This is a genomic window from Beijerinckia mobilis, assembly GCF_000745425.1.
Classification (GTDB): domain Bacteria; phylum Pseudomonadota; class Alphaproteobacteria; order Rhizobiales; family Beijerinckiaceae; genus Beijerinckia; species Beijerinckia mobilis.
Genome location: NZ_JQJH01000022.1, coordinates 1 through 57,671, shown reverse-complemented (window position 1 = coordinate 57,671; position 57,671 = coordinate 1). Strand labels below are relative to the sequence as shown.

Below are 57,671 nucleotides of genomic sequence, written 5' to 3'. Positions count from 1 at the left end.
GCCATCCCATCCCAGTCGTACCAGCACAGGCACCAATATTGTAGATAGAACCCGCAATAATTGCATTGGAAGTATCGAGACCCGCTTCAATCGCCAACTTGGGAATCCAACTAATAATGAAATAAAGAACCATGAAGCCGGCAACGATCGCACACCATAGCAGCAGTGTAGAAACCCACATGTCCTCTCTAAACAATTTGTCGACACCAGGATTTAGTCCGTGATGCGGAGCTTTCGGTGGGAGGGTCATTATTTCCGATTGGCCGAGACGTCCCAGAATTCTGTTGATCTTCCGCAAAGCGGCTTTTGGCTGACGCTTGAGGAGATAGTCGAGAGATTCTGGAAGCGTAAAAAAAGCGAACGGAAGGATGACACAAGAACCAATACCAACGCCCAGGAGAACATTCCGCCATCCAAAAGCAGGGATGGCCCAGACAGATGCCAAGCCTGTCAATACCGCACCGAGTGGATATCCACCCTGAACGAATCCTACCGCGAAACTACGATGATGTTCCGGCGCATATTCCGCCGTAATCGCGGCCATGCTTGCCAGAACCGCGCCGATTCCAATACCAACAAGAAAACGCGCGATGAAAAGCACCGTTATCGTTGACGCAAACCCGCTGGCTATCATACCAATCGTCATGATAGTCAAAGACGCGAGAATCAACGGCCGTCGACCCGCAAGATCCGCAAGAGGCGCTATCAAGAGACAGCCAATCATCATGCCCCCAAGGCCGGCGCTGAATATGACGCCAAGATTTTCCGGCCCCATTGCCCAATCATGCGCCAGGGCAGGCGCGACATAGGACATGATCATCACATCCATACCATCAATCATATTGATGAGAAAACAGATGCTCGTCACCAACAACTGGAGCACCGTCCAGCGCTCGATTTTGACTGTCGCCTGAAAAGGCGCGTTTATAGGCGTTGCTATATTAACCGCGCTCATACTCCCTCCCATTTTCTATTAATTTGTCTTGTTATTATTGTTATTCACGCAATCGATCTCCGCCCTACCCCGTTCATACGGGGCCGGGCAACATTTTCCGGCCCCGACGCAGGTCTGGTCCTGATCTCATCACTCGAAACTGAATCCTCGGTATTTTCGTCGCCGGTCGGCAGCGATACGCCCGAATTCAGCACTGCCAACCGGGACAGACCCAATACGTGTTCATCCCGTGAGCGGTAGAGACTCGTTTTCGTCGCGATTCCTGTAGAGAAGAAAATCAACCATAAGGTCACGCACCTTCTCGAACATGCCCGAACCGGTTTGCGTTTGACATCCAGTTTCGCGCGCGGCCACGATCAAAGGAGGAACGGCCGGCAGAGTAACGACATCACCGACAAACATCTCTGACGACAAATGCTTGACGTTCACCGGATATGGATCGCCCTCACGCATACCGGACGGCGTCGCATTCACAACCACATCAAAGCCGGCTGGGTCAGCCGAACCGCGGAAAATGGAGACCTTCTCGAGCTGCTGCAACCGAGTGATCAACGCATCACAGCGAGCGTCATCGCCATCATGAATAGCCAAGGCTCCGACACCGGCCAAAACCAGAGCATAAGCAATTGCAGAACCAGCCCCACCCGCACCGACGAGCAACGCACGCTTTCCAGGTAGAATCGCCCCGGCAGCTTCGATAGCAGCCACGAAACCTTGGCCGTCACACATATCTCCATGCCAGGAACCGTCGGCATTCCGCCGCATGACATTCACAGCTTGCAGGAAGCGCGCTCGATCAGACACAGTAGAACAATGACGATAGGCCGCAAATTTGTGCGGTACTGTTACGATGATGCCATCGAGATTTCGCGCCAGCGACATCCCTTTCAAAAAGGCATCGAGATCTGCCGCCGAAATATGAATCGGAACGACGATGGCGTTACTGCCCTTCGCCTGCAGAAGCGCTGTGACTCCACCAGGTGATTTCACCTGAGCGATCGGATCACCGATAATGAGATTGAGACGCGTGGCTCCATCGAGATGTTCGATCACGCCGAGAGTCCTCCCCTTGTGCGGAAGGTGAGGAAAGCAAAGCCTGTTGGGAAAACCCCTTTGGTCTTTGCAAGGCTGTACCGCGTCAGTGCAGATGGAAGTGTTGCCGAAATACCCATTGCGATCAAAAGCGCTCCTCCCGCCAAACTCCTCTTTTTTGAGAATTTCGACCAAAAATGAACATGAGTCAATTCATAAAAATATTCCAATTTTGAATTTAATTCCATATTATGGAGCGGGAGGAAAATCATGTCCAAATTGCGTTTAGCTATTATCGGAGCCGGAGCTATCGGACGCGCACATACCGATCTTGCATTGCGCCATCCCGATTGGACCGTCAGCGCCATTGCTGATCCCTCAGAAGAAGCTGCATCCTTCGCCACGAGCCGCAACCTGGCCTGGTTCGGCAATTATGAGGAAATGTTCGATGCAGTTCCCCTTGATGCCGCTATCATCGCGACACCCAATGATACTCATCTCGAAATCGGTCTCGCCTGCATCGCCCGCGGGATCGCCATGCTCGTGGAAAAGCCGATCGCTTCCACCGTGGAAGAAGCCCAGGCCTTGACGTCCGCCGCGGATAAGGCCGGGATACCTCTCATGGTCGGGCATCATCGTCGACACAATCCATTGCTTAGAAAAGCATGTGATCTCATCAACGAGGGACGGCTCGGACGGCCTGTCAGCGCGACGGTCATGGCCAATTTTCTCAAACCCGATTCCTATTTCGAAGCGGCCTGGCGTCGCTTGCCCGGCGGCGGCCCGATCCTCATCAATCTCATTCATGAGATTGATCTGATGCGTTTTCTTTTCGGCGAGATCGACCGCCTTCAGGCATTGCGCTCGAATGCGGCACGCGGCTTCGAAGTTGAGGATACCGCTGCCGTTCTCATACAATTCCGCAATGGTGCCCTGGGGACAATCACTCTTTCAGATAGCGCGACCGCCCCGTGGAGCTGGGATCTGACATCCGGCGAAAGTCCGTCTTATCCAAGACAAGATGTCAATACTCATTTCTTCATGGGAACGGATGCTTCGCTGACTCTGCCACGTCTTGAACTCTGGCGCTATCGCGACAGCAAAGGCTGGCACGAGCCGTTAACACAGGAGCGCTGCGCACCACATGACGGCAATCCGTATATGGAACAGTTACGCCATTTTCGATCCGTTATCGAAGGCATCGAGGCTCCAAGGAGCTCGGGCCAGGATGCAACACGTAGCCTCGAAGCCACACTGGCAGTCCAGCATGCAGCTCAAACGAGCCAATCCGTCGCTCTCGCTGTATAAAGCTTCACACCACTCCGTCAATCAAGCTCCAGGAGGTTATTATGGCAGGAGTTCTGGACCGTACACTCGGCATATTCGAGCTTCTCGCGACCCATGCCGAGGGCCTTCCCCTGGCCACAATCGCCGACCGGCTGAACATGCCGCGCAGTGCTGCGCACCGACTGCTCGGCGAACTCAGCACCGCCGGATATGTGCGGCAGGTCCGAGACCGTTCTGATTATGCCCTGACAACCAAACTCGTTTCTCTCGGCCTGACATTTCTTGGATCATCCGGCATCGTCGATCTCGCCCAGCCGGTGCTCGATCGCGTGGCCCATGAAACCGGAGAACTCGTTCGTCTCTCCATCATTGATGGAGAGCGTCTGACCTGGGTGGCAAAAGCGCAAGGCGCCCGCAGCGGTCTACGTTACGATCCGGAAATGGGAATGGACGCCCAACTCTCATGCACCGCCAGCGGTCATGCATGGCTGTTGACCATGAGCGATGAGGAAGCCCTACGGCTTGTCGCCAAACAGGGGTTCGGCCAACCTGAAACCTTCGGCCCTAATGCGCCGACCACCGCCATGGCTTTGCTGGATGCCTTGCGAGAGGATCGCAAACGCGGATTCAGTGTGACAATTGAGACACATACGCTAGGGATGGCCGCCATGGCGGCACCCATTCGTCATGTCAAACATTCTGTCATCGGCGTCATCAGCATCGCCGGTCCACATTTCCGTTTGCCCGAGGAACGAATGCTCGCCTTGGGTCCGCTGCTTCTCTCAGCTGCCGATGAACTTGGTGCCGCGAGCACGATCTCACCTATCTTCCAATCCTCGCGCACGAGCCACGCATCGTAATTGAAACATTGAAGCGGTCACATCAAATTGCCGACTCAATGCGGCGAGTCATTGCATGTTCATCATCACAGACAATTTCGGTTCCACGGAAATCCAGGGAGATCAATCCATGTCGCGGTCATTTTCGCTCGCTCACCTTACTGTCTTGTCCCTTACACCGCCAGAAATGACCGTCCTCGCACATAAATTGGGTTATGATAGCATCGGTATCCGGCTTATGCCTGCGTCTCCCGAAGGACCTGCCTATCCTTTAATGGATGACCCCTCCATGCTGGCAGAAACGCTCGCACGCATGGCGGATACGGGTATCAGTGTCTTCGATCTCGAAATCATTCGGCTCAATGAAACTTTCGATGTAAAGAACTACCTCTCGTTCTTCGAAGTTGGCGCGAAGCTCGGCGCCAAGGCAATGCTTGTCGCGGGTGATGATCCGGATGAAAGCCGCCTGATTTCCTCATTCGCCGCCTTATGCGAGGCCGCAGCCCCCTTTGGCCTGACGGCAGATCTCGAATTTATGCCCTGGACCAAGGTTCCAAACCTCAGATGTGCCATTCACGTGGTTAAATCCGCGGGATGCGCAAACGGTGGTATCCTTGTCGATGCCCTGCATTTCGCCCGTTCCGACAGCCATTACGAGGACTTGCAGATGGTCCCGACCGAATGGCTGCACTATGCGCAAATGTGCGATGCGCCAGCCAAAATACCGGATACGGACGAAAGCCTCATTTACACCGCACGTTGCGAGCGCCTTCTGCCTGGCGAAGGAGGTATCGATCTGCACGGACTTTTCAACAGATTGCCGCCGCAGATTCCCGTCAGCCTGGAGATCCCGAACATGCATCGTATCCCGCTGATGGGATTGGAAGAGTGGAGCCGACAAGCGCTGGCCGCTGGGCGCTCGATTCTGGCGCAGCAGGACGCCGACAAGGAACGGCCCGCGGCATAAGCCATATGCGCTCAGCTTGAGGCGTGTCGTACGAACGTCGTCCCGATCCTGCTTGGCTCCTTGACATGAAGACAATGCGAGACAGCACTTCATGCCTTGGTCAAGCAGGATTTCATATCAGGATTCCGACCATTCAGACGCTCCACTACGACCTCGAGCGCAAGTTGGATTTGACGCCGCCAGTCGCAAACTTACAGCGACAGAAATTGAATGATCTCCGTCATCATCCGATGAACGATAACGTCCGGATGCGTTTCATCGGCAGCGACGCGGATGTCAGCGGTACCGTAGATAGGACGGCGCCTTTCATTCAGGATTTCCAAGCTTTGGCGCACATTGCCCGCCAGCAGCAAGGGACGGGTCCTGCGCCTGGCTACGCGTTGTGCCAGAATAGAGAGATCGACATCAAGCCAAACGGAAAAGCCAATCGAGCGGGTCATCGCGCGTATGTCCGCATTCATCCAGGCCCCTCCGCCAAGCGCGACGACCTGACCCGGCGCAGTTAAAATCCTTTCGACAACGCGTAGTTCACATGCACGAAAATGATCTTCGCCATAAAGCGCGAAGATCTCCTTGACACTAAGGCGTGCGGCCTCCTCGACGGCGGAATCTGAATCAAGAAACCGACGGTTCAGGTCTCTTGCGAGCCGTCTCCCGATCGAGGATTTGTCCGCTCCCATCATGCCGACCAGGATCACGGATCGTTCTCCAAGCAATTGCACCACCCGGGCGGCAGTCACATTGCTGGATTTTTTGTCCGTCAATGTTTAGGAACAGCAAGATGGGGCGCGAGCCGTGTCTGCACAGCCAGTCGGATCGGTGCGTTCGCTGCGCCAAAGCCCGTGTAATGTCTTCGTTCCACAATTTCAAAGAAAAAGCCGTCGGGAAATGTATGCGAATAGATCTGGAAATATTCTCCTGTCTCATCGCGATCATACATAATGCCATGGTTTGCCAGCTGCCCGACGAACACCTCATCAAAATCGAAACGCGCCATCAGATCATCATAATAATTGTCCGGTATCGGCAATGTCGTCAATCCGTTGGCCTTCATTTGCTTCGCCGCGGCAAAAATATCGTTGGTCGCAAAGGCGATATGTTGCGTACCGGAGCCAAAAAATTCATTCAGGAAACGTCCGGCCATCGTACGGAGGCTTTGAGCACCGTTGATCGCGATGCGTAACGTGCCTTCCTCATTCTGCACGACCTGGCTGCGCACCAGACCCGCCGGATCGGCAATATCGAGCCCGCTGGTTTTCTCGACATCGAAGATTGACGTATAAAACAAAAGCCAGGAAAGCATCTCGTCATATTCGGTCGATTGCGAGATGTGATCGATATTGACTAGCACATCTTCTTCTGGCGCCGTGTCCATTCCCTCCTGCTCGAAATCTATCGACCAAAGGTTTTGTAAATCGCCTTTCTGGTCTATGAAATAGATGAGACTGTTGCCAACGCCACGGATGGCGGGAATTTCGATCTGGCCCGGAACGACGGCCTGCGGGAAAGGAACGGCAAGCAGTTTCCTGGCACGTTCAAGCGCGGCATGCGCATCATCCACAGACAGGCAGATTGCGCAAACGGCAAACCCATGCGTGATGTAGAAGGAATGCGCGAAACTCTCGGGTTCACAATTGAGGACGATGTTGATACCGCCCTGCGACCAGACGACCACGTTCTTCGTCCTGTGGTGTGCGAATTTACGAAAACCCAGCCCTTTCAAGACTTTTTCAAGCCGACCAAGACTGTTCTCATCAACCGCGAATTCAATGAATTCGATATTCTTGCATCGCGCTCTCTCAGGCAGCCTATAAACTTGTTCGTCGATTGCTGAGAGCCCATCGACATCAGCAAGCTGCCCCATGAGATAGATCAATGATCTCCTGCCATCGATGGCCACCTGCCGCGCCGAGCCCGCGCGAAACTGATCGTTGAAGATTTCAAGCGACAGAACGCCTGCATAACCCGTCGACTGAACGGCCTGTATGAATGGGAGAAGGGGGAGATCGCCCTGGCCCGGCATGTTACGGAAATGCCGGCTCCAGGACAAAAGATCAAGATTGAGCCGTGGAGCATCGGCGAGTTGCACCAGGAACAGCTTTTCCTTTGGAATTGCGCTGATGCTGTCAAGCTCCAGTCCGCGCGAAAGAACATGAAAACTGTCGAGGACGAGGCCGACGCCTGGGTGGTCGACGCGGCGCACGATCTCCCAGGCGTCCCGATAATCATTGATGAAACGTCCCCAGGCCAAAGCCTCGAAACCGATGCGCAAGCCACGTTTTGCAGCCCTTTCACCCAATTCACGCAGATCCTCGACGGCGCGGTCGATTCCGCCCTGGGCATACGGCGATACGTTCGAGCACACGAGAAGCTGCTCCGTGCCAAGCTCGGCCATCACATCGAATTTGCGTTCGGCCCGCTCGAAAGCTTTCGTCCGCAAGGGCTCCGGCAAACCTTCGAAATCACGGAAGGGCTGGAAGACGGAAATCGTCAAACCTCGATCACGCACCATTTTCCCGACATCCGCCGGCGTATGGTTAAAGGCGAGAAAATCAGCTTCAAAGATTTCGACGGCATCGAAACCGGCATGGGCGATTGCGTCGAGCTTTTCAATCAGATCGCCGCTCAACGAAACGGTTGCGATAGACATTTTCATTGCGGCCTCCGGTCGTTTCTTCCCGGGCCATCCTAAAACATCGGCTGTTTCCAGGTAAGCCAAGGTTTACATCAATTAGTCGTTCGATTTCGCGAGATCACTCACACTGGTTCAGCAACTGCGGATCCTGGAGGCCATGAATGCCGCAATCAGGAGCGGCACTGAAAAGATGGCCATGATCATCGTCAGCGACAATCCCTGACCGATCAGGACGCCTCCAAGCAACGGCCCGGTTACGGCGCCGAAACGGCCGATGCCCATGGCCCAGCCTACTCCCGTACTACGGTTTGCCGCTGGATAAAGCTCCGCGGCAAGTCCATAAAAAGCATTGAAACCACCGTAGATCGTCATACCAACCAGCATGGCGAGCAGAAGAGTCGGGACCAGCGGCATGGATACCGCGCCGAACAATGTCAAAAAGACTGCAGCAAGCCCCAGGGCGATCGTGGCGCTGCGTCGCAAGCCATAATCCCTGGCGAGGCGCCCAACGGCAATCGTACCCATGAATGCGCCAAAATTAAAAATAGCGCCAGCGTATATGGCGCTTTCCAGGGGCAGTCCGGCCTGAGCAGCAAGATTGGTGATCCATGAAAGGGCAAAATAGAGCGTCATGAATCCCATGAACACACCGACCCAGAGTGCAGCGGTCGCTTCGGCACGCCCGTTATCGAAAAGGCTGCGAAGCACAAAGCCGTCAACCTTGGATGGTTTGGGCGGAAGCGCGGTGGAAACTGCAACACCAAGACGCCTCTCGATCCGATTGATCCGTTGTAACGCCCGTTTCGGCTGAGTACGGAGCAAAAAATCAATGGATTCCGGAAGGATGAAGAAAACCACCGGCAAAATGGCAAGGGAGAGAATCCCGGCGCCGAGCAAGATAACCTGCCAATGGTGATGCGGCAGGATCGCAGCCGCGACCATGCCCGTTGCCACGGAGCCGAGCGGATAACCGGCGAGCATGATGCTAATGGCCAGGGCTTTTTCACGCTGGGGCGCGAATTCCGCCGCAACGGCTGTCATGCTTGCGAGCATGGCGCCGATACCGATACCGGTCAGAAAACGTGCGAGAACCAGTTCGGGAAGCGATGTCGAAAAGGCGCTCGCCATCATGCTGATCATGATAAGTGTCAGCATCGATAAGATCACCGGCCGGCGTCCGAAACGATCGGCCAAGGGCGCGATGAAGAGGCAACCCAAAGTCATGCCAGCCAGACTGGCGCTGAAGACCATCCCCAAACGTTCCGGAGAGAGAGACCAATCCTTCGCAAGAACTGGCGCGACATATGACAGAATGACGATATCCATGCCGTCAAGCGCATTCAGAAGACTGCAAAGGCCGACAATCAGAATGCGCAACAGAGACCAGCCGTGAGCAGGCCGTTCCATGACATTGACAATCGTGTCGTGTATGGTCCCGTCCTTGCCTGGACCATTCTGACGCAAAGGCATTTCGAGCGCAGTCGTCGCAATATGCGACACACCCTCAATCGGCGACGTGCAATCATAAGAATTCATGGTCCCCTCCCCCCGGACAGCCTCGGCTTCTTCCCCCTGCCTGCCTCCCGTGCCAGACAGGGTGAGCAACGCAAACAATTGAATTAATTATTTTTTTATCGTATCGGTGCAGTTCATTCTTCGTTCGCTGCGCTTGACGCGCAGCCTCTTCGTGGCGTCTTTTTCCGCGCCGCAAGTCCCGGATATCTGCGATATCAGGACAGGCAGCACGAATTGCGCGAGCCGTTATGCAGGCTGCTCCCAACCGAGCGTCGCGAGTTGTTTATGACCAGCCGCAATCTGAGGATCAGGGTCCGGTGCCAAGATTTCGAGCACGCTCAAGCGTTGATAATTCAGTTCGCCCAAAGCTTCCGCCGCGCCTTTGAAATCGACATCTCCCATACCGATTGGATCATGTTTCCAGGCTGTTTGCGTCGTATCTGAGAGATGCACAAGGTCGAGATAGGGCGCAACCAAACGGATGGCTTCCCCAGGATCTTCGCCGATGAAATGCCCGTTGGCGACATCATAACAAATGGACAGGCTGGGGCTGCTGAATTCCCTGACCCATTCCACCATCTGCGCCGCAGTCGGCAAGACGCCCATGGGAATATTTTCCAGAAACAGTTTGACGCCGAGTTTTTCTGCATAAGCGACGGCGCTTTCAAGGCTGCCGCGAAACCAGCTTTCAAGTTGCGCACGCGGCGGCGCATTCAGGGCATTGTAGCGGCCCGAGACCGTAACAATGCCCGTCGCTCCAAGTTCATAGGCAATATCAATGAGCCGTTTCTTGAAGCCGAGCGTCATCATGCGTATTTCGGCGCGCGGACTTGCGAGATTATGATCGAGGCTTTGCGCCGTCAGCGCATATATTTCGATCCCCTCATCCGCCAGAAATCGACGTATCCGGTGACAATCACGCGGTGTCAAAGATTCCGTATCGAGATGCGCGGGACTGACCATGATGTCGAAACGGCGGTAGCCAAGCTTTGCAAGCCGTCGTAACGAGTCTTCCATCGGAATGGTCCAGGTATCACTGATTGTATTGACTCCTAACGGAAAATCCGGCATCCGACCTCCCCACATGATGACCGATGGACATGATCCCATCTCTTTGGACCAATTATATCCGTTGCGAACGGATGGTCCGTCCGCATCCCCCTTAAGCAGGCTCGATGTCTGGTCAGCGCAAAGGCGAAACGGCGAGGGGCAGACCGATGACGGAACGCATGTCCGGCGTCAGCCAATCAGGGCCACCCTTTGGCGGCCATGCACCCTTGGCGACAGAGTCGGCACGAATGATCCCGCGATCATTCAGGCTCTTGTAGGGCCAGATATGCGTGATGCGCGGCACACCATCGATCGCATACATGGCAATCGTCAATGGCGAGAAGGTCGAACGCGGGGGCACGGCCGCCTTCCAGGCTTCAATTGTCGGGCCGAGCCCACCCGTTTTCAGGACATAGGTGCGGATTTCATAGACCGCGCCATAATCCCCGGGCTCCACCGGAGGCATGAAGGGAAAGGGGATGTAGCTGTCTAATACCATTTCCCGCAGCCATTCGGCACTGCCGAAGGGATTTGCCGACAGCAAAGTGCGTTCACGTTCCGCCAGAAGATCCGCGTCGCTGTCATAGCCGCGCAGAATGTAGATCTGATTCAACAACCCGATATCGCTCGCCCAGCAGCCGAGCAGGCGGCCCGTCGCGCCGCTTTCGCGGCAAAAGGCTTCGATCGCCGGGGCCGCCTTGGGCGCCGCGCCGAGCGTGGTCGTCAAGGTGGCGATTTCATAGCGTTGCATGGCAGGATTCCTTGGTGATATTTGTTACTGACTGGTGTGCGGCGTGTTTGGCGACTCTCCAGCCGAAGACCAGGGCGGGACCAAGCGTCGTTCCCGGGCCCGGATAGGTGCCGCGGAAAATCGAGCTCATGTCATTGCCGCAAGCGTAGAGACCCTGGATCGGGGAGCCGTCTGCATCCAGAACCTGGCCATCGGCATTGCCGCGCAATCCGGCGCTGGTTGCAAGATCCGCAGGCCAGACAGCGACAGCGTAGAAAGGTCCCTTTTCGATCGGGCGCATACAGGGATTGGGCTTGTTCTCGGGATCGCCGTTGAAACAATTCATCTTGCTGGTGCCACGTCCAAATTCCTCATCGACACCGGATTTGGCATAGCGATTGTGGTCGGCAACGGTCCGCTCGAAAGTCTCCGCATCTGCGCCAATCTTGCCGGCGAGTTCCCGCAGCGTCTTACCCTCCATCAGATAGCCTGCCTTGATGAAGGGGGCGAGCCGCCGGGTTCCGGCGAACACCAGACCAATTCCATAATCTTGAATGAAGCTGCGGTCACAGATGAGATAAGCGGGCACACTCGGTGTCGTCTCGTTGGCACGTAACATGCCCATGACGAAATCATGGTAGGAATCGGATTCGTTAACGAAACGCCGCCCCGACTTGTTGACCGCTATGAGGCCCGGTTTGGCGCGATCGAGAATGATATGCGGCCACAGTTTCTCGGTTCCGTTCTTCCCCCGTAAACGCGAGCAGGGCATCCACAATCCGGGGCTGTCCAGTCCTTCCGCCAGGGCAGCACCCGCCTGCTCGGCGATTGCGACACCATCTCCGCTGTTGCTCGCCGGCGCCAGGGAGAAGGCGCATGCCGAGGCTGGAAAGAGCTTTTCGCGCAAGATCTTGTTCTGGGCTATGCCGCCGGTTGCGAGGACGACACCCTTGCGCGCCGTGATAGATTCCAAGCCGTGTGGCCCCTTGATGACGGCACCGACGACGACACCATCTTCACGCAAGAGATCAACGAGACTCGTATCAAAACGGATGGGCACATCGGCTTTCCGCAAACTGTAAAGAAGACGGGCCACAAGCGCATTGCCCATGACGAGCCGTGTGCCGCGTTTGTAACGCAGGCGATCGGTAAACTGGCGTGTCAGCAATTGCATGATTGTACGGAAATTTGCCAGCGACCCGAAGGGATTCAGCAAAGGCGCGATTTCCGTACGCGCAACCATCATGCCGCCGAGCACGAGAAATACATCACGCGGAGGCCGCACACGATCGAAATCCTTGCCGAGCAAGCGGCCATCAAAGGGTTCCGGCGACAAGGCGCGTCCGCCATAGGCTTCACCGGGATGATTGCCAATATAATCAGGATGCGCCTTTGCCGGCACTAGCTTGACCTCGGTGCGCGCATCTAGATCATCGACTGTCTTGGGGCCGGATTCGAGAAAGGCCGCACGCAATTCGGCACCACCGCGCGCGCCGACCACGGAATCAAGATAGCGCGCCGCCTCCTCCACTTTGTCCGGCACGCCCGCCTTCACACTGAGACTGGTGCCGGGTATCCAGATGGTGCCTCCGGAGGTCGCGGTGATGCCGCCTGCCTGGCTTGTCTTCTCGCAAAGCAGAACATCGAGTCCGTCGAGCGCAGCGATCAAGGCTGCGGTCATACCTGCAGCGCCAGCGCCGAAGACCAGAAGATCGACCTCCTTTGCCTTCCCAGAAGGTCGCACCGCGTCAAGCATGTTCTTTCCTCCCATGAATTTCTTCTTGCATCGGCTGGCCGGCAATATGTTGAGCTGCGATATAACCGAAAGTCATAGCGGGCCCGAGCGTTATGCCGCCGCTCGGATAATGGCCACCCATGATGCTCGTCATGTCATTGCCCGCCGCATACAGACCGGGAATGGGGCGGCTCCGCGCATCGAGGACGCGGGCATGAGCATCGCAGACGAGACCGGCGAAAGTGCCAAGACTGCCCGGCACCACCCTCACCGCATAAAAGGGACCCTTCTCGATCGGCGCCACGCAGGGATTGGGCTTTTGCGCGGCGTCTCCCTGCACGCGCTGATAGGGCGTCGCACCCCGTCCGAAAGCCGGATCCTCCCCCTCACGGGCATGCCGATTATAGATTTCGACAGTATTCGCGAGTGTTGCGTGATCGATGCCGCAGGCCTTTGCCAGTGCCTCAATGGTACGGCCCCGTTTGAGATAGCCGGACACTATCCATGGCGTGAGAGGAAAGGGAAACGGCTTGACCGCGCCGAGGCCATAGCGCCAGATGAAGGCATGATCGCAGAGGAGCCAGGCTTCCACGCGCTGATCCGGCAGGGTCGCCGCAAACAGCGCACGCATAAAATCATGATAGGGCTTTGCTTCATTGACGAAGCGTCGACCGTTACGTGTGACGGCGATGAGACCGGGCTTGCCGCGCTCGATCAAATGCGGAAAATGTCCCCGGCCACCATCAGCCCGCGGCACGATGGAAACCGGCGCCCAGGCTGCCACATCGACCTGACCGGTATCGACCACACCGCCGACAGCTTCGGCGAGGCGTAAACCGTCACCCGTATTGGAATCTGGTGCCGCGGATTGGTGAGGCGTTCCAGAACGGACATGCGGAAACAGGTCCTGCTGGCGGTCCAGATCATGGGGAAATCCACCCGCCGCCAGCACGATCGCGCGCCGCGCATGGACCGTCACAGAGCCTGCAGGTCCATCCAGAACTGCTCCCGCGACACGGCCATCGCGCCACAACAAACCGCTGGCTTTGGTGCCGGACCGCAAGGAAACGCCTCTTTCAGCCGCCGCATGCAACAAGGCTGCAACAAGCGCATTGCCATTCACCAATTGCATGGAACGGCCATAACGGAGGAGATCAAATCCATGCCGGACAAGGCGGCGCGCGACGTGGAGAAAAGATTGAAACGAACGGGCAGCGTGAAAGAAATGACGAAGATCAGCGCCCGAAGCGATCGCCATTCCAGCGAGCGTCGTTTCCGGGATCGGTGTTCGCAATCTCGCAATAAGTGACCCAAGCCTGCGGCCATCGAACGGCGCAGCGACAACGGAACGCCATCCCAGAGCCGCCTCAGGGACGTCTCCGTGAAAATCAGGCACCGCACTGCCCGGCAGAAAATGGACACCCGCTTCACGCTCGAAAAAATCGAGCATGACCGGACCCGTTTCAAGAAAAGCCTCGATCCGCGCGGGATCGTAACGATCGCCCAGAATATGGCGCAGATAGGCGCGTGGCGAAGCTGGCTCCTCAATGATTCCAGCACAGCCCGCATGAGGATTGCCGGGTATCCAGAGCCAGCCGCCCGACCACGCAGTCGTGCCGCCGTACAAAGGCTCCTTCTCGACCACTATCACCTCAAGACCCCGGGCGGCGGCGGCTACGGCGGCGGCAAGACCACCAGCTCCCGATCCCACGACAAGGACGTCGACTGTCTCGCTATCCATGTGCGGCACCACGCAGCCGCCGGGTGTCAGGGTATCTCTCCGGGAAATTTCCGGTGGCGGCCCAGGCACTGGAGAAGGATGGCTCGTCCGCACTCTTCCCGCATTCGGCGGCCAGCAAAGGAAATACGGGTCGCGCATTGATCGCTGCATTGCAGGCAAGCTGTTTCACTTGCTCCTCCCTTTGAACAGGCCGCTTCACACATGGCTGACACCCTTGCGATTCACGCAGCCCCGGTCACTGCCGCCTGCTTATTTATAACGGCGGCATGGCCGTTTTCAATTAAAAATCTGAACTAAATTCAGTTTTTGAATTTTAATCAAAAACTGTACTAGTTATGAATATTCGCTTGACACAAAGCCCCAGCGCGGCTTTGATTATTGGAATAGTATTCATAATTTGAATATATATTCATAAAATGGAAACGCTTGATCCGGGCGCACATTCCACCATCGTCTTTATGGCGGGAGAAATTTGCGGCACGGGTCTCCAGCTTGCGTGAGGACCTTGTGATGACCGCACCCCTGCAATGCGATGTCCTGGTCGTCGGATCAGGTGCCTCAGGCCTCGCTGCGGCTGTCACCGCCGCCTTCCATGGACAAAAGGTCATTGTCGCCGAAAAGGACCCCGTCTTCGGCGGCGCAACCGCCTGGTCCGGTGGGTGGATGTGGGTGCCCTGTAATCCGCTCGCGAAGCGCGCGGGCATTGATGAGGATCCGGAAGCGCCTCTAACCTATTTGCGCGATGAGCTCGGCGATCATTTCGACGAGGAAAAGGTCAGGACCTTTCTCGAAACAGGTCCACGCATGGTCGCTTTCTTCGAGGAAAAAACGGCGCTGCAATTCGAGGGCGGGACGAAGATTTGCGATATTCACGGCTGGCAGCCCGGTGCCGGTACCGGAGGCCGCTCGGTCATCGCCGCACCCTATGACGCCCGTGAGCTTGGAAACCTGCTGCCGCAGCTACGCCGGCCGATGCGCGAGACGACCTTCCTGGGGCTCGGCATTCAAGCCGGCCCGGACCTTGCCGCCTTCATGAATATGACGCGCTCGGTCAAGGCCTTCATCCATGTCACGCGACGGTTCGGCCGGCATGTTTTTGATCTCCTGCGTTATGGCCGCGCCACGCAACTTGTGAACGGCAACGCGCTGATTGCCCGGCTCGCGCGTTCCGCCACGGATCTTGGTGTACGGATATTGGTTTCCTGCCCGGTCAAGCACCTCGTCATGGACGATAGAAATGTATGTGGCGTTGTCGTCAGGAAAGATGGCTTGGAGACCACCATTTTTGCCCGCCAGGGTGTCATTCTTGCTGCTGGCGGCTTTCCACATGACATCGAGCGCCGTAAAAGCCTTTTTCCGCATATGAAGACTGGAGCTGAACATTGGTCGGTCACGCCGGCCTCAGCCTCGGGTGACGGATTGCGGCTTGGGGAAACAATTGGCGGCTTCGTGGATACCAGCCTCGCCTCCCCGGCTGCCTGGTGCCCGGTTTCACTCGTGCCTTTCGCCGATGGCACGACCGGTCATTTCCCGCACATCATAGAACGCGCGAAACCGGGACTCATCGCCGTGTTGCGCAATGGCCGGCGGTTCGTCAATGAAGCCAACGGCTATTACGATTACGTCACGGCGATGCAACAGGCCGTGCCACCCGGCGAGGAGGTCGCCTCCTGGCTCATCTGCACACACGCCTTTCAGCGACGCTATGGGCTCGGAATCAGCAAGCCTTTCCCCCTGCCGGTCGGTCCGCACATACGATCTGGCTATATCAAGACCGGCCGCACGATCAGGGAACTGGCACAGCGATGCGGCATTGATCCCGCGGGCCTTGCGGAGATGCTGGAAACCTATAACAAACATGCTCGTCGCGGCGAGGATCCCGCTTTCGGCCGGGGTTCCACGCCGTTCAACCGCTATGGTGGCGATGCCCGCAACAAGCCCAATCCCTGCGTGGCGTCGATCGAGAAGGGACCCTTCTATGCCGTCAAGGTCGTGCCGGGCAGTTTCGGCACTTTCGCTGGCCTGAAAACCGATGCCTCCGCCCGCGTATTGAACGAGAGTGGCAAGACTATTCCAGGCCTTTACGCGGTGGGAACCGATATGGCCAACGTCATGGGAGGCTATTATCCAGCAGGCGGCATCAATCTCGGACCGGCAATGACCTTCGGCTATATCGCCGGCCTGCATGCCGCTACATCGCGGAATGTCAGCGAAACGAACGACCCCATTCAGTCCCCCAATGAACAGAACAAAGTGTTAACGGCATGACCAAAAGTACATTCGAGGCCGTTGCGGAGGCGCAGGTGTCCATGGAAGTCGCGCAGAAAATCACAGGCCGCACGGAATTACTGGCTCTGATCGCATATCCGATCCGTCACAGCGATTCACCGCGCATGCATAATCTGGCTCTCGCCAAACTCGGGCTCGATTATGCTTATCTCGCTTTCGAGGTCGATGCTCCGGATCTCGAAGACGCCATTCGTGCTTTGCGCGTCTTGAAGGTGCGAGGCTGGAACGTTTCCATGCCTAACAAGATGGAAGTGATCAAATATCTCGATCACATATCCACGGCCGCCGAATTGATCGGCGCCTGCAATACAATTGTCAACGATAATGGCGTATTGCGCGGCGAGAATACCGATGGTCTGGGTTACATGGCCGCACTGCGGGAACAGGGCGTCGAAACCAGGGACAAGAAGATAACCCTGATCGGCGCAGGCGGCGCCGCCATGGCAATCGCGACGCAAGCGGCTCTGGACGGGGTCGCCTCGATCCATATTTTTAACCGGCGCGACGACTTTTTCGCCAAAGGCGAAGCCAATGCGGCGAAGATCAGCGAGAAAACCAATGCAAAGGTCTCGCTCCACGATCTGGACGATCTGGAGACATTCCACGCCTGCGTCAAGGACTCTGCGGTCCTGGCCAATGCCACCAATGTCGGCTTCAAAGGCAAGCTTGAAGGTCTGTCTCCCTTGCCGGATCCCGGCGTCCTGCGGCCAGATCTTTTCGTGACGGATTCGATCTACGCACCCCGCAAGACAAAATTTCTCGAACAGGCGGAAGCGGCGGGGTGCCGGACGATGAATGGTATTCCCATGATGTTGCACCAGGGCGCGGCAGCGTTCAAAATGTGGACTGGTAACGACATGCCGCTTGATTATGTCAAGGACCATCTGTTCGCTTGACGCGCCATCAATACTTATCGAGGATCAATCGTGGCTGATACTGTCTTGGCTAGAACGGGAATGATCGAGACTCCCGTGGTGACGATCAAAGGTGTATCCATCGGCACCGGACAGCCCAAGATCATCGTGCCCATTACCGCGAAAACACATGCCGAGGTCTTGGCCGGTCTTGCAGGTCTCGCCGAGGAAGACACGATTGATCTCATCGAACTGCGGGTCGATCACCTCGACATAGCACTCGATTTCGGCGCTGTAGCCGCCCTGACGCGTGAGGCGGCGGAAATTGTTCCGTCCAAACCCTTGTTGGTCACCTTCCGAACCAAGGCGGAAGGCGGCATGACCGCTATCGATGATGAAGCCTATGGCCGGTTTTATGCAACCGTACTTCAAGAAGGCAAGGCTGACCTGATCGACGTCGAATTGGTGCGGGATGAAACCATCATCCGTCAGATCATCACGGCTGCGCATCGAACCGGCGCTTACGTCGTCCTGTCCAACCACGATTTTGCCGGAACGGCGCCAGTGGACGAACTGATCACGCGCCTGCAGAGGATGCAGGATCTTGGAGCGGATATCATCAAGATCGCGACGATGCCGAAGGATGCGGGTGACTTGCTGCGCCTCCTGCAGGCGACATGGGAAATGTACAGCCGCTACGCGACCTGCCCCATGATCACAATGGCCATGGCGGGCACTGGCGTCATTTCCCGCTTGTCCGGCGAACTTTTCGGTTCATGTGCCACATTTGGAATGGTCGGCGAAGCTTCGGCTCCCGGCCAAGTACCATTGCCCCGGCTGCACTCCATTCTGACCCTCATTCACGAGGCCCTTGCACCAAGATCTTGAAGGGGGTTCTTGAAGGAGGCAAATGCGCAACAGGGCCCAGGATCCCTGTCAGCCTCGAAACTCAGGCGATCATTCCTCGCCAGCAGGGATCCACCGGCAATTGTAGAAATCGCAATACCAATGGCCGTCCTTCATATAGATTGACTTCTGGAATTGCTCGACCTGAACCTTCACATTCGACTGGTTTTGCTTGTTCTCAGCGAAACTGGCCGATGTCAAGGCAATGAAGATCGCCATAGTGGCAACGAGAGTCTGTTTCATGGCTGAACTCACAAATTTCTGGGTGTTGAACTCCATGCGATAATTTCTTTCCCGACGCGGGAATGAGAAAACCATGTCTGAAGTTCCGTTGCCCTTTTGCGATCGCAAAAAAGCGTCTGTCTGAAGCTGACACTAGGCACAATCCGTTCTTTTAACCAGCGCCGATTTATCGAAAGAGCCATGCTCCTATTGCATGGCCACAAGTTTCCTCAGCGCAATCGATGCAAAATCCATAATCATCACGCAATTAAGAAGCTGATTTCACAAAAATATTTATAAATCAGACACACAAAAGGGAAAAGTTTCGAAGACGCGCAAACACATGTGTATCGATGCGATGCGTCGCTCTGACGCGCATGAGTAAGGACTCAGGACTGGCTTCTTTTCTCCCTATAGGCGCGCGGCGCCATCCCGGCATGACGCGTAAAGAATCGCGAAAAATAGGCAGGATCGGCAAAACCCAGAGAAAAACCGATCTCGTTGATGGAAAGCGCCGTGTATAACAGCGCGCGCTTTGCCTCGAGCATCGCTCTTCGATCGAGCAGAAGCGAAGGAGAACAGCCGGCGATTTCCGCGCAGGCGGACCGCAAAACGGTCAGGCTTATGCCCAGAGTCGCGGCATAAACGGGTATCGGTTCACGCAGGCGGAAACGGCGTTCCACCATTTCACGAAACCGCGCGACAATGACGGAATGACGATTGAGAAGCTGTTGCTTGTCACGCCGATGCCCGACTGCGCGCAGAGCCATAACCAGAATTGCCAGAATCATGGAATCGATGGCCGAAGCGTAGCCAGGCAGGGACCAGCCGGATTCCTGCATCAGATCGTCAATCAGTCCCGCGACCCTCCCGACCTGCGGCGGTTCAAGAGCAACGCAATCAGCCCGATCGAAAATGGCGCCGACAAGCGTATCCCTGCGTGTGAGATCGAGAAAGTAACTCTTGGCGAGAGTGACGACGAAGCCGCTTGATTCCACCGACCAGCGGAAGCCGTGAACGACATTGGCGGGAACCAGGAGGAGGCAGGGAGCCTCGAATGTAACTGTTTCACCATCCGCCAGCATCGCGCCGCCACCCGCGCCAACGAAGAAAATATGGCATAATTCGACATGAGAATGTGGTTGAATTGTCCATTCACTTGGCCGCGTACGATCGTCCAGTGCCTCAATATGGACAAAGCCCTCGGTAACCGACTGATGCGGTTCTCCATATAGGTAAAACGCGGGGACGGCCTGCATCGCGTGTCTTTCCCAAACGAGATCGTTTCTGAACCAGATTGCCCGGATTCACCAGCACTCATAAAGTTATATATAATTGATTCTAAGTAATAAATTGAAACAAGTCCCAATTTCCGTCGCGCAAGGCAGGTGCAAGCGACGTAACGGTAAAGAGCGCCGGAGCTGCGCATAAGTCCAGGACCGAACAGGAACAGGCGCCACCTGCGGTACCGCGCGTCGATTGCGATCCTTGAACCTCACCGGGCGCGGAGACAAAGCCGGTGAATAATCCAACTTTATCGTTTTTCAGTCCATGGGAAAATCCAATTTTTTTTCTATTGTCAGGACATGACTTTTCGGCGCCTGCCAGCGCTTCGCTCCGGGAAAGCCACCGGACTCTCTGCCAGGAGAATGTTCGTATAATGAAGAGTCTCAAACGAAAACGACCATGATCCATGATCGGAAACCGCAGGCGAATTTATGCGCGCCGCCAATTCACGTGCGTCTTGTTTCTGATAATGGTCACGACATCAACGTAAACACCAGAGAAACAAATAAACCGTTTGCATCAAACGCATGTAAATGACGCAGAAAAGCACACGAACCGATACAGCGGGAGGATAACAGCGTGAACGGACTTCTTCAATTTGCACGGGAAGACAGGGGATTTCCGCCATCCCTGTTTCCGGATTATCGCGCCACGGTCGCACGCAGCCCGCGCGAGGCGCTAGTCCATATGCCGCAGACCCTGACGGAAGTCACCGGCCCCGGTCCTGTCTGGGACAAGCTCATGGGTCCCGCGATTCACGATCTCACGACCCAGCACAAAGGCGCGCCGCTCGGTCAAAGGATCATCGTTTTCGGTCGCGTTCTGGATGAAAATGCCCGGCCCGTGCCGAATACCATCGTCGAGGTCTGGCAGGCCAATGCCGCTGGCCGCTATATCCATCGCAAAGATGATTGGGACGCCCCGATTGATCCCAATTTCACCGGCGCCGGCCATGTCATCAGCGATGCCGAAGGCAATTATCGCTTCATCTCCATCCGGCCGGGAGCCTATCCCTGGGGCAATCACAAGAATGCCTGGAGGCCGGCGCATATTCATTTCTCACTGCTCGGACCGGCATTCGCGACTCGGCTCGTGACGCAAATGTATTTCCCCGACGATCCTCTGATTGATATCGATCCCATCGCCAATGCCGTGCCCTTGCCCTACCGTGATCGCATGGTCAGCCAGCTCGATATGGCGACGACAACGCCGAATTGGGCGCTTGCCTATCGATTCGATATCGTCCTGCGTGGCAAAAACCAGACACCGTTCGAGGAGTAATGACTATGACCCTGGATCTTGAGCACCGAGAGGCGCTGCCGCGCCATGACAACCAGAACCCGGATCTTTTCGGTCAGACTCCTTCTCAGACGGTCGGCCCCTATTTCCATTATGGATTGCCGTGGAAAGGCGGCGCCGATCTTCTCGGACAATCGGAGATCGGTCCACGCCTCGACCTCGTACCCCCGGAACATTTCGTGCTGAACAATGCCCATGGATCAGGCATGCCGCAAGGCGAGGCGATCGAGATCAAGGGTGTCGTTCTCGACGCTGACGGCGCGCCAGTACCTGATGCGATGATCGAAATCTGGCAGGCCAATGCTGCCGGCCGCTACAATGGCGACGCGGACATGCGCGAGGATGTGCCGTTGGATCCCCATTTCATCGGCTTCGGCCGGGCTGCGGCAAGCGCGGAAGGAATCTATCATTTTCGCACCGTCCGGCCGGGCCGCGTGCCCGGTCCTGGCAATACATTGCAGGCCCCACATGTCGCGGTTTCCGTCTTCGGCCGAGGCCTGTTGAAACGGCTGGCGACGCGGCTTTATTTTGCCGATGGTGAAGGGCTCGATATGGATCCCATTCTCTCTCTCGTGCCCGAGACGCGCAGGCATACATTGCTGGCGCAAAAGCGGGATGATGGCGCATGGTGGTTCCCGATCCATCTCAGCGGCGCCCATGAAACCGTGTTTTTCGACCTGTGAGCGCGCTGCTTCGAGAACGACCGGCAGCCACCCCGGCCATGCTCGCTCTCTTTTCCGATGCCAGCGTGATTGCGCTGGCGCTCGGCTTCGAGGGCGCGCTGGCGCGCGCCGAAGCCGCCGAAGGCGTGATCCCGGAAGCAATGGCCGAGATCATCGCGACGGCGAGCGCAAATCTCGTGCTTGTGCCGGAGGAACTCGCGGAGGCGGCGGCCCATGCAGGCACACTCGCTATTCCGCTAGTCAAATCCCTGCGCGACACTGTCCCGGAAGATGTCGCCAGCTTCGTGCACTTCGGCGCGACGAGCCAGGATGTCGCCGATACCGTCCTGATGTGTCAGGTCAAGCGCGCGATCAGCCTGCTTGCCGCTGATCATGGACGGATCGTCAAAGCACTTGGCGTTTTGGCCGAGCGGCACGCCGCAACCCCCGCCATCGGGCGGACCTTGCTGCAGGATGCCTTGCCGATCGGTCTCGGCCTGCGCTTCGCCCAGTGGTTGGCAGGCATCGACAATGCCTGGCACCGCCTTGCGAACGAAAGCGAGAAGAACGCAAAAATCGCCTTCGGCGGCCCGGCGGGCACACGCGCCGGGTTTGACGGCAAAGGGGCTGCCGTCGCCAAAAGACTTGCCGAGGCGCTCAATCTCGCGGTCGGTGTCCCCTGGCATGGACGCAGGACCGGCACAGCGGCCATTGGCGCCGCCCTCGGCATTCTCATCGGCGCGCTCGCAAAAATGGCGCGCGACATCTCACTGCTGGCTCAAAATGCCATCGGCGAGGTCCGCGAGCCGACGATTGCAGGGCGCGGCGGTTCCTCAGCCATGGCCCACAAGCGCAACCCGACCGGCTGTCAGATCGCGCTTGCAGCCGCCCATCGCGCCCCCGGTCTCGTCGCGGCCATGCTGGCGAGCCTGCCGGCAGAGGAAGAACGCGGACTTGGCGGCTGGCAGGCGGAAGGGCCGGTGCTGGCGGATCTCTTTTTGTTGGCTTCGGGCTCCATCGCCGTCATGGCCGATGTCGCCGAAGGCCTCGACATCAACGAGGCCGCAATCGCACATAATCTCTCAGCTGCCAGGCTCGGAGACGACATCGGCGAGAGCCAGACGATCGTCGAAGCCATACTCTCATTTCACCGCAAGGAATAAGCAATGCCCTTCACACTCCGCGGCGGGACCCGCCTTTATTGGAAACGCGAGGGCGAAGAGAAGCTTCCTCCACTCGTCCTTCTCAATTCCATCGGCACCGACATGGGCCTATGGGATGCATGTATGCCGCATCTCTTGCGTGACTTCCAGATCCTGCGGATGGATACACGCGGACACGGCGCTTCCGATGCGCCGGAAGGCGATTACACGCTCACCGAACTTGCGGAAGATGTTCATGCCGTCATCAAGGCGGCCGGATTCTCGCGCGTCTCCGTTGCCGGCGTGTCGCTCGGCGGCATGATGGCCATGGAACTCGCGCTCTCCCACCCCGAGATCGTCGAAGCAGCGGTGCTCATCTGCACCTCGGCGGAGATGGATCGCAAGGCCTGGGCAGATCGTATCGTGAAAGTGCGATCGGAAGGAATGGGTGCGATCGCCGATCTCGCCATGGGGCGCTTTCTCTCACCATCCTTCATCATGAGTGCGCCAGCAATTGCACAAAGCCTGCGTCTGGGTCTCGTATCCATGAATGCGGCGGGTTATGCCGGCGCGGGAGCCGCCATCCGCGACATGGCGCTCATCGATCGCCTTCCCAAACTGGCGCTTCCCGTACTCGTCGTGACGGGGACACGCGATGTCTCGACGCCCTTCACCGGTCATGGGGAACGGCTCGTTGACGCTATTCCCGATGCCTGGGCGGTGAGCCTCGATGCCGCCCATCTGGCTCCTCTCGAAGCCCCCGTCCCGCTCGCCACAGCGATCCGCCGCTTTCTCCTGCCGCATAAGGATGTCGGCAATGCAGCCGACACGCTTTATGAGGCAGGGCTCATCAACCGCCGGCGGGTTCTCGGTGATGAATGGGTGGATCGCTCTCTCGCCAGGCGGACACCCTTCAATACGGATTTTCAGGCGATGATCACCCGCATCGCCTGGCAGGAAATCTGGGGCAGGCCCGGCCTCGATGACCGTATCCGCCGCCTGCTCGTCGTCGCCATCACCGCCAGCCTCGGGCGCTGGGAGGAATTCGCCCTGCATGTCCGCGCTGGTCTCTCACGCAACGGATTCTCGCAGGACGACCTCAAGGAAGTGCTGATGCAGACGGCAATCTACGCCGGCGTGCCGGCGGCCAATACGGGCTTCGCCGAAGCTATGAAGATTATCGAGGAACTCGGTGCCGCTTCATGAATACAAGGTGATTGTTATTGCCGCCGGAACGGTAACGATAGATCTATATATAGATGACCGGGATATTCAGGCGAGCGGGCTCGCCTGACATTCTGTATCCTGGCGGAGAGAGTCACACACGTTCAAGCGCGATGGCGATCCCCTGCCCGACGCCGATACACATTGTCGACAGGGACCGTTTGCCTCCTTTGAGCCCGAGCTGCAACGCTGCCGTGCCAGTGATACGCGCCCCCGACATGCCGAGCGGATGGCCAAGCGCGATGGCCCCGCCATTGGCATTGACCCGCGGATCATCATCGGCGATCCCCAGCGTCCGCAAAGTGGCAAGGCCCTGGCTCGCGAAAGCCTCATTCAGTTCGATGACGTCGAAATCCTCATGGGCAAGCCCGAGCCTTTGCATCAGCTTTTTCGAGGCAGGCGCGGGGCCCATGCCCATGATCCTCGGCGGCACGCCCGCCACGGCGGCGCCAAGCACGCGGGCAATCGGCTGGAGGCCATATTTTTCTGCCGCCGCAGCGCTTGCCACGATCAGCGCAGCCGCGCCGTCGTTGACACCCGAGGCATTGCCCGCCGTCACGCTACCACCTGAGCGAAAGGGTGCCGGCAGTCTCGCCAGTGTTTCCAGTGTCGTCGCACGCGGATGTTCGTCGCGATCCACCACTTTGGGATCGCCCTTGCGCTGCGGAATTGTCACGGCGACGATTTCCTTGGCAAGCCTGCCATTCTCCTGTGCCGCCGCGGCCTTGTTCTGACTGCGCACGGCAAAGGCATCCTGGTCCTCACGGCTGATGCCAAAATTCTCGGCGACGTTCTCGCCCGTCTCGGGCATGGAATCGACGCCATATTGGGATTTCATCAGAGGGTTCACGAACCGCCAGCCAATCGTCGTGTCGTGGATTTCCATGTTGCGCGAAAAGGCATTCTCCGCCTTCGGCAGTACGAAAGGCGCGCGCGACATGCTTTCGACGCCACCGGCGATGATCAGTTCCGCCTCGCCCGATTTGATCGCCCGGGCTGCCGTCGCGACAGCATCCATGCCGGAACCGCAAAGCCGATTGATCGTCGTACCGGTGACGCTCACCGGGAAACCGGCAAGCAGAAGGGACATACGGGCAACATTGCGGTTATCCTCGCCCGCCTGATTGGCGCAGCCGAAGATCACGTCATCGACGGCTTCCCAATCGACTCCGGGATTGCGCGCGACAAGCGCCTTGAGAGGAACTGCCCCGAGATCATCGGCGCGCACGGAAGACAATACACCGCCAAACCGTCCGATCGGCGTGCGAATATAATCGCAGATAAAAGCTTCAGCCATGGTCTGTCCTCAGAGGTCGGGCACGATCAGATCGACGACAGGCGCCGTGATATGGAGTTGCGCTCCTGTCAGCGACTGCAGGCGTTCCAGCGTGATGGTCGGCAGTTTCTCGCGCAGCACAAAATGGCCGTCTTCGATATCGATGACCGCGAGGCTCGAATAGACACGCGTGACACAGGCAACCCCGGTGAGCGGCAGGCTGCAACGCTCCACGAGCTTAGGTGTCCCATTCTTGGCGACATGCTCCGTGATCACGGCAACCCGTTTCGCACCATGGACGAGATCCATCGCTCCGCCAACGGCCGGGACACCCTTGGCGCCGACAGACCAGTTGGCGAGATCGCCATTCTCCGCGACCTGATAGGCCCCAAGAATTGCGATATCGAGATGTCCGCCGCGCACCATTGCAAAACTATCGGCATGATGAAAGAAAGCGGCGCCGGGATTGAGTGTCACGGCCTTCTTGCCGGCATTGATGAGGTCCCAATCCTCCTGCCCCGCTGGTGGCGCCTCGCCGAAGTCGAGAATGCCATTCTCTGTGTGAAAGATCGCCTGCCGGCCTGCCGGTTGATAACGCGCGACCATTTCGGGAAAACCGATCCCCAGATTGACATAAGCACCATCCGCGATGTCCTGGGCGGCACGCCAGGCAATCTGGGCATTCGACAATTTGATGTCGTCACGGATCATCTCATTCATGGATAGCTTGCTCCCGCGCGGTTGAGCAGTTCCTCCTGCTGTGGGTTTTGGACTGCGACGATCTTGTTGACGAAAATACCAGGTGTCACGACATGCTCGGGGTCTATACCGCCAAGCGGAAGGATCTCCGAGGCCTGAACAACCGTCGTGTGCGCCGCCATACACATCAGCGGGTTAAAGTTGCGTGCCGCCTTGTTGTAGGTGAGATTGCCATGGACATCGGCTGCATGCGCTTTGACCAGGGCGAAATCAGCCTTGAGCCAGCGTTCCTGGACATAGGGACGTCCATCGAATTCAGTGACAGGCTTCCCCTCGGCAAGCGCCGTCCCATAGGATGTCGGCGTGTAAAAGGCTGGGATACCTGCGCCACCGGCACGAATACGTTCGGCAAACGTCCCCTGGGGTACGAGTTCAAGCTCGATCTCGCCAGCTAAATATTTATCCGTAAACACTTTCGGATCCGCCGATCGCGGAAACGAACAGATGAGCTTGCGCACCATTCCGGCTTCAATCATCGCCGCAAGACCGACATGCCCATTGCCAGCATTATTGTTGACGACAGTCAGATCCTTCGGTCCGCCGGTCTTTTTGAAGCGATCGATCAGGGCATGGATCATCTCGATCGGCGCGCCAGAGCCGCCAAAGCCACCGATCATCACCACGGCCCCATCTCCGATGTCGGTCAAAGCCTCGTCAAGGCTCCCTACAGTTTTGTCCATTGCCGCTCCCTTCCGGCTGGGTCTCTGCCCTGCCGGTTCTGGTGATCATGGATAGGCACTGACCCATTCAACGGCAATGGATTTTGTGCGATAAATATGATTTGTTGATTATTCGCACAAATGATGAGGTCACGCATGATGGGCATAAGTCAACGAGATACGATGGGAGGCCTCGCGAAGGGTCTGGCTGTGATAGAGACCTTCACTGCCGAGCGTCCGCGTCAATCGATTGCCGAGGTCGCCGCTGCGAGCGGACTCGACCGCGCGACGGCTAGGCGCTGCCTTCTGACGCTCGCCCTGAATGGTTATGCAGATTATGATGGGAAATATTTCACTCTGACGCCGAGGGTTCTGCGTCTGGGTACCGCCTGTCTTGCCACCATGCCGCTGCCACAGGTCGTGCAACCCTGGCTTGATCAATTGTCCGGCGAGCTGGGCGAAAGCGCTTCGGTATCAATCCTGGACGAGGATGAAATCGTCTATGTCGCGCGGGCAGCGCAGAAGAAGGTCATGTCAATTGCGCTGATGCCTGGATCACGACTGCCAGCCTATTGCACTTCCATGGGGAGGGTCATGCTCGCCGCTCTCTCCGAAGCCGAAGCACGGCAGAGGCTTAGCATCCGGCCCTTGCCGGCACGCACATCATTGACGCTAACCGACGTTGATGCGGTGATGGATCGTATACGCCTTGCGCGAGAACAAGGCTATGCCATCATCGATCAGGAGGTGGAGATGGGTTTACGATCCATTGCGGTACCGCTTCTCAACGCCAGGAATTCGACTGTCGCAGCCATCAATTTCGGGTTGCCGGCCGTTGGTGCAGGAATTGACACGTTGGTGACTCTTTATCTCCCAGCCCTTAAACGTATACAGGCAGAAATGCGCGCAGTTCTACGATAAGCCATTGACGCAGAGTTTTTTCTATATGTTGCGCCATTCCTGAATGCGGGAACGATATCGGCTGGTGAAGCGCTTCGCCCGGACACATTTTAGTTTAGCGGATGGACGCCCCATACTAAGTTGCGATCAACGCATAGCTTTCACCTTTTAGTACCTGCATAGGCGAGTGCCTCACGGTGAAGCGTTGTATCTTTCGTCCGATCAATCAGCAGAAAGCTATAAGTTATTGAAAATAAAATATCTAGCGATACGCGGTTTATTTATTTCGGGCTGTTGCAAAATTTTATGATCAACAGTGTTTTGAGGAAATGTGTGGAATTTACGCCTCCGATTGGGAGGCCAGCCATGATCCTCAATGCCATTGCCGAGAAGCTGAAGCGCACGTCCAAGGACGATTCGAGGGGCGGCATTCGAGGCCTGGTTGATCCTGCAGGCGGTCTCCTGGTATTTGCGCTATCCCTTGAGCTACCGTAACATCGAAGACCTGTTCCTTGAACGCAGTTTTGAGGTCGATCACAGCACCCTGAACCGTTGGATGCTGGCCTATGCGCCGTTGATCGAGAAGCGCTGCCGTTCTTCACAAAGCCGCACTGTGGTTCGATCCGCATCGACGAAACCTACGTCGCGATCAAAGGCCAGTGGTAGTATCTGTACCGCGCCATCGACAAGCATGGGAACCCGCTCGATTTCCTCTCGACGGCGCAGCATGACTTGGCCCCTGCCAAGCGTTTCTTCCGCAAGATGCTGAAGGACGAGCCACTGCTTTCACCCAACCATATCGGTACAGGTGGCGCAAAGATGTTCCCGCCCGCCGGCGGTTCGGATACAGAGCTTGCCTGCGCGAAACTCCTCCTTCAGCGTCCCTGTTCGCTCAGCGGACAAAGCGATTATAGATCGTCTTGAGCGTCCCATCGTCCTTCGGATAATCTTTCCAGCGGCAGCCCGATGTCAGAACATGCATGATGGTATTCAGAATACGTCGATCACCCGCGCGCCGTGGGCATCTCTTGTTTGTCGGCAAATAAGGTATGATCTTCGCCCATTACTCATTGCTGAATCAGAACAGGTGACGGTCCATCGGCTGGGCCTCCTCAGTCTGAACCAAGCCAATGAATTCAAACAGGATTAATCACGTCTTAATCCTAAAAGGCCCGTTGAACGCGGATACGCGCCTGATACAGACTATCATTATTTTTAAAGGCAGGCAGTCCAGCTGCCACCAGCACTTGATCCGTGGCTAGACCGACAGGGCGTGTTTGATTGACATGAATATAGATGAATTCACTACCGATATCGAAACCGCGCAAAGGTGACCAGATCAGGTTCGTGCCAATACGGGCTTCTTTCAGATTGGCAACTCCGATCGCACCTCCATAACCGGAAAGTGCATTGCCACTATAATGAGTTTCCTCATAGGAACCGAAGACGGCTGAACTCAAGGTCGGGAGCCAATAATGCTTGTAGGCTCCGACAAAGGCCCAACCCCATTGCTGTTCGCAAGAGCCGGTTCCAGTAAAAACGCAGTCCGAATTGATTTGCGGGCTCCATCCAGAGGTATAATCCAGAGAGGTAAAACCGCTACCCATGTAACGGTTCTGACTCACGGCGCCATAAGAAGAAATCAAGTTATACCCGCCGATATAACTGAAGGCGCCTCTCTCATAGGCCATTTGCAGCCATAATTTGTCGCCTGCAGAAATGGAGTCCGCATTCAATTGAAAGCCGCCCTGAACTGCGAAACCGTATTCGTTGGCAGTTTTGTCCGGAAAGGCATAACTCGTAGGTGGAACGCTCAAAGCACTCGAGGCGTACAGGCTTGCACGCACCTGATGGGCCGCTGCGGAAAGCTGGATGGCGCCCCATGCTTCATCAAGGCGTAGATTGCCGACGATATCCGGCACCCTCGTGCCGGCCGGCTGGGCCTGAAAACCCGCAATGGTGCTACCGATGGCGGCACGGCGCGAGGGTTGATCCTCCAAGGAAAGAGTGGCCGACCACCCGTCGCCGAAAGTTGCCGTATAAGCGAGAAGTGCGACGGTCGCATTGGAGCCCCGAAGACCCGCAAAGTTATAGGCATCCGCATAAAAGTCGAAGAAAGATTGGGCCCGCCCCGCTGTAAGCCCGGCAAATTGAATAAACGCCTTATTGACGATCGTCGTTTCTTTTGGGGCTGTAGTGCCTGCCGTCAAATTCCAGGTATTGGGGATTTGCCCCCCGCTGCCCGCCGTTGCGCTACCACTTGAACCGTAATAAGCATCTACACGCAGGAATGTCCGAACCGTTCCCCATTCGGACTTGGTGCGCGCATCCAATTCGATGCGCCCCAAAGCTCCGAAGCCGTAAGCGTCACGTGAACGGGCGTTTGAATAGAGCGAAGGAGACGGTACGTAGCCGGCCGCCGGCCGGGCGACCCCATTGCCGTAAAAGGCATGTCCAGGAATGCTGAAAGACGGGCTGAAGGCGCGATATTCAGCGAGAACAAGACCACCAACTTTGAGACATGTTTCCGTGCCGGGAAGGTAGAAAAAGCCCGAACCGAAGGCATCACAGACACGAACATATTCAACTGGAGCTGATTTATAATTCGGAAGATCTCCCGCTTGTGCGGCAATCCAGGCTGAGATGCTCGCAGCCAATCCGAAGAATACGGCTTTATTCAGTTTCATTTGGCTTCCCCCCATTATATACGGTTTCCGACGTTTTCGTCTGGTTAAACCGATAGTATTTTACCTGGAATTCCAGATGCCATTGCCACGAACCGGAACCAGGACCGTATTAGATACCAGCATCGCTTGTTTGTCGCTTGGCGACCCACTTCCGCTATCCCGCCCCCGCGAATACAGCGTCAGTTCGTCCTGCACGGGCTTACATGCCGTACCTGAGGCAGGTCCAGTCGCGTCATAAGAGTGAGTAGACTCGCACTCTTCGCCGTCGAGCAATTGACCATAGAAATGTGCGCTTTCTCACCACGTAGTCATAGAGGCCTTCCCGGTGTTATGATTTGAGATGGTCAAGGAGTGCGTTCGCAAAAGCCTCAGGCTGTTCGAGATTGGAAAGGTGCGCGGCCGTCAACATGACGCATTTCGCATTAGCAATGCCGTTGACCAACGTGTATGTGTGATCGGGCGGCGTAGCAGTGTCTTCGCTGCCGCCAATGACAAGTGCAGGGATAGCGATCAGACCGAGTAGAGGCCGCATGTCCATGTCGCGGATTGCAGCGCAGCAGCCGACATATCCCTCGGGATTGATCGTCTTCAGCATGGCACGCGCGGGCGCTATGGCTTCCGTTGCCCGGAACGAGCTCGTGAACCACCGCTCCAGCACGGCATCGGCAATCGCTGCCAAGCCACCCTTGCGGACCGCTGCAATGCGTCCATCCCAACCCGAGGGGGGCCCCATGTAGGGGGAGGTGTTGGCGAGCACAAGCCGTTGGATCCGCTCCGGCGCACGCACCCCCAGCCATTGGCCGACCATCCCGCCCTTGGACAGGCCGCAGAAAGCAATGGAGGGGATGGACAGAGCATCGATGAGTTCAATCACGTCGCGGCCCAGTCGGTCCAGCGAATAGGCACCGTTTGGTGCGTCTGACAGGCCATGGCCCCGGCTGTCATAGCGCAGCACGCGAAAATGCTGTGTAAGGAATGGCATTTGCGGCACCCACATATCCATCGCCGTGCCAAGCGAATTAGAGAGCAGCAGCACAGGGGCACCGGCAGGGCCGTCAAAGCGGTAAGCGATGCGGCAACCGTCACCGGTCGTTACGAAATCCATCATCATACACGCTCCAGAAGCAGGTCGATCCTTTGGCCGACACCCATGCACATGAAGGCCATGGCATAGTGGCCGCCGGTACAGTGCAGTTCCTCAGTTGCAGTCATGGTGATCCGGGCACCCAATATACCAAGCGGATTGCCAGAGCCATGACGCCACCATTGCGGTTGACGTGTGGATCATCGGGCTGGAGACCGAGATCGCACACCACTATAGGTCATCTCCCGGTTACAGAACCCTCACATCAAGCCTCAAGGGTCGCTGCCCGATGTCGCGCCGGTGATCAGGGCCGTCTTCGTCATGCTCTTGCTCCTATCCGAGATCGCCACCCGCCACGGGTAGCACCTCGCCAGTGACATAGGAGGCTTCATCGGACGCCAGGAAGAGGATCGGGGCGGCCTGCTCTTCAATGGTGCCGTAGCGTTTGAGGAAGGTGGATTGTGTCACTTGCTCCACCACCTGATCCATCCAAGCCCGTTCCTCCGCCGTATCACCTTGCGGATTGCGGGGGATACGGCGCGGGGGCGCCTCGGTGCCGCCTGGCGCGGTGGCGACAACGCGGATGTTGTATGGGGCATATTCCATGGCGAGACTTTTGGTGATCGCATTCACGCCTCCCTTGGCCGCCGAATAAGGGACTCGATGAATGCCCCGCGTCGCGTTGGAGGAGACGTTGACGATCGTGCCGCCACCCCGCGTTAGCAGGTGCGGCAATACGGCATGGCAACACCAGAGGGTCGGCATCAGCGAGCGGCGGATCTCCGCCTCAATCTGCTCCGGCTCGAAAGCCGCATAGGGGCGCATCCGGATGGCGCCGCCGACATTGTTGATGAGAATGTCGATGCCACCGAAGCACTCGACAGCGGATGCCATTGCTGTATGCGCACCATCGTAGGTTTCAAGGTCGCACGCGATCGCGGCGGTCTCGCCCTCGGCGGCCTCGGCAACCTCAGTGACGAAAGGTGCGCGATCAACGAACAGGACACGTCCGCCTTCGGCAGCCGCACGTTCGGCAACGGCTCGGCCAATACCCTGGGCAGCGCCAGTGATGACCATCGTCTTGCCAGCAAAGCGTCCGGAGAAAATCATGCCGGCACCGCTTCGCTGGCCGCGAATTTCTCGTAGAAGAAATGCGCTGGCGCAACGCCTTTGTCGCGCAGGAATGCCCGTACGGCCTCGACCATCGGCGGCGGCCCGCATAGATAGACGTCGACGTCACCGCCATTCAGATGTACGTCGGAGAGATGATGGGTGACATAACCCTTGAGCGGATGGGCACTCTCCGGATCGGCAACAGTCATAGTCCAGGTAAAGGTCACAAGCCGTGCCGCCAGCGCTTCGATCCGCTCTATTTCCACCATGTCATCATCCCTGGTGACGCCATAGATCAGATGGATGGGCTGATCCGTGCCTTCATCCGTCAACACCTCCAGCATGGAGAGCAAAGGCGCGAGACCAGTGCCGCCCGCCAACATCACCACAGGCCGAGTGACGGCGCGCAGGAAAAAGCTGCCGTTAGGGCCGATGAAACTCATCCGCGCACCAGGTTTCGCCTCGTGGGTAAGCCAACCGCTCATCAGCCCGCCCGGCACATTGCGGATTAGGAAGCTCACCTCGGCAGCGCCCGGCTTCGAGCTGAAGGAATAGGCGCGGCGCTGGCTCGTGCCTGGCACGCCGAGATTGACATATTGGCCAGGCAGGAAGCTTAACGTCTCCGGTCTGTCGAGTTTCAGCTTGAAGACGATCGTACTATCGGACACGAGCTCAAGTGCACTGACTTCCCCACTATGTTCAGCCGGCGCAAGCTTGCAGGCAGTGGAAGGGACCGGCACCCGAATTACACAGTCGGAGCAAGGCACCATCTGGCAGGTAAGAACGAACCCTTCTTCCGTTTCATCCTCAGTCAGAGTCTCCTCGCTATAATCATCGCCGAGATCATACTTCCCCTGTTCACAACGGCACTTGCAGGTCCCACAGACGCCATCGGAGCAATCCATTGGCAAATTGACCTGCTGGCGATAGGCTGCGTCCAATACTTTTTCGCCTGCATTGCAATCAATGAAGCGGGTGGCGCCGTCCTCGAAATTGAGTGCGATACGGTAACCCATTTTTCCTCCCCTGCAGGCCAACATCAGATGTGATAGATGTCGATGACCTGATGGATGTAGTCGTTCTTAAGGATGATTTTCTTGGCGGTGATCAATGGCTGATCCCCGCTTGTGTCTAACGTATAGAAGGACGTTCCGAAGAAACTGTCCGTCACCTTGTAGCGGTGGCTAAGCGTATGCCAGTTGAAACGCACATCCAGTTCCTCATCGCGTTCTTCCAGCACCTCGATGTTGGTGAGGAAATGGCAGGTGCGTGGCTCCGGCATGCTGGCGCCTGAGCGCTCCGTCTTGATACGGAACACGCGATCCTCCAGCCCCTCGCGATTGGGGTAGTAAATCAGTGAGATATGCCTTTGCGGATCTTCGATGATCTGGTCGTCATCGTCCCAGGATGGCATCCAGAACACCACTTTCGGCGAATAGCAGGTGAGCCATTCATCCCATTGACGGTCATCGAGCAACCGCGCCTCGCGGTAGAGGAAATCCTCCACCTGTTGATGGCTGAGGCTGAGGGGGAGCGTGGTACTCATTCCGCGGCCTCCTGCACTGGCGTAACCATACCTTCTCGTTGCAGCGCATTTCGCAGCATCTCGGCCCAATATTCATGTTGGCGCACAAACAGGCCTTCATCCTCACTGCGGTCGCCACTGAGGATAGGTTTGAGGCCCATCGCTTTGGCGTTCTCGTCTGGTCCCTCTATCCAGCGCGTGGCGCCACGGCTCAGATCATTCCATACACCCTCAGCGGCGTGATAAGCCGATTGACAGGCGCGGAATTCTTCCAGATCGTCCGGCGTGCCCATGCCGCTGACGTTGAAGAAATCCTCATACTGGCGAATGCGGAGCGCCCTTTCTGTGGCATTCTCACACTTGGGCGCGAAGCAGTAGATGGTGATCTCGGTCTTATCGACGCTGATCGGCCTGACGACCCGGATCTGTGTCGAGAATTGGTCCATCAGAAAAACATTGGGATAGAGGCCGAGATTGCGCGTTTGCCCGACGATGAAGCCCGCGCGCTCCTTGCCCAGCCGCCGTTCCAACTCTTCACGATGCGTGTAAATCGGACGGACTTCCGGATTGAGCACCTTGGTCCATAGCAGGATATGGCCGTTCTCAAAGCTATAGACGCCTCCCACGCTCTTCGACCAGCCATTGGCATCGACGGCGCGAGTACCTTCGGCGTTATAGTTACGGTGTCCCATGGTCGCCGCATAATTCCAGTGGACTGAACTGACGTGATAGCCGTCAGCGCCATTCTCCATCTGGAGCTTCCAGTTGCCGTCATAGACGTAGGACGAGTTGCCGCGCAGGACCTCCAGCCCCTCCGGCGCCTGATCGACGATCTGGTCAATGATCACTTTCGATCCACCCAGATGTTCATCCAGCGGAGCCACGTCCGGGTTAAGACTGCCGAAGAGAAAGCCACGATAGTTCTCGAAGCGGGGGATACGCTTGAGGTCGTGCGAACCCTCGGTATTGAAGCTCGCCGGATATTCGCCTGTCTTGCCGTCCTTGACCTTGAGCAGCTTGCCTGTATTGGCGAAAGTCCAGCCATGGAACTGGCAGGTGAAGCTGCCTTTATTACCGTGCTTACGCCGGCAGAGCGTTGCTCCGCGATGCGCGCAGGCGTTAATGATTGCATGCAGGCTACCGTTCTTGTCGCGGGTGATAACGACCGGTTGTCTCCCGATCCAGGTGGTGAAGTAATCGTTCGGTTCCGGGATCTGGCTCTCATGCGCCAGATAGACCCAGTTGCCCTCGAAGATGTGCTTCATCTCCAACTCGAATAATTCCGCGTCGGTGAAGATGTCGCGACGACAACGGAAGATACCTTTCTCGGGATCATCAATGACGGCGTGGTCAAGGCGTTCCTGCAAGGTGATCGCCATTCTTCCCTCCCATATTTCTGAAGATCAGGCGTCAGCCAGCGCGCGGGCGCGGCTCGATTCATTCTCCTCGGCGGCAACATCAGCGGGGTTCAGCACGAAATCGAAGACGATCTCGGAATAGGTTTCGTTGAGCCCTAGGGGGTTGATAGCGGCTGTTTTGGTGTGACGGATGACCGGTGGGATCAGTGCATCCTTGGTCGCATAGGCGAAATCGTCATGCAGATAAGGATCACCTTCGATGTTTATCTGCGTCGTCAGATGACGATAGCCGGGCGCCGAAATGAAGAAGTGGATATGGGCGGGCCGATTGCCATGGCGTCCAAGTGCAGTCAGCAGCTTCTCGATATTGCTGCCACTTGGTACCGCATAACCCGACGGCACGATGCTGCGGAAGATGTAATGACCATTGGCATCGGTCTCGATGCGGCGGCGCAGATTGTAATCAGGCAGGGTCTTGTCAAAGTACGAATAGTTGCCCTTCGTATTGGCATGCCATACGTCTACGATCGCTCCCGCGATTGCATTGCCGCGGGTGTCACGGACACGGCCTTGCATGATGAGCACCTCGCCAGGCTCGTTACCGTCGTCCAGCCGCGCGGTGCCCTTTTCCAGTGGCGCACCAGCAACATAGAGCGGCCCTTCAATCGTGCGCGGTGTCCCCTCCACAAAGCCGACGGCTTGATCCTTGAGGTCAGCGCGGAGGTCGAGAAAACGCTCCAGCCCTAAGCCCGCTGCCCATAGACCCAATTCAGGCGCACCGGCAATCACGAAGTTAAGGGCATGCCAGAACTCGTCGTCAGTGACGTCGAACTGATCAATCGTTTCAAACAAGTCGGCAACAATCTTATGAACGATTGTTTTAACCCGTTGTTCACCCGCCTTGCCGACGCCGGCAATTTGATCCAGAAAGGCTTCGATCTCGGAGGACTGGGTCAACTTGGTCATGGGAGTATCCTCTCTATGTAAAGAGCAATTTGATAAAGCGCTTTTTGATTTGTTTTGGTTCTAGCCGTACCCGGCGAGCTCAGCGGTCATCCTCGTGGATTGAGGATGGATGGCGACATAATGCAGTCACTTTGATTGTCATGAATGGGAAAAGCGGCAACGAACTCACGAGATTGTGCAGTTCGGTGGGGCTCTCGACGTCAAAGATCGAGACGTTTGCGTAGCGCCCGGCGACCCGCCAGATGTGTCGCCACTTGCCCGCTGTCATCAATTCCTGGCATTGAGCCTTTTCAATGGCCTTGAGTGTATCGATCTTGACCGGATCTGCGTCGGTAGGGATGCCGACATCCATCTCAACCTGAAACAGCATCAATTGCCCCCTACGACGGCATGAAGTACGGGCGCTGTGCGATCGCGCCGGAAATGAGCCAGCTTGTCTTTATCGAGCGAGACACCGAGGCCTGGCCCTTCGGGCACGATCAGCGCGAATTCCTCATAACGGAGTGGTTCAGTGAGGATTTCTTCGGTGAGAAGTAAGGGGCCGAACAGCTCCGTACCCCAATCGAGCTTCGGGAAGGCTGCGAAGAGTTGAGCCGAGGCTGCGGTGCCTACGCCGCCTTCCAGCATCGTGCCGCCATAAAGGCCGATCCCGGCCGCCTCAGCGATAGCGCCGACCTTCTGTGCCGAAAGCAGACCGCCTGATTGAGCAATCTTGATGGCAAAGATGCGGGCGCCGGCGGCGGCGGCAATATTGAAGGCGTCGGTCGGGCCATGCAGTGATTCATCCGCCATGATCGGTATGCTGTGACGCGCGGAAAGCCGCGTCATGGCGGGTAAGGCATGGCGCCCAACCGGCTGCTCCACCAGATCACAGCCTGCATCCGCCAGCATCGCCATGCCGCGATCGGCATCAGTCTCGCTCCAACCCTGGTTGACATCGACGCGCACGCTCGCGCGGTCACCTAATGCTTTCTTGATCGCCGCGACGTGAGCGACATCGTCCTTCACAGTACGTTTGCCGATCTTGAGCTTGAAGATAGAGTGACGGCGTTTTTCCAGCATCGCTTCCGCCTCGGCGATGTCGGTCGCGGTATTACCGCTCGCCAGCGTCCAGGCGACAGGGAAACGATCGCGCACGCGCCCTCCACCGACCAGATCGGAAAGGGGCACGCCTAATCGTTTGCCGGCTGCGTCCAGTAGCGCCGTTTCGACCGCGCATTTAGCGATATGATTGCCAGCGACATACTTACCGATTTTCTCCATTGTCGCGGCGACGCGCGATACATTACAGCTGGCAAGTACCGGAGCGATATAGGTATCTATGGCGAGCTTGATGCCCTCAGGACTCTCATCGCCATAGCTCAGCCCTCCAATGGTGGTGCCTTCGCCGATGCCCTCGATCCCATCTGAAGTGCGGAGGCGCACCAGAACGATTGATTGGCTCCGCATCGTCGCCATAGCCAGCACATGGGGACGGATCGTCGGGATATCGACAATAAAGGTATCAATCTCTGTGACGCGGATCATGGTTTGAGCGATCCCCTTTTCATTCCTTATTATTGGTACTATGCCGTTTTCCACTGGGTGCCAAAGATCAAAGGGGTCTTGGTATGATACCAGAAAGGTATAGTATGGACCTGCGTCAGCTTCGCTATTTCGTGACTGTCGTGGAGGAACGGAACTTTACGCATGCGGCGGAACGGCTACACGTCTCTCAGCCACCTCTTAGCCGGCAGATCCAACAGCTTGAGGCGGAGATCGGCGCTGAGCTGATCGATCGCTCTGCGCGCCCCTTGCGGCTGACCGCCGTTGGCCGATTGGTCTATGAGCAAGCGGTTCAGCTTCTCGGCCGCGTCGCCGAGATGCGCGATATGGTGAGCCGTGCCGTCGTCGCGGAGAAGCGGCGTTTCGTGATTGGGTTTGTCTCCTCCACTATTTATGCGCGATTGCCGCCGCTCATACGTGAATTTCGTGCTACCGCGCACAATGTCGAATTATCACTCGTTGAACTGGTGAGTTTGGAGCAGATTGCAGCGCTCAAGGAGGGCCGGATCGATATTGGCTTCGGCCGTATCCGTTTCGAGGATGAGGCTGTGCGCCGCATCGTGTTGCGCGAGGAGCGGCTTGTCGCCGCTATTCCAGCATCAAATCCTCTTGCCACTGGAGAGCGCGCCGTATCTCTCAATGATCTGGCGAGTGAACCACTCATCCTCTATCCGCGTCAGCCACGCCCGAGCTATGCCGACCAAGTGGTAGGCTTGTTTCATGACCAGGGCCTGAAACCGCATATTTCGCATGAAGCGCGAGAGCTTCAGATCGCAATCGGCCTGGTTGCGGCGGAAGAAGGAATCTGCCTCGTTCCCGAATCCGTGCGCAAGTCGCAAGTGGACGGCGTATGCTATCGTGAGTTACTTGAACCAGCCACATCACCCATTATCATGAGCCATCGAGCTAACGACCTTTCGCCTGAGATTCGTCTGATGGCGAGTGTCATCGCCCGCATGTATTCAAGATGGGGTTACGACGTACCTGAAGGGGTGGCGCGTCTTGCTGACTTTACAGATGATTAGGTGCTTTTTGATGAAATTAATCTGGTCTCGTGGTAAAAATGTATGCGGAAACAGATCGGCGTTTGTGTCTTTTGTGCGCTGGACCAACCAAGTTTACGATCCCATGCGATGGAATGCGCCGGAGATGAGGTGGCTTCAAATCAGGTGGCTCAAATGTGTAGTCCTGCGAATTGATAGAGTAGATCTACAGTCATTCGTCTGAATATTGATCGTCTTGGCTTTCCTTGGCTCGTTTTTGTAATCCCTCTCGTTGAGGAGGTCGTTTCCAGCGCCTCATTGAAGAAGGGCCGAGTGTTTGCAAAGCGGCCTGGCACCTGATGGTCTCAGCGGCTACAGGGACGCGGCTCGCGCTCAAGATTTGACGCGAAGCAAGCCTCGTTGCCGTTAAATGCGGGCGTCCCACAGGCCGGGGCAAGCTGGAGCCCGGGACTGGAAAAGAGTTGGGCAAGATGCACACCTCGTCCGATACAGTGGAAGTAAGGTACCACGGCTCAAACTCTGCCACGGCTGCAACCCAAACGGCTTTTGGACCATCGCCTTTTCTGTTGCGGACGATTTTCTGCCGAACTGCTGCACGCCTGAATGGGAGAGGAACCAGACCTAATTGGGCGTGAGGCTGCCTTTCCGGGAAGCGGCAAAGGTTCTGATTTCTTTCTGCCGAGTTCCCCCGCCAATCACACGATGATCCGCGACCGGCTGGCGCGCGTCGGCTCGGCCTTGCTTCGAAAGGAGCCGAGGGGCTGTCCACCCTGATCCGTGCGGCGCTCCAGGAACAAGGCTGGACATCCGGTACGCCTGTCACCTTCATCAGCGATGGCGAGGTGATCTTGCCGCTCTTGGTCAAGGCGGCCACCCGGAGAGATCACCAATGCCCGCATAGCGAAACACTGCGGCACGCGTTGGTCTCTGCGATGAGCCTAACACGTCGCCATAGTTCGGGCCGCCATACCGGACGGGCGTCTACACAAACAAATCATTCCAGTCAGAAAAACGGCATAGTCCCGACTCTTTTCCAGCCCCTTGTAATAGGCACACGCCACGCACAATTTAGCCTGACAGAGGGCCTCCATCTGGGTGATCCCGGTTCGGAAAGCGCGCGCCGAGGAGGACGCGAGCGCGGACAGGGGCTGCAGCAAGCGGAGATATTCATGAAGACCGATCCGCTGGTTTTTGTCGGCGCGTGCGATTGGGCGGGTATCGTACGCGGCAAGGCGTTTCCGGACGCGGATACCGACGTGCGGCTGAAGAAGGGGATGGGACTGGCTCACACCAACATCATGATGTCTTGCTTTGGCCCGATTTACACGACGCCATTCGGTACGTCGGGGGACTTGATCATCCGGCCTGATCCATCGGTGCGGATCGATGTGCCCTTCGAGGACGGGACCGCGGAACGGTTCTATCTTGGCGACATTGTGAATACGGACGGCAGCGCGTGGGAGTTTTGCCCTAGGACGTTTCTGGCTCGCGCACTGGAGGCGCTGGCGAAATTTGGCCTGAGGCTGGTGGCGAGCTTCGAGCAGGAATTCGTGCTGACAGGCGTCGAGGACCGCCCGGGAGCGCGACCTACGCCCTTGACGCATTCCGTCGACAAGGATGTTTCGGCGAAGCGCTGATCTCCGCGATAAAAACAGCAGGATTTAAGCCGGATAGTTTCCTGCCTGAATATGGCCCCAGGCAATATGAGGTGACCGTTGCACCCGAGGAAGGCGTGAGGGCTGCGGATGCGGCGGTGGTGCTGCGCGAACTGGCGCGAGCGATCGCCTGGCGAATGGACCAACGGGCGATCTTCGCGCCAATGTTGGCGCCGGACGGGATTGGCAACGGAACGCACGTTCATATGAGCCTGTGGGACGGCGAGGCTCCGGCGACGCATGACGCGGCTGGAGCCTATGGGATTTCGCAGCGGGCAGCGCCATTCTTCGCCGGCGTGCTTGCGCATATGTCAGCGATTTGCGCGTTTACCGCGCCTTCGGTTGCGTCCTATTATCGTCTGACACCGGGGCGGTGGGCGCCAGTGCGCGCAGATATTGGATTGCAGGACCGGGGGGTGGCGCTGCGGGTCGCGCCCGTGTTTACGACCTCGCCGGAGAAACCCGAACAGCAGTTCAACGTGGAGTTCCGCGTGGCGGATGCGTCGAACTGCCCCTATCTCGCACTGGGTGCGATTGTCTGGGCTGGTGTAGATGGCCTCACACGGGGACTCTCGCTGCCTGCGGCCGGCGTGGAAGCGCCATTTCTGCCACGCTCGCTCAAGGCGGCGCTCGAGGCGCTCAACGCAGACGAGTTGACGACCAAATGTTGGAGCCATGAGGCCAAGTCGGCCTATCTCGCTTTCAAGCGCGCGGAGATCAAGGTGTTGGAAGGGGCAACTCCGGAGCAAATTTGCGCACGCTACGCGGCGGTCTATTAACTCTGGACAATTTGAAGGCGGACGAGGCTACGCCAGTACGCGTGATGCGGACGAGCGCTGCGCGCCGTGACGGGCATGAAGGATTTCGGATTATCGCGCGACGTGCCGGTGAAGCTTGGGGCGACGGCGCTGCTTTTCGTTGACGTTCAGAACTATTCGGCGGAGGGCGGCGGCAAATATTTAGGGCTCACACCGGAGACTCTCGATGCGCGCTACGGATATTTCTTTCGGGAGATGCGGGAGCGGGCAACACCGAATATGCAAAGGCTGCAGCTTGCCAGCCGAAAGGCGGGCGTGGAAGTGATGTATACGGTGATCGAAAGCCTGACGCTGGATGGGCGGGATATGGGACTCGATTACAAGATCTCGAAGCTGTTCTGCCCGAAGGGATCCCGCGATGCGCGCGTGATTGATGCGATAGCGCCCGAGGGAGACGAAATCGTGCTGCCAAAAACGTCATCTTCCGTCTTCATCTCGACAAACATCCATTATGTGCTGGGCAATCTCGGCGTTAAGCACCTCATTGTCAGCGGATTGCTGACGGATCAATGCATCGATTCGACAGTGCGGGATGCCTGTGACTATGGCTATCTGGTTACGCTTGTGACTGATGCGTGCGCAACGCTAAGCTATGAGCGACACACAACGTCGATCGCCAATAACCGGGGCTATTGTCGGCAATATACGACCGACGAGATGATCGAGGAACTGGCGAACCTTATCTGAAGGGCAGGTTTTCAGCGCCGGTACAAAAGATGCGGTCTTAAAATAGGGTGTCTGGCGCGCGCCAGGCGCCGGTTCACGGAAGGGATGCAAGGTGACGATACCCAGGGACACAAAACGGGTCATCGCGCTTCAGGAAGAACTGCATTCGCATCTCCCCTCCGACCCGGCGCTCCGGGTCAAGGCGTTGGAGAGCCTGCTTGTCGAGAAGGGGCTGCTCAGTAGCGCCACGGTCGATCGCTGGATCGAGGTCTTTCGTGACGAAGTGGGGCCGAAGAACGGCGCGCGCATTGTCGCAAGAGCCTGGACAAACCCAATTTTCAAGCAACGGCTCATGATCAACGCCATTGAGGCGATCGCCGGGATGGGCTTTCCAAGGCTCGAGGCCAACAATCTGGTTGTGGTTGAGAACACGCCCCGACGGCACAATATCGTCGTCTGTACGCTGTGCTCCTGTTATCCTTGGGCCGTGCTGGGCATACCGCCAACCTGGTATAAATCTTTTGAATATCGCGCCCGGGTGGTCCGTGATCCGCGCGGAGTCCTCAAGGAGTTCGGGCTGGAGCTGGATGATGATGTCGAAGTCCGTGTGTGGGACAGTACGGCCGAAACCCGTTACATGGTTCTACCTGAGCGCCCGCCGCGAACAGAGGGGTTCAGCGAGGAGGAACTCGCCGCCATCGTATCGCGCGACGCTATGGTCGGCGTCGCCAAGGTCATCACCCCCGAGCGAAGGAGCTAAGCCATGGACGGAGTCCATGACATGGGTGGAATGCAGGGCTTCGGGCCGGTCGACCTGTCGCCTGGCCAGCCGCTTTTGAAAACCGATTGGCGCGCGCGTATGTTCGGGATTGAGCTATCCTACGTCCAGCCTGGCGGCTTCAACCTCGACTGGATGCGCCATGTCATGGAATGCATGCCGCCATCCGCCTACTTGTCGAGCGGTTATTTTGACCGTTGGTACTGGCGCGACGCGGCTATCCTGGCGAATGCAGGCTGGGTCGGGATCGACGAACTGACATCCGGCAAAGCCGCCTTCCGCCCGGCCGAAGCAGGCGATGCACCGCCTCCCGACGCCGTGCCGGCGATCCTCAGTCATGGGGTCGACAGCCGGCGTCCCTCCAAAGGCTTGCCAGCCTTCAGGCTCGGTGACCGGGTGCGCGCCAAGTTCCACTCGCCCCTTGGGGCAACCCGCCTGCCGCGCTACTTGCGGGGTCATGTCGGCGCCGTCGAGGCCTACCATGGCTGGCATCGCCTGCCCGACGTCAGCGCCCACGGCGACGAGCAGGCCGAGCCGCTCTATTGCGTCGGCTTCCTCGCGAGGGACCTGTGGGACGATGTGACGTCTCCCCGAGACATGGTCTTCGCCGACCTATGGGAGAGCTATCTTGAGCCGGCCTGAGAAGCCGGGACCCGTCGGCACGGAATTTACCGAACCTTGGCAGGCGGAGGCGCTCGCCCTTTCCATCGCCCTCCAGGACTCCGGACATATCACTCCGGCCGAGTGGTCTGACGCTTTGAACGGCGAGATCGAGAAAGCCCGCGCGGCCGGGGATCCGGCCGATGGAACAACCTATTACCAGCATGTCGTCGGGGCCCTGGAGCGGCTGGTCGCGAATAAGGGACTCCTTGGCGCAGCGGCCCTGGATGAACGGCGACGCGACTGGGGAGAAGCATACCGGCGCACGCCTCACGGCCATCCCGTCGTCCTGACGAAGCCGGCGGCGGAAGGGGAGCGCTGAGGATCGTTTGGCCGCGTCCTCCGCGCCAGCTGTCAACGGGAACATGTAAAACTGTGGTTGGCTCCACAGTTTTACATGTTCTCGTTCAAGAGTCTGTATTCCGAGTCCTGGCCGATCCTGGAGGCCGTATCCTGGTATCTGCGTCATCCGTTGAACCACCGGAATCTGGATTGGTCGTCTGCATCCGGCCCTGGACCACCGGTGTACCCGGCCATTGAGCGAGACGGTTTACCAGAAAATCGATGAAGACCCTGAGTTTGACCGGGACATAGCGCGTCGGCGGATAGAGCGCGTAGATCGACATTTCCGGGGCCTGATAGGTCGTCAAAACCGCCCGGAGGCTGCCATCCTGCAATTGCTGCTCGACAATGAACGTTGGAAGCAGTGCAATGCCACGACCTTCAAGCGCCGCATCCCGTAGCACTTCACCATTATTACTGCATAAAACCCAAGGCACTTGGATCCAATGCTCCCCGTCTTCGCCCGTTAACTTCCATTGAAGGCCGGTCGAGAGATAACCGTAGCTCAGGCAAGTATGGTTTCTCAAATCCCTTGGATGTTCCGGAACGCCGGCCTGGTCGAGATAATCCGGTGATGCGCACATCACTCTGGGCACAGGGGCGATTTTGCGGGCAATGAGATTTGACGGTAACACATCACTCAGACGGATCGTGACGTCAAAACCCTCCTGCGCTGTATCCAAATGTTCATCACTCAGGATGAAATGCACTTGCAGCTTCGGATGTTGTGCGATGAATTGAGCGATCGTCCGTCCGAGATACATCGTACCGAATGACATTGGCGCATTGATGCGTAAGACCCCGCGGGTTTCCACCTGAAACTGGGAGGTCAACGATTCAGCATCCTCGATATCAGCCAATATCGCGAGGCAGCGCTCGTAATAGCGCTGTCCGACCTCGGTTGGTATCGCACTTTGAGTGGTCCGATTGAGGAGCTGAACGCCGAGATCAATCTCCAGATCAATGACGTATTTACTCACTGCGGCGCGAGATAGGCCCATTTCCCGAGCCGCCTTGGAGAAACTGCCATGGCTCACGACCTTCGTAAAGGCCCGCATATTCGTCAACTTATCCAATTGGCCAACTCAATCCCGTCTGCCTATTCGTCGATTAGAAGAATTATCTTCGCTCGATAAGCTTATTAGTCATCAGAAACTTTGTCCATGAATTATTGACGTAGGCGTAACAATTATCGATATTGTCAATGATCTAATATAGCAATATTTTCATACCATAGACATTCAATCCGATAGCTAAATTCCAATGTATACACGGAATGCGCACGCCATGATTGATAATAGAATGACCTTCCAACTTGTTGCATCATGGTTCAATTCGCTGACAAAGGGCTGAAAATCAGAAAATTTCGATATCTCCGTGCCCGCGTTTACAGTTTGCCGTAGGACCTTAGTTTGATGCGAGTTCCCTCTTTCCTGAACCTTCCTGGGCGGGAATTGTCGCGATGAAGGTTCTCACAGCGGGCTATGCAGCAGCCTTCCCTGCCATAGCGTTCCACGGATGCCATAGGCGTCGTCCTGTGATAGGGCAATTTGCACGAGTTGTCACATTCGGCTTAGCGCCCTTCACCTGTCCTGCAATGGCGCAAGTGCTCCGAGATCCCCCAACACCGTTTGGTCCACTCGTCTACAATAACGAATTCGGCGAACCTTCCGCACTCACCGGCATTTCCAATGGCCTAAAGAACATACCTCTGGAGAGCGTTCCGGGATGGTATGTCAATCTAGGTGGCAGCCTTCGCGAGCGGTTCGAAAGTTTCACCAACTCGGCGTTTGGCTTCCGCGGAGCTGGCGGTGTCCCGCACGAGGACTATATTTTGCACCGGCTGCTGTTGAGTGGGGATTTCCACTTCGGACCCTATATCAGGACCTTCGTTCAGCTGGGGAATGAGTTAGAGGCGGGCCGGCGACCGGACCCACAGCCCACGGACATCAACCGTGGCGACCTTGCACAAGGCTTTGTCGAACTCAATCTGCCCACTGGAGCGGACTCGACGCTGAATATCCGCGCCGGACGCCAAGAAATGATGTTCGGGTCGAACCGGCTGGTCGATATCCGAGAAGGACCAAATATCCGCCAGAGCTTTGTTGGCGTGCGCACATGGACCACGATCGTTGACACACGGATCGATGCATTCTGGACACGGCCCGTTTTCAACATTGAGGGATGGTTTGACGATCGTCCGGACTCGGCGAAGCAATTCTTCGGTGCTTACACCACAACACCCATCAAGGCATTGCCCGGCCTTTCCGTCGACGTTTATTACTTGGGTTTGGATCGCAACGGCGCTGTGCTCGATGCCGGCATCGCCAATGAGCAACGTCATTCAGTAGGCGCACGGCTCTTTGGGAGGGCCGGCGCGGTTGACTACAATTTCGAAGGTACCTACCAGTTCGGCCAATTCGGCAGTCGCCCCATCAGCGCCTTCGCGCTGTCCTCCGACACTGGTTATACGATCGCATCCGCATGGGGGCAGCCGCGCCTCGCCATGAAGGCTGATATTGTAAGCGGTGGAAACAGCCGCGGAACGGGAGCGTTAGCGACGTTCTACCCGTTGTTTCCGAAGAATAATTTCTTCAACGAAGCCAATATCCAGACGCCAATGAACTACATGGACATCTATCCCTATGTCCAAATCCAGCCGCGGCAGAACCTGGCTCTCATGGCAGGTGTCGATATCCTCTGGCGCCAGAACATCAACGACAGCTTCTATCAACCGCCTGGCGTGCCGCTCCTGCCGGGTAACGCAAACAACGAACGATTTCTCGGAGAGGCTGTGAACCCGCAGATCGAATGGCAGGCGACACCAAATCTTGATGTCAACGCCTCGGTCGTTCATTTCGTTGCAGATGGCTTTCTGCAGGCTGCAGGTGGTCATGGCGCGACCTGGACCGGTGCCTGGGTAACCTTCAATTTCTGACAAAAAATGTCTGTCATCGCCGTATAGATGGTTGGTGCCGGAACAAGAGTAACGCACGCGATCATGACGTGCGGCTGCATACGAACGTCTACCTCTAAGGAGTGTCCAATGGGTGCCAAGGTTTTTGCATTGGGAAGCGTTCCCATTCTGTTTCTAGCGGCCAGTGCCGTGCTGGCGGCAGGTCCGACGCAGGATGAGCTGAATAATGCGACCACGGATAGTGCCAACTGGCCTTACGTGGATCACGACTATCGCGGCCAACGCTATACGCCGCTTGATCAGATCAACGCGAAGAATGCCGCCGATCTTACACAGATCTGCGCCTACAGCTTCCCGGAGAAAATGCCGGCGCAGACCGCGCCGATCGTCTATAACGGCACCATCTTCGCGACGACCACGCACTATACCGTGGCGATTGATGGTGCGAACTGCAAGGTGATCTGGCAATCCGAATGGAAGCCGCGGGACCACGAGACTTTCGTCACCCATCGGGGCTCCGCTATCAAAGATGGCAAAGTGGTGCGCGGGACCGCTGACGGTTATCTCCTTGCATTGGATGCCGAGACTGGCAAAGAGCTATGGTCGCGCCAGGTTGTAAAGCCCGGCAACGGCTATTTCTTCAGCATGCCGCCACTCATCTACGACGACCTCGTGCTGATTGGTCCAGCTGGATCCGAGTTCGCCAGTAAGGGGTGGGTTGGTGCCTTCCGGTTGAGCGATGGCGAACCCGTGTGGAAGTTCAACACAGTGCCGGATCCCGATGAGCCGGGTGCGGAAACATGGGGCAAGGACACAAAGGTTCTGAAACACGGAGGTGGCAATCTCTGGACGCCAATGTCGTTCGACGTGGAAAAGGGCTTACTGTATGTGCCGGTCGGCAATCCGGCACCGGACTTCTATGATAAAAACCGCCCAGGCGACAATCTCTACACGGACTCGGTTGTGGCGTTGGATGTACGCACGGGCAAGCTGGCATGGTACTATCAAGCGATCCCGCATGATGTGAGAGATTACGACTTGAGCCATGCCGCACCGGTTTTCACAGCCGAGGTCGATGGCCAGAAGCGTACGCTCATCGCCTTGAACGGCAAAGACGGCCTGATGCGGGTGTTGGATCGTGACACGCACAAGGTGCTTTACAGCGTTCCTTTTACCACGCGGGAGAACGCCGATGGCCCGATCAGTAGCTTGTCCAAGCGCATATGTCCCGGCCTTTTGGGCGGCCATGAGTGGAACGGAGGCGCTTACAGCCCGCAGCTCAGCACATTGTTCATGCCGGCAACGGACTGGTGCAATCAGATCCAGCCAGCGGTGGAGCAGCCAAACCCCGAAGGCGAGAACAAGCGAGGCCAGTTTTTCGGTGGCAAGTTCCAGTTTGAGCCCTGGGCCAACGCGCGTGACTGGCTTACCGCGTTCGATGCTGCAACTGGTCAGAAGCGCTGGCAGTACCAGTCCGGCAAGCCAATAATCGGCAGCGTAGCGGCTACAGGCGGCGACCTGGTCTTCGTCGGAGAGCTCGCTGGCGACTTTCTCGCCTTCGACGCGAAGGACGGCAAGGTTCTCTTCCAACATAGCCTTGGCGGTCCTGCCGCGGGGGGTGTGGTCAGTTACGCTTCTGGCGCCAAACAATATGTTGCCGTGGTCTCTGGTTTCGTAGGCGGCTATTACAACCAGATGGCGCCAGAGATTGGCGGCGGAAATCCGACCATCACGGTCTTCGCACTAAAGCCGTAACCGGGCGGAGACATTCGTCAAATCCTACCTCACTAGATCAACTTGCGAACGCGGTCGGCAAAGCGCTCCGGCTGCGTTCGCAGACGGAGCGGGCCATACGTTAACGCCATGCCGGCGCACGGCCGGCTTCAATGTGATGCTGTGGTTGAGCAAGAGCTTTGGTTTCATCGCCAAATGGCCATATCGTTCGTGTTGAGGAAAGAGCGTATTCGCTCATTCAATAGACCTGGTGTTACGAGCTTTAACCAGCTTCCGGTGTCAATGGACTGTGTATGAGTCACATGCAAATCACTCAACCCGCTAGTGCCATGACATCGGTCGGCAAGGGGCTTCTCTTTGCGATGGCCGCTTCCTGCGGTATCGCTGTCGCCAACATCTATTACAATCAGCCGATGCTCGGCGTGATCGAAGACTCTTTCGATCACGCGGGTGCCGCCGGGCTCATTCCCACGGCGACGCAACTCGGCTACGCGGCTGGCTTGTTCCTGCTCGTGCCGCTTGGGGATCTGGTAGAGCGGCGCCGGCTCATCGTCATGCAATTCGTTTTGCTCGCCATCGTGCTTGCCGTGGCCGCGCTCGCCCCCTCGGCTTGGGCGCTTGTCCTGGCATCTTTGTGCATCGGTTTTGCCGCAACGGTGGCGCAGCAAATCATCCCCTTTGCGGCATCCCTCGCACCCGCCAATGAACGCGGCGCCGTGATCGGAACGGTGATGGGAGGTCTGCTTTGCGGAATCCTTCTCAGCCGGACGCTTGCCGGCTATGTCGCGACATATTTTGGCTGGCGCGAAATGTTCTGGATTGGCGTCCCGCTTGCCTTAATCGGCGGTGTGCTGATGCGCTTTACATTGCCCTTGGGCCAGATCTCCTCGGATATGCGTTATCCGGTTCTCATCCGATCATTGGCGGGCCTTTGGCGGGATGAGCCGATCCTGCGCCAGGTGACAATCGTGCAGGCGGCTCTGTTTGCATCGTTCACCACATTTTGGACAGTCCTGGCGTTACGCCTGCAAAGCGCGGCATTTCATCTTGGCGCGGATGTGGCGGGTCTCTTTGGTTTCATTGGCGCGGTTGGCATTCTCGCCGCTCCGATGGCGGGGCATCTTGCCGATCGGAGCGGGCCTCGCCCGGTCGTCTTGCTTGGACTTGGTTCAGTCCTGCTGGCCTGGATCCTTTTCGGAGCTTGGACGAGCTTAGTGGGCCTCGTGGTGGGTGTCATTGTCCTGGATTTTGGTATGCAGAGCGCATTGGTTTCTCACCAGCACATGGTTTTTGCCTTGCGTCCTAAAGCGCCCAGCCGCCTGAACACAATCTTCATGAGCGGGATGTTCATCGGTGGGGCGATCGGGTCCGCCGGTGCGACCTTCGCCTGGAATGTCGCTGATTGGCCGGGTGTATGCGTTTATGGCGCTGGGCTCGCCTTGTTCGCGCTTGCTGCTCGATACCTTGGTAACCAGCCTCTTCGTTGATGTTTCTTCGCTTCTTTCGCGTCGGGCGTACAATACTGCGATTTTCCTCGCCGGTTGAATGTGATGAAAATTCCGCTCGGTCAAGAGAATCTGTTTCCTTGCACCTGCATGGTATGAGGGATTTTCCGATGATTGAAATCCGCCACGAGACGATCCATGCCAATGGCATACGCCAGCACTACCTGGAGGCCGACAATGGTCCACCCATCGTATTGCTCCACGGATTTCCTGAAACGAGCTATGCATGGCGTCATCAGAGTCCCGTGCTCGCCGGACATTACCGGGTGATTGAATCGCTTCGCGATCGCATTTATTTGAAAATGCTCTAATTTTTTAAGTGGAGCGTTTCTGGATATACCCGAAACGCTCTAGGTGTTTAGTCCAGCCTAAGACAGGCTTAGTTCGATTGAGAAAACCAATTATTGTTTTCACTTCAATCAATTGGACAGAGAGACACCCAAAGGGCAATTTTCCATCCAGCAATATTCAATACGCTGCAAATAGGAGGGACCATGGACGCGCAGACAGACGACAAGGCCCAGGGCAAATGCCCGTTCGTGCATGCGGAACACGGCAGGACGAACCGGGATTGGTGGCCCAACCAACCCAATCTTCAGATCCTTCACCAGAATTCCAGCCTGTCCAACCCGATGGGCGAGGCGTTTGACTATGCGAAGGAGTTCAAGAGCCTGGATCTGGATGCTGTTATCGCGGACCTGATGGCCCTGATGACCGACTCCCAGGAGTGGTGGCCGGCGGATTTCGGCCATTATGGCGGTCTGTTCATCCGCATGGCTTGGCACAGCGCCGGCACCTACCGCATCGCGGATGGCCGCGGCGGCGCGGGCGGCGGGCAGCAGCGTTTCGCGCCGCTCAATAGCTGGCCGGATAATGTGAGTCTGGACAAGGCGCGCCGCCTGCTCTGGCCCATCAAACAAAAATATGGCCGCAAGATTTCCTGGGCCGATCTGATCATATTGACCGGAAATGTCGCGCTGGAATCGATGGGCTTCAAGACATTCGGTTTCGCCGGCGGGCGCATAGACACATGGGAGCCGGATCAGTCCGCTTATTGGGGCGCCGAGACTACATGGCTCGCCCTCAGCAACGATCCCAACAACAAGCACAGCCGTTATTCCGGTGACCGCGACCTCGAAAACCCGCTGGCAGCCGTGCAGATGGGGTTGATCTATGTGAACCCGGAAGGGCCGGACGGCAATCCTGACCCGTTGGCGGCCGCCCGTGACATTCGCGAAACCTTTGCGCGCATGGCGATGAATGATGAGGAAACCGTCGCGCTGATCGCGGGCGGGCATACATTCGGCAAGACCCATGGTGCTGGTCCCGCCGACCATGTCGGTCCCGAGCCGGAAGCCGCCGCAGTAGAGCAGCAGGGATTGGGCTGGAAGAGCAGTTTCGGTACCGGCGTGGGCAAGGATGCGATCACCAGCGGTCTCGAGGTGACCTGGACCCAGACTCCCACCCAATGGAGCAGCCACTTTCTCGAAAACCTGTTCGGCTTTGAATGGGAACTCACCAAGAGTCCCGCTGGCGCGCATCAATGGCAGCCCAGGAACGGAGCGGGTGCCGGCAGCATCCCCGATGCATTCGACCCCGATAAGCGCCATGCACCATCGATGTTGACCACTGACCTCGCCCTGCGCGCAGATCCGGCCTATGAGAAAATCGCCCGCCGTTACCTCGAAAATCCCGACGAATTCGCGAATGCATTTGCGCGTGCCTGGTTCAAGCTGACGCATCGCGATATGGGGCCCCGCGCGCGCTATCTCGGGCCGCTCGTGCCCAAGGAGGAGCTGACCTGGCAGGATCCGGTTCCGGCCGTGGACCATCCGCTTGTCGATGAGGCGGATGTGGTGGCTCTGAAGGAGAAAATCCTGGCATCAGGCCTCACTGTGGCCGAACTGGTTTCGACCGCTTGGGCCTCCGCCTCCACGTTCCGCGGCTCCGACAAGCGTGGTGGTGCCAATGGCGCGCGCATACGCCTGGCGCCGCAGAAGGACTGGACGGTGAACGAGCCGCAAAAGCTCGACAAGGTGTTGAAGGCACTGGAGGTGATCCAGGCTGATTTCAACGCCGCTCAGAGTGGTGGAAAAAAGATCTCGCTGGCCGATCTCATCGTACTGGCGGGTGTCGCGGCGATCGAAAAAGCCGCGAGCGATGCGGATCAAAAAATCATTGTGCCTTTCGCGCCGGGACGCACGGATGCCTCCCAGGAGCAGACGGATGTTCATTCCTTCGCGCCGCTGGAGCCTCCGGCCGATGGGTTCCGTAATGACGTGCCCGGCAAGCTGGCGGAGATCTCCGGGCATCTGCTGGTGGACCGCGCACAGCTCCTGACCCTGACTGCGCCGGAAATGACCGTGCTGATCGGCGGACTTCGGATGTTGGGCGCCAATACGGGGGGCTCGAAGCATGGCGTATTCACTACGCGGCCCGGTGTGCTGAGCAATGATTTCTTCACCAATCTGCTCGACATGGGGACCGAATGGAAACCCGCCGCCGAGGCCGGTATCTATGAGGGCCATGACCGCAAGACCAAGACCGTGAAATGGACCGCCACCAAGGTGGATTTGATGTTCGGCTCCCATGCGCAGCTACGTGCCTTAGCCGAAGTGTATGGCTGTGCGGACGCGCGGGCAAAATTCGTGACGGATTTCGTTGCGGCATGGGCAAAAGTCATGGAGCTCGACCGCTTCGATCTTGCCTAATCCAGGCGGCAGCTCCCCGGCGGTCTACGTCGGGGAGCTGCGCAGCAGGGTCCCTCGTAATCACAGCGGCTTCGCGGGCAATGAACGCCATCCGCGATGCAATCGGGCTGAGGCTGCATGAGCTGCCACTGACACCGACCGAATCAGAACTGCCATCAACGCCAGCTGACGAACATCGAAAGCGAACGCGATATGCCAGACCTTTTCGCCCCCCTGCGTATGGGTGACCTCGAACTCGCTAATCGTATCGTGATGGCACCAATGACGCGCTCACGTGCCGACGCCCGGGGTGTCATCAATGCATCCGCCCGCGTATATTACGGATTGCGGAGCGGCGCGGGACTTCTCATCACCGAGGGTATCAATGTCGGACCGATGTCCAACGCTTTCGACCGGGCGCCGGGCCTCTGGGCGGACGAGCAGGTCGAAGGATGGAAGCCCATCGTAGACCACGTCCACGAAAAAGGCGGACGCATCGTGGCTCAGCTCTGGCATGGTGGACGCGCTAGCGCGCGCGGCCTTCTTGATGACCAGCAGCCCCTGTCTCCGTCTGGTGTCAACGATGATCTTGATCGCCTCCAAGTATGGGCGCTGCTGGCGAATGGTGCTTATGTCAAAATTGCAGCGACGCCATCGCGCGCCATGACGCTCCCCGAAATCCATGCCGTCTTACACGAATTCCGGACAGCCGCCGTGAACGCCGCTCGGGCAGGATTTGACGGCGTCGAAATCCACGGCGCTAACGGATATCTCATTCATGAATTCCTTTCTCCCACGCTAAATCTCCGCGACGACGATTATAGCGGGTCGCCCGAAGGCCGGGCCCGGCTTCTGCGTGAGATCATAGCCGCCATCGCAGACGTCATGCCGCTGGCACGCGTGGGATTGGGATTATCTCCATTCGCCGAGTACAATAACGTGCGGGATCCAAATCCGGGCGACACCTATGGACACGTGGCCCGGTGGCTCGACCGCATTGGCCTCGCCTACCTTCACATCGCCGACACCAACGCCTGGGCGGGCGCCCCCGATTACGACCGACTGATCCCGCTTATTCGCGCCAATTGCCACGGTCCGCTTATTGTCAACGGCGGCATCACGCCGGCGAAGGCTGCCGAGATTGTAGGTCACGGAGACGCGGATGCAGTCGCGTTCGGGCGGCTCTTCCTTGCCAATCCTGACTTGCCAGAGCGAATACGTGTCGGCGCCCCTTACAATACACCGTATTCGGTCGGCGCCTATGGTGGTGGGGATACAGGCTATCTCGACTACCCTACCCTGGACGCCTCACCGCAAGCGGTTTCCGACGCGTGATCGGCCTCAAGAAATTTTGACGTGCTACAAGCTTCTCCACCGTAACAATGCCAGCCGACGCAGATAAAGTCGGACGCGAACGTTTCGCCCAGCCATGCTCGGTTCGACAAGAGACACGGCAAAAAGCTTACTAAACTTGTACCCATCAATCCCGCGCAATGACGCAGACTGCAACAGTGGCCTGGATTGTTCCATAGCGCTCATTTCGCTCAAACGGGCCCCATGGAGATAGGAGAATTATCTTGCGTAAATCATCTACTGGAGTCCTGGGCGCCCATGCCCTTATCGCGGCAACAATTTGGACCTGTCCGGCATTGTCGGCGGCTTTGGGGCCCACGCAAGCCGACCTCGATCAATCGGCGAAAGCCAACGACAATTGGCTCATGACCAACAAGAGCTACGATGGTCAACGTCATGTTGTTCTTGATCAGATCAACCCGAAAAATGTCAGTTCACTGAAGGAAGCCTGCACTTACGACAGTGGCCTTGCTGTTCAAGCGCAATCAACACCTCTGCTTTACGACGGCCGCATTTATTTTACTGCAGCGCAGACGACGATCGCCATTGATGCGCGAAGCTGCAAGGAAATCTGGCGGCATGAATGGAAGCTCAAAGGCAAGGCGCTCTCCACGGTCAATCGTGGCGCGGCAATCAAGGACGGTAAACTGATCCGCGGCACGGCGGACGGCTATCTGCTCGCTCTCTCCATGGCCGACGGTTCGCAACTTTGGGAGAAGCAGATCACCAGCATCGAGGAAAGCCATTACCTCAGCATGCCGCCATTGATCGTCGACGACAGGATCATTTACGGCACAGCGGGCGCGGATTGGGGTGGCCAGGGATGGATTGGCGCCTTCAAACTCGAAGATGGTACTGAAATCTGGCGCTATGGCGTCTTGCCCTCGGCGGAGGCGCCGGGAGCCAAAAGCTGGGGTTCCGCGGAAGCCATAGCCCATGGCGGCGGCAGTTTCTGGACGCCCGTCGCGTTGGATCGTGAAAAAGACGTACTGTTTGTGCCCGTAGGAAATCCCGCGCCGGATTTCTATGGCGAGGCGCGTCCCGGTGACAATGAGGGCACCAATACCGCCGCGGCCATCGACGCGAAGACCGGCAAGCTGATCTGGGCGCGGCAATTCGTGCCGCATGACACCCATGACTGGGACCTCTCACAGACCAGCCCGGTCATCAGCACGAAGATTGACGGCAAGAAGCGCAATCTCGTCATCATCAGCGGCAAGGACGGCAGGCTTCGCATCGTCGATCGCGACACCTCCGATGTGCTCCACGATCTCGTGATCTCCAAACAGGAAAATGCCGACAAGCCGGCGACCGAACAGCCCATGCATATCTGCCCCGGCCTGCTCGGCGGGCAGGAGTGGAGCAGCAGCGCCTTTGATCCCGATAAAGGCCTGGTGTTCTCGCCCATGGTGGACTGGTGTGGCACGGTTTCTCATGAGTCAAAAGCACCGACCCATCAGGTGGCCACGCATTTTTATGGCGGCGGCATCATACAGGATCCGATCGACCAGTCGCGCGGCCTCCTGTCGGCCGTGGACGTCACCTCGGGCAAGATCAGATGGAAATTCGAGGCGCCCGCGCCCATGCTGGCCAATGTCACCTCGACATCCGGCGGCGTGGTTTTCGCCGGCGACCTGAAGGGCAATTTCTACGCACTCGATGAAGACAACGGCAAGGTGCTGCTGCGCCATTCACTGCCGGCTTCGGCCGGCGGCGGTCTCTTCACATATGCATTGGACGGAAAGCAATATGTCGCGGCGCTGTCGGGCTCAGTTTCGGCCTTTTTCGGCGGCGGCAAGGAGACGACCAAACTCACTGTGATGACCTTGCCATAGACCCAAGGTGGAGGACCAATTTCAATCACTCTTAAGCCGATGTCGGAATGTCGATTACTACAAAACATCGATTGTAACTATTTCGATTAATAGCCTGATGCGTTAACGTATAACTGCCCCGCCTACGAGAGTTTTTGCGTTCTGGCTTTTTTCAGTCTGCTTCAACGTATCCGGCTTTGGAGCAAAGCTCCGAGCCGAGATGGAATCCGCGTAGCCTGGTCCTCATAACTTGATTGACCTCTTGGAGCCACCACAACATAATTGAGCTCTCTGGCGGTCAGATGCCGGAAGACGCCATATCCACAGGGGCCTGCCTCATAGACGAAGTGTAAATCTCTCCCGTTGCGGCCAAGACTGCCGATCAGCTTGTTCAAAGCCGCGGGAGAGTTCTCGATCCCGCTGACAAACCGCACCCCACCCTGACGGCCGTCATCCGCGATGTAAACGGCGATCGTCGCCTTGCCTACGTCCAGGCCAACAAAACTGATATTCATGTCCATGGTCCGTCTCCTGTGCTGAGAGCCCATGCCGGAACAGCCGACACATCTCGGAATATTCTGCACAGTTTCGGAATATTCTGCACAGTTCAGGATGAGCATCCCGTCACTCAAACGGACATCTGGTCTAGGAAAAGCCACGGAAATTGTAACATGAAGTAAGAACTCCGGACGCTTTTCTTGTTTGGCTGAGCCATAAGATTGATAGAGAATATCGTTACCATAGAAGCATTGACAATTTTCCCAAAATCAATGCCAGACTGGAAACCCCAACACCGCTCCAAGCTCAACGGAAAGACGAACTCCAAACGCAAAAATGTTGTTGGATTGATGCAAAGCAGCGGGTTTGAGAATGTTATCGGGATTTAAAACATATTGAATTTTGGGATTGATCCTGATTCCCCGAGCGATCTTATGGCCGTAGTTTATTTCGAAGATTTCTTCGGCACTTTTGACCAGATCTCTGCCGCCCAGCGCATATCTCGACGCCTGAAGATAATCGACTTCATGCGGTCCCAGACGAATGTAACTCCCGACGACCCCGAACGTATCCTCTTTGCGGCTCTCGAAAGGGCCGGTGACGATGAGACCAAGGATCGTCTGATTCTTGAACAGAGTATAATCCGCTGGGGAGCGACATCCTGCGTGCGGAGGATCCGAAGAAGAGCATCACCGTCTCCGCCTTGACTAATCAGGATGCGGCCGACATCAGCCAGGCGATCCGCGAACGGCTCAAGGCGCGCGGCGAGATCGGCGATGATGAAAAGCTCTATAAGGCCGTCGACCAGCTCGGCGAGACCTACGACCTCTGGATCGCCACGGGCGACAAGCTGCGCCTTTATCGGCGCACCTGGGCGACGATCGATGGCAAGGGCAGCTTGTTGAATTCCACTGAGAACTGACCCAGGGAAGCCGAAAATTTCCACCGAGATTTGACCCATGTTTTGACCTCACCCTTGCTGTTTTCAGCGGGG

The 57,671-nt window shown here is 57.2% G+C and carries 54 protein-coding genes and 2 pseudogenes (1 of these 56 running past the window's edge); 27 read left to right on the top strand and 29 right to left on the bottom strand.

What is annotated here, in order from left to right:
- Positions 1 to 955 carry the 5' portion of an MFS transporter gene (locus DL88_RS15155; protein ID WP_156971134.1) on the bottom strand. The gene continues 377 nt to the left of window position 1, outside the view, so 955 of the gene's 1,332 nt are visible here — the first part of the coding sequence; the start codon lies at positions 953 to 955; the stop codon falls past the left edge of the window.
- A gap of 222 nt (positions 956 to 1,177) precedes the next feature.
- Positions 1,178 to 2,008, bottom strand: a complete 831-nt coding sequence (locus tag DL88_RS15150) for a shikimate dehydrogenase family protein (protein ID WP_034997844.1) — start codon at positions 2,006 to 2,008, stop codon at positions 1,178 to 1,180.
- Between the two features lie 249 nt (positions 2,009 to 2,257).
- On the opposite strand from DL88_RS15150, the gene DL88_RS15145 reads away from it, so the two are divergent.
- The 3 genes from DL88_RS15145 (at position 2,258) to DL88_RS15135 (ending at position 5,080) form a co-directional block, all read left to right on the top strand.
- Positions 2,258 to 3,295 (top strand): Gfo/Idh/MocA family protein, encoded by a 1,038-nt coding sequence (locus DL88_RS15145; protein ID WP_034997841.1) that lies wholly within the window; start codon positions 2,258 to 2,260, stop codon positions 3,293 to 3,295.
- A gap of 41 nt (positions 3,296 to 3,336) precedes the next feature.
- Positions 3,337 to 4,134 (top strand): IclR family transcriptional regulator, encoded by a 798-nt coding sequence (locus DL88_RS15140; protein ID WP_034997827.1) that lies wholly within the window; start codon positions 3,337 to 3,339, stop codon positions 4,132 to 4,134.
- A 109-nt stretch (positions 4,135 to 4,243) separates the two neighbouring features.
- Complete coding sequence (locus DL88_RS15135) at positions 4,244 to 5,080, top strand: sugar phosphate isomerase/epimerase family protein (RefSeq protein WP_034997927.1); 837 nt, start codon at positions 4,244 to 4,246, stop codon at positions 5,078 to 5,080.
- Between the two features lie 191 nt (positions 5,081 to 5,271).
- On the opposite strand, the gene DL88_RS15130 is transcribed toward DL88_RS15135, so the two are convergent.
- From DL88_RS15130 to DL88_RS15100, 7 genes are all read right to left on the bottom strand, one after another.
- On the bottom strand, positions 5,272 to 5,844 hold the full coding sequence (locus DL88_RS15130; RefSeq protein WP_051956030.1) for a shikimate kinase: 573 nt from the start codon (positions 5,842 to 5,844) through the stop codon (positions 5,272 to 5,274).
- Positions 5,841 to 7,736, bottom strand: coding sequence for a bifunctional sugar phosphate isomerase/epimerase/4-hydroxyphenylpyruvate dioxygenase family protein (locus DL88_RS15125; protein WP_034997824.1), 1,896 nt, complete (start codon positions 7,734 to 7,736; stop codon positions 5,841 to 5,843). Before DL88_RS15125 ends, DL88_RS15130 begins: the two co-directional genes overlap by 4 nt.
- Before the next feature lie 111 nt (positions 7,737 to 7,847).
- Complete coding sequence (locus DL88_RS15120; protein ID WP_051956029.1) at positions 7,848 to 9,251, bottom strand: MFS transporter; 1,404 nt, start codon at positions 9,249 to 9,251, stop codon at positions 7,848 to 7,850.
- A 225-nt stretch (positions 9,252 to 9,476) separates the two neighbouring features.
- Positions 9,477 to 10,301: a sugar phosphate isomerase/epimerase family protein gene (locus tag DL88_RS15115; protein WP_034997821.1), complete on the bottom strand. Its 825-nt coding sequence runs from the start codon at positions 10,299 to 10,301 to the stop codon at positions 9,477 to 9,479.
- Between the two features lie 112 nt (positions 10,302 to 10,413).
- The gene (locus DL88_RS15110) at positions 10,414 to 11,031 is read right to left on the bottom strand and encodes an NIPSNAP family protein (protein ID WP_034997817.1); all 618 of its coding nucleotides are present in this window, start codon (positions 11,029 to 11,031) and stop codon (positions 10,414 to 10,416) included.
- A complete protein-coding gene (locus tag DL88_RS15105; protein WP_034997813.1) occupies positions 11,018 to 12,766 on the bottom strand; it encodes an FAD-binding protein in 1,749 nt (582 codons plus the stop codon). Before DL88_RS15105 ends, DL88_RS15110 begins: the two co-directional genes overlap by 14 nt.
- Entirely contained in the window at positions 12,759 to 14,486 is a 1,728-nt protein-coding gene (locus DL88_RS15100) for an FAD-dependent oxidoreductase (RefSeq protein WP_034997918.1), read from the bottom strand. The genes DL88_RS15105 and DL88_RS15100 overlap by 8 nt, the downstream gene beginning before the upstream one ends.
- 510 nt (positions 14,487 to 14,996) lie before the next feature.
- Between DL88_RS15100 and DL88_RS15095 the strand changes: the two genes are divergently transcribed.
- Genes DL88_RS15095 through aroD form a run of 3 tightly spaced genes read left to right on the top strand, consistent with a single transcriptional unit; the run spans position 14,997 to position 18,517 of the window.
- On the top strand, positions 14,997 to 16,754 hold the full coding sequence (locus DL88_RS15095) for an FAD-dependent oxidoreductase (RefSeq protein WP_051956041.1): 1,758 nt from the start codon (positions 14,997 to 14,999) through the stop codon (positions 16,752 to 16,754).
- The gene (gene aroE / locus DL88_RS15090) at positions 16,751 to 17,671 is read left to right on the top strand and encodes a shikimate dehydrogenase (protein ID WP_210165320.1); all 921 of its coding nucleotides are present in this window, start codon (positions 16,751 to 16,753) and stop codon (positions 17,669 to 17,671) included. Before DL88_RS15095 ends, aroE begins: the two co-directional genes overlap by 4 nt.
- A gap of 30 nt (positions 17,672 to 17,701) precedes the next feature.
- Complete coding sequence (gene aroD, locus DL88_RS15085) at positions 17,702 to 18,517, top strand: type I 3-dehydroquinate dehydratase (RefSeq protein WP_245270875.1); 816 nt, start codon at positions 17,702 to 17,704, stop codon at positions 18,515 to 18,517.
- A gap of 69 nt (positions 18,518 to 18,586) precedes the next feature.
- Here aroD and DL88_RS15080 read toward each other — a convergent pair whose 3' ends face one another.
- Together DL88_RS15080 and DL88_RS15075 are read right to left on the bottom strand one after the other, a co-directional pair.
- Positions 18,587 to 18,778, bottom strand: coding sequence for a hypothetical protein (locus DL88_RS15080; RefSeq protein WP_156971133.1), 192 nt, complete (start codon positions 18,776 to 18,778; stop codon positions 18,587 to 18,589).
- A gap of 368 nt (positions 18,779 to 19,146) precedes the next feature.
- Positions 19,147 to 20,016, bottom strand: coding sequence for a helix-turn-helix domain-containing protein (locus DL88_RS15075; protein WP_034997804.1), 870 nt, complete (start codon positions 20,014 to 20,016; stop codon positions 19,147 to 19,149).
- 607 nt (positions 20,017 to 20,623) lie between these two features.
- Here DL88_RS15075 and pcaH point away from each other — a divergent pair.
- Genes pcaH through pcaDC form a run of 4 tightly spaced genes read left to right on the top strand, consistent with a single transcriptional unit; the run spans position 20,624 to position 24,353 of the window.
- Complete coding sequence (gene pcaH / locus DL88_RS15070; RefSeq protein ID WP_034997800.1) at positions 20,624 to 21,325, top strand: protocatechuate 3,4-dioxygenase subunit beta; 702 nt, start codon at positions 20,624 to 20,626, stop codon at positions 21,323 to 21,325.
- Positions 21,326 to 21,330: 5 nt separating this feature from the next.
- On the top strand, positions 21,331 to 22,026 hold the full coding sequence (gene pcaG, locus DL88_RS15065; protein ID WP_034997797.1) for a protocatechuate 3,4-dioxygenase subunit alpha: 696 nt from the start codon (positions 21,331 to 21,333) through the stop codon (positions 22,024 to 22,026).
- A gap of 38 nt (positions 22,027 to 22,064) precedes the next feature.
- Entirely contained in the window at positions 22,065 to 23,168 is a 1,104-nt protein-coding gene (locus DL88_RS15060; RefSeq protein WP_210165319.1) for a lyase family protein, read from the top strand.
- Positions 23,169 to 23,171: 3 nt separating this feature from the next.
- Positions 23,172 to 24,353 (top strand): bifunctional 3-oxoadipate enol-lactonase/4-carboxymuconolactone decarboxylase PcaDC, encoded by a 1,182-nt coding sequence (pcaDC, locus tag DL88_RS21025; protein ID WP_034997793.1) that lies wholly within the window; start codon positions 23,172 to 23,174, stop codon positions 24,351 to 24,353.
- 112 nt (positions 24,354 to 24,465) lie between these two features.
- On the opposite strand, the gene pcaF is transcribed toward pcaDC, so the two are convergent.
- From pcaF to DL88_RS15040, 3 genes are read right to left on the bottom strand one after another with little or no spacing between them, the layout of a single operon-like run.
- Positions 24,466 to 25,668, bottom strand: a complete 1,203-nt coding sequence (gene pcaF, locus DL88_RS15050) for a 3-oxoadipyl-CoA thiolase (RefSeq protein ID WP_034997791.1) — start codon at positions 25,666 to 25,668, stop codon at positions 24,466 to 24,468.
- Positions 25,669 to 25,677: 9 nt separating this feature from the next.
- Complete coding sequence (locus DL88_RS15045; protein WP_034997788.1) at positions 25,678 to 26,367, bottom strand: 3-oxoacid CoA-transferase subunit B; 690 nt, start codon at positions 26,365 to 26,367, stop codon at positions 25,678 to 25,680.
- On the bottom strand, positions 26,364 to 27,086 hold the full coding sequence (locus DL88_RS15040; protein WP_034997785.1) for a 3-oxoacid CoA-transferase subunit A: 723 nt from the start codon (positions 27,084 to 27,086) through the stop codon (positions 26,364 to 26,366). Before DL88_RS15040 ends, DL88_RS15045 begins: the two co-directional genes overlap by 4 nt.
- A gap of 138 nt (positions 27,087 to 27,224) precedes the next feature.
- Here DL88_RS15040 and DL88_RS15035 point away from each other — a divergent pair, with 138 nt between their 5' ends.
- Positions 27,225 to 27,986 (top strand): IclR family transcriptional regulator domain-containing protein, encoded by a 762-nt coding sequence (locus DL88_RS15035; protein WP_034997909.1) that lies wholly within the window; start codon positions 27,225 to 27,227, stop codon positions 27,984 to 27,986.
- A gap of 345 nt (positions 27,987 to 28,331) precedes the next feature.
- A pseudogene (locus DL88_RS19985) lies at positions 28,332 to 28,799 on the top strand (IS6 family transposase); the annotation flags it as partial.
- A 58-nt stretch (positions 28,800 to 28,857) separates the two neighbouring features.
- Here DL88_RS19985 and DL88_RS21100 read toward each other — a convergent pair.
- The 11 genes and pseudogenes from DL88_RS21100 to DL88_RS14980 all read right to left on the bottom strand — a co-directional run bounded on the left by DL88_RS21100 (position 28,858) and on the right by DL88_RS14980 (position 38,225).
- Positions 28,858 to 29,016, bottom strand: a complete 159-nt coding sequence (locus DL88_RS21100; protein WP_370736398.1) for a transposase — start codon at positions 29,014 to 29,016, stop codon at positions 28,858 to 28,860.
- A gap of 112 nt (positions 29,017 to 29,128) precedes the next feature.
- The gene (locus tag DL88_RS15020; RefSeq protein WP_034997770.1) at positions 29,129 to 30,652 is read right to left on the bottom strand and encodes a porin; all 1,524 of its coding nucleotides are present in this window, start codon (positions 30,650 to 30,652) and stop codon (positions 29,129 to 29,131) included.
- A 328-nt stretch (positions 30,653 to 30,980) separates the two neighbouring features.
- Positions 30,981 to 31,763, bottom strand: coding sequence for a 3-oxoadipate enol-lactonase (pcaD, locus tag DL88_RS15015; protein WP_245270873.1), 783 nt, complete (start codon positions 31,761 to 31,763; stop codon positions 30,981 to 30,983).
- A pseudogene (locus DL88_RS19975) lies at positions 31,760 to 31,888 on the bottom strand (3-oxoadipyl-CoA thiolase); the annotation flags it as partial. The gene pcaD and the pseudogene DL88_RS19975, both read right to left, overlap by 4 nt.
- A gap of 181 nt (positions 31,889 to 32,069) precedes the next feature.
- Complete coding sequence (benD, locus tag DL88_RS15010) at positions 32,070 to 32,846, bottom strand: benzoate diol dehydrogenase BenD (RefSeq protein ID WP_034997767.1); 777 nt, start codon at positions 32,844 to 32,846, stop codon at positions 32,070 to 32,072.
- Positions 32,843 to 33,865: a benzoate 1,2-dioxygenase electron transfer component BenC gene (gene benC, locus DL88_RS15005; protein WP_034997765.1), complete on the bottom strand. Its 1,023-nt coding sequence runs from the start codon at positions 33,863 to 33,865 to the stop codon at positions 32,843 to 32,845. The genes benD and benC overlap by 4 nt, the downstream gene beginning before the upstream one ends.
- 23 nt (positions 33,866 to 33,888) lie before the next feature.
- A complete protein-coding gene (benB, locus tag DL88_RS15000) occupies positions 33,889 to 34,395 on the bottom strand; it encodes a benzoate 1,2-dioxygenase small subunit (RefSeq protein WP_034997762.1) in 507 nt (168 codons plus the stop codon).
- Positions 34,392 to 35,753 (bottom strand): Rieske 2Fe-2S domain-containing protein, encoded by a 1,362-nt coding sequence (locus tag DL88_RS14995; RefSeq protein ID WP_034997759.1) that lies wholly within the window; start codon positions 35,751 to 35,753, stop codon positions 34,392 to 34,394. Before DL88_RS14995 ends, benB begins: the two co-directional genes overlap by 4 nt.
- A 24-nt stretch (positions 35,754 to 35,777) precedes the next feature.
- Positions 35,778 to 36,698 carry a catechol 1,2-dioxygenase gene (gene catA / locus DL88_RS14990; protein WP_034997749.1) on the bottom strand — a complete coding sequence of 307 codons (921 nt, stop codon included), beginning with the start codon at positions 36,696 to 36,698 and terminating at the stop codon, positions 35,778 to 35,780.
- 79 nt (positions 36,699 to 36,777) lie between these two features.
- On the bottom strand, positions 36,778 to 37,068 hold the full coding sequence (gene catC / locus DL88_RS14985; RefSeq protein WP_034997745.1) for a muconolactone Delta-isomerase: 291 nt from the start codon (positions 37,066 to 37,068) through the stop codon (positions 36,778 to 36,780).
- On the bottom strand, positions 37,068 to 38,225 hold the full coding sequence (locus tag DL88_RS14980) for a muconate/chloromuconate family cycloisomerase (protein ID WP_034997742.1): 1,158 nt from the start codon (positions 38,223 to 38,225) through the stop codon (positions 37,068 to 37,070). Before DL88_RS14980 ends, catC begins: the two co-directional genes overlap by 1 nt.
- A 104-nt stretch (positions 38,226 to 38,329) precedes the next feature.
- On the opposite strand from DL88_RS14980, the gene DL88_RS14975 reads away from it, so the two are divergent.
- Positions 38,330 to 39,268 carry a LysR family transcriptional regulator gene (locus DL88_RS14975; protein WP_034997739.1) on the top strand — a complete coding sequence of 313 codons (939 nt, stop codon included), beginning with the start codon at positions 38,330 to 38,332 and terminating at the stop codon, positions 39,266 to 39,268.
- Positions 39,269 to 39,942: 674 nt separating this feature from the next.
- Here DL88_RS14975 and DL88_RS20600 read toward each other — a convergent pair.
- Entirely contained in the window at positions 39,943 to 40,164 is a 222-nt protein-coding gene (locus DL88_RS20600) for a hypothetical protein (RefSeq protein WP_169741590.1), read from the bottom strand.
- A gap of 252 nt (positions 40,165 to 40,416) precedes the next feature.
- On the opposite strand from DL88_RS20600, the gene DL88_RS20595 reads away from it, so the two are divergent.
- The 6 genes from DL88_RS20595 to DL88_RS14945 all read left to right on the top strand — a co-directional run bounded on the left by DL88_RS20595 (position 40,417) and on the right by DL88_RS14945 (position 44,146).
- Entirely contained in the window at positions 40,417 to 40,884 is a 468-nt protein-coding gene (locus DL88_RS20595; RefSeq protein ID WP_051956028.1) for a hypothetical protein, read from the top strand.
- The gene (locus DL88_RS19515) at positions 40,794 to 41,681 is read left to right on the top strand and encodes a type I glutamate--ammonia ligase (RefSeq protein WP_305953026.1); all 888 of its coding nucleotides are present in this window, start codon (positions 40,794 to 40,796) and stop codon (positions 41,679 to 41,681) included. Before DL88_RS20595 ends, DL88_RS19515 begins: the two co-directional genes overlap by 91 nt.
- Before the next feature lie 75 nt (positions 41,682 to 41,756).
- The gene (locus DL88_RS14960; RefSeq protein WP_034997734.1) at positions 41,757 to 42,407 is read left to right on the top strand and encodes a cysteine hydrolase family protein; all 651 of its coding nucleotides are present in this window, start codon (positions 41,757 to 41,759) and stop codon (positions 42,405 to 42,407) included.
- Positions 42,408 to 42,498: 91 nt separating this feature from the next.
- On the top strand, positions 42,499 to 43,146 hold the full coding sequence (nthA, locus tag DL88_RS14955) for a nitrile hydratase subunit alpha (protein WP_305953025.1): 648 nt from the start codon (positions 42,499 to 42,501) through the stop codon (positions 43,144 to 43,146).
- Between the two features lie 3 nt (positions 43,147 to 43,149).
- A complete protein-coding gene (nthB, locus tag DL88_RS14950; RefSeq protein WP_034997732.1) occupies positions 43,150 to 43,806 on the top strand; it encodes a nitrile hydratase subunit beta in 657 nt (218 codons plus the stop codon).
- Complete coding sequence (locus DL88_RS14945) at positions 43,793 to 44,146, top strand: nitrile hydratase accessory protein (protein ID WP_034997729.1); 354 nt, start codon at positions 43,793 to 43,795, stop codon at positions 44,144 to 44,146. Before nthB ends, DL88_RS14945 begins: the two co-directional genes overlap by 14 nt.
- An 85-nt stretch (positions 44,147 to 44,231) precedes the next feature.
- On the opposite strand, the gene DL88_RS14940 is transcribed toward DL88_RS14945, so the two are convergent.
- Positions 44,232 to 45,242 carry a LysR family transcriptional regulator gene (locus tag DL88_RS14940; protein WP_084705213.1) on the bottom strand — a complete coding sequence of 337 codons (1,011 nt, stop codon included), beginning with the start codon at positions 45,240 to 45,242 and terminating at the stop codon, positions 44,232 to 44,234.
- 386 nt (positions 45,243 to 45,628) lie between these two features.
- Between DL88_RS14940 and DL88_RS14935 the strand changes: the two genes are divergently transcribed.
- The 7 genes from DL88_RS14935 (at position 45,629) to DL88_RS14905 (ending at position 56,200) form a co-directional block, all read left to right on the top strand.
- On the top strand, positions 45,629 to 47,104 hold the full coding sequence (locus tag DL88_RS14935; protein WP_084705212.1) for an alginate export family protein: 1,476 nt from the start codon (positions 45,629 to 45,631) through the stop codon (positions 47,102 to 47,104).
- 108 nt (positions 47,105 to 47,212) lie between these two features.
- A complete protein-coding gene (locus DL88_RS14930) occupies positions 47,213 to 48,838 on the top strand; it encodes a pyrroloquinoline quinone-dependent dehydrogenase (protein WP_034997726.1) in 1,626 nt (541 codons plus the stop codon).
- A 281-nt stretch (positions 48,839 to 49,119) separates the two neighbouring features.
- Entirely contained in the window at positions 49,120 to 50,304 is a 1,185-nt protein-coding gene (locus DL88_RS14925) for an MFS transporter (protein WP_156971130.1), read from the top strand.
- Positions 50,305 to 50,432: 128 nt separating this feature from the next.
- Positions 50,433 to 50,633 carry an alpha/beta fold hydrolase gene (locus DL88_RS19970; protein WP_245270870.1) on the top strand — a complete coding sequence of 67 codons (201 nt, stop codon included), beginning with the start codon at positions 50,433 to 50,435 and terminating at the stop codon, positions 50,631 to 50,633.
- Positions 50,634 to 50,816: 183 nt separating this feature from the next.
- Positions 50,817 to 53,033 (top strand): catalase/peroxidase HPI, encoded by a 2,217-nt coding sequence (gene katG, locus DL88_RS14915; protein ID WP_034997719.1) that lies wholly within the window; start codon positions 50,817 to 50,819, stop codon positions 53,031 to 53,033.
- Between the two features lie 192 nt (positions 53,034 to 53,225).
- On the top strand, positions 53,226 to 54,347 hold the full coding sequence (locus tag DL88_RS14910; protein WP_034997716.1) for an alkene reductase: 1,122 nt from the start codon (positions 53,226 to 53,228) through the stop codon (positions 54,345 to 54,347).
- 242 nt (positions 54,348 to 54,589) lie between these two features.
- Positions 54,590 to 56,200, top strand: coding sequence for a pyrroloquinoline quinone-dependent dehydrogenase (locus DL88_RS14905; protein ID WP_051956024.1), 1,611 nt, complete (start codon positions 54,590 to 54,592; stop codon positions 56,198 to 56,200).
- Positions 56,201 to 56,361: 161 nt separating this feature from the next.
- Here the strand turns inward: DL88_RS14905 and DL88_RS14900 are convergent, their stop codons facing one another.
- Together DL88_RS14900 and DL88_RS21095 are read right to left on the bottom strand one after the other, a co-directional pair.
- Positions 56,362 to 56,700, bottom strand: coding sequence for a hypothetical protein (locus DL88_RS14900; RefSeq protein ID WP_051956023.1), 339 nt, complete (start codon positions 56,698 to 56,700; stop codon positions 56,362 to 56,364).
- Between the two features lie 246 nt (positions 56,701 to 56,946).
- The gene (locus DL88_RS21095; protein ID WP_084705211.1) at positions 56,947 to 57,312 is read right to left on the bottom strand and encodes a carbohydrate porin; all 366 of its coding nucleotides are present in this window, start codon (positions 57,310 to 57,312) and stop codon (positions 56,947 to 56,949) included.
- 68 nt (positions 57,313 to 57,380) lie between these two features.
- Here DL88_RS21095 and DL88_RS14890 point away from each other — a divergent pair, with 68 nt between their 5' ends.
- Complete coding sequence (locus DL88_RS14890) at positions 57,381 to 57,599, top strand: hypothetical protein (RefSeq protein ID WP_034997708.1); 219 nt, start codon at positions 57,381 to 57,383, stop codon at positions 57,597 to 57,599.
- The last annotated feature ends 72 nt before the right edge of the window (positions 57,600 to 57,671 follow it).

What these genes read in the sequence shown, in the direction of transcription:
- DL88_RS14900 (WP_051956023.1), bottom strand. Translation starts at nt 56,700, where the DNA reads ATGGACATGAATATCAGTTTTGTTGGCCTGGACGTAGGCAAGGCGACG.
- DL88_RS14960 (WP_034997734.1), top strand. Translation starts at nt 41,757, where the DNA reads ATGAAGGATTTCGGATTATCGCGCGACGTGCCGGTGAAGCTTGGGGCG.
- DL88_RS14995 (WP_034997759.1), bottom strand. Translation starts at nt 35,753, where the DNA reads ATGGCGATCACCTTGCAGGAACGCCTTGACCACGCCGTCATTGATGAT.
- DL88_RS15080 (WP_156971133.1), bottom strand. Translation starts at nt 18,778, where the DNA reads ATGAAACAGACTCTCGTTGCCACTATGGCGATCTTCATTGCCTTGACA.
- DL88_RS15140 (WP_034997827.1), top strand. Translation starts at nt 3,337, where the DNA reads ATGGCAGGAGTTCTGGACCGTACACTCGGCATATTCGAGCTTCTCGCG.
- DL88_RS15045 (WP_034997788.1), bottom strand. Translation starts at nt 26,367, where the DNA reads ATGAATGAGATGATCCGTGACGACATCAAATTGTCGAATGCCCAGATT.
- DL88_RS15125 (WP_034997824.1), bottom strand. Translation starts at nt 7,736, where the DNA reads ATGAAAATGTCTATCGCAACCGTTTCGTTGAGCGGCGATCTGATTGAA.
- DL88_RS20595 (WP_051956028.1), top strand. Translation starts at nt 40,417, where the DNA reads ATGAAGACCGATCCGCTGGTTTTTGTCGGCGCGTGCGATTGGGCGGGT.
- DL88_RS15145 (WP_034997841.1), top strand. Translation starts at nt 2,258, where the DNA reads ATGTCCAAATTGCGTTTAGCTATTATCGGAGCCGGAGCTATCGGACGC.
- DL88_RS15040 (WP_034997785.1), bottom strand. Translation starts at nt 27,086, where the DNA reads ATGGACAAAACTGTAGGGAGCCTTGACGAGGCTTTGACCGACATCGGA.
- katG (WP_034997719.1), top strand. Translation starts at nt 50,817, where the DNA reads ATGGACGCGCAGACAGACGACAAGGCCCAGGGCAAATGCCCGTTCGTG.
- DL88_RS15020 (WP_034997770.1), bottom strand. Translation starts at nt 30,652, where the DNA reads ATGAAACTGAATAAAGCCGTATTCTTCGGATTGGCTGCGAGCATCTCA.
- DL88_RS15120 (WP_051956029.1), bottom strand. Translation starts at nt 9,251, where the DNA reads ATGAATTCTTATGATTGCACGTCGCCGATTGAGGGTGTGTCGCATATT.
- benB (WP_034997762.1), bottom strand. Translation starts at nt 34,395, where the DNA reads ATGAGTACCACGCTCCCCCTCAGCCTCAGCCATCAACAGGTGGAGGAT.
- DL88_RS15095 (WP_051956041.1), top strand. Translation starts at nt 14,997, where the DNA reads ATGACCGCACCCCTGCAATGCGATGTCCTGGTCGTCGGATCAGGTGCC.
- DL88_RS15110 (WP_034997817.1), bottom strand. Translation starts at nt 11,031, where the DNA reads ATGCAACGCTATGAAATCGCCACCTTGACGACCACGCTCGGCGCGGCG.
- DL88_RS19970 (WP_245270870.1), top strand. Translation starts at nt 50,433, where the DNA reads ATGATTGAAATCCGCCACGAGACGATCCATGCCAATGGCATACGCCAG.
- aroE (WP_210165320.1), top strand. Translation starts at nt 16,751, where the DNA reads ATGACCAAAAGTACATTCGAGGCCGTTGCGGAGGCGCAGGTGTCCATG.
- DL88_RS15105 (WP_034997813.1), bottom strand. Translation starts at nt 12,766, where the DNA reads ATGCTTGACGCGGTGCGACCTTCTGGGAAGGCAAAGGAGGTCGATCTT.
- DL88_RS15100 (WP_034997918.1), bottom strand. Translation starts at nt 14,486, where the DNA reads ATGGATAGCGAGACAGTCGACGTCCTTGTCGTGGGATCGGGAGCTGGT.
- DL88_RS15135 (WP_034997927.1), top strand. Translation starts at nt 4,244, where the DNA reads ATGTCGCGGTCATTTTCGCTCGCTCACCTTACTGTCTTGTCCCTTACA.
- benD (WP_034997767.1), bottom strand. Translation starts at nt 32,846, where the DNA reads ATGATTTTCTCCGGACGCTTTGCTGGCAAGACGATGGTCATCACTGGC.
- DL88_RS14935 (WP_084705212.1), top strand. Translation starts at nt 45,629, where the DNA reads ATGAAGGTTCTCACAGCGGGCTATGCAGCAGCCTTCCCTGCCATAGCG.
- nthB (WP_034997732.1), top strand. Translation starts at nt 43,150, where the DNA reads ATGGACGGAGTCCATGACATGGGTGGAATGCAGGGCTTCGGGCCGGTC.
- catA (WP_034997749.1), bottom strand. Translation starts at nt 36,698, where the DNA reads ATGACCAAGTTGACCCAGTCCTCCGAGATCGAAGCCTTTCTGGATCAA.
- DL88_RS15115 (WP_034997821.1), bottom strand. Translation starts at nt 10,301, where the DNA reads ATGCCGGATTTTCCGTTAGGAGTCAATACAATCAGTGATACCTGGACC.
- DL88_RS14930 (WP_034997726.1), top strand. Translation starts at nt 47,213, where the DNA reads ATGGGTGCCAAGGTTTTTGCATTGGGAAGCGTTCCCATTCTGTTTCTA.
- pcaF (WP_034997791.1), bottom strand. Translation starts at nt 25,668, where the DNA reads ATGGCTGAAGCTTTTATCTGCGATTATATTCGCACGCCGATCGGACGG.
- DL88_RS15035 (WP_034997909.1), top strand. Translation starts at nt 27,225, where the DNA reads ATGGGCATAAGTCAACGAGATACGATGGGAGGCCTCGCGAAGGGTCTG.
- DL88_RS14980 (WP_034997742.1), bottom strand. Translation starts at nt 38,225, where the DNA reads ATGATCCGCGTCACAGAGATTGATACCTTTATTGTCGATATCCCGACG.
- pcaDC (WP_034997793.1), top strand. Translation starts at nt 23,172, where the DNA reads ATGCCCTTCACACTCCGCGGCGGGACCCGCCTTTATTGGAAACGCGAG.
- DL88_RS14925 (WP_156971130.1), top strand. Translation starts at nt 49,120, where the DNA reads ATGCAAATCACTCAACCCGCTAGTGCCATGACATCGGTCGGCAAGGGG.
- benC (WP_034997765.1), bottom strand. Translation starts at nt 33,865, where the DNA reads ATGGGTTACCGTATCGCACTCAATTTCGAGGACGGCGCCACCCGCTTC.
- DL88_RS14975 (WP_034997739.1), top strand. Translation starts at nt 38,330, where the DNA reads ATGGACCTGCGTCAGCTTCGCTATTTCGTGACTGTCGTGGAGGAACGG.
- pcaG (WP_034997797.1), top strand. Translation starts at nt 21,331, where the DNA reads ATGACCCTGGATCTTGAGCACCGAGAGGCGCTGCCGCGCCATGACAAC.
- catC (WP_034997745.1), bottom strand. Translation starts at nt 37,068, where the DNA reads ATGCTGTTTCAGGTTGAGATGGATGTCGGCATCCCTACCGACGCAGAT.
- DL88_RS14910 (WP_034997716.1), top strand. Translation starts at nt 53,226, where the DNA reads ATGCCAGACCTTTTCGCCCCCCTGCGTATGGGTGACCTCGAACTCGCT.
- DL88_RS15060 (WP_210165319.1), top strand. Translation starts at nt 22,065, where the DNA reads ATGCTCGCTCTCTTTTCCGATGCCAGCGTGATTGCGCTGGCGCTCGGC.
- DL88_RS15075 (WP_034997804.1), bottom strand. Translation starts at nt 20,016, where the DNA reads ATGCAGGCCGTCCCCGCGTTTTACCTATATGGAGAACCGCATCAGTCG.
- pcaD (WP_245270873.1), bottom strand. Translation starts at nt 31,763, where the DNA reads ATGATGATGGATTTCGTAACGACCGGTGACGGTTGCCGCATCGCTTAC.